The sequence below is a fragment of the Pseudomonas sp. IT-P260 genome, assembly GCF_949768395.1.
GTDB lineage: Bacteria > Pseudomonadota > Gammaproteobacteria > Pseudomonadales > Pseudomonadaceae > Aquipseudomonas > Aquipseudomonas parakoreensis.
Map to the genome: position 1 here is coordinate 111,446 of NZ_CATKPO010000002.1, position 57,540 is coordinate 168,985.

Here is a 57,540-nt window from a genome sequence, read left to right on the forward strand (position 1 = left end):
TGCGGCACGCTGCCCTTGTGCAGAAACAGGTCGTAGTTGCTGTGTTCCAGGCTGTCGGGGTCGTAGCCGAAATAGCTGGTCATTGAGCCGTGCGGGTCGAGATCGACCACAACCACGCGCTTGCCCGCCTCCGCCAGCAATCCGGCTAAAGCGATGGAAGATGTGGTTTTACCGACACCACCCTTTTGATTGGCGACTGCCCAGACTCTCATTCGGTTCGTTCCTCCCGGCCGAGATCCTCGACCGAGACATAGCTCAGCGTATTAATGCGGGCGACGGAGAATTGACGGCACTCTCGCGTCCCGGCGTCTTGACCGGGGTCGGTGCAGTTTGTGTGCCAGCACGCTTCAATGCTGCGTCCGGTTGCGCATTGGCGGTCCCGGTACCGGTCAGACTGCGGCGCACATCGAGATTGCGCGACACCACCAGCACCACACGACGGTTTTTCGCCCGACCTTCGGCGGTGGCGTTGTTGGCCACCGGCTGAAACTCACCGTAACCCACCGACGCCAGACGTCCGGGGTTGACGCCCTGCATCGCCAGCATCCGCACGATACTCGCCGAACGCGCCGAGGACAGTTCCCAGTTGGTCGGGTACTGCGCGGTGCGGATCGGCTGATCGTCGGTGAAGCCTTCGACGTGAATCGGGTTGTCGAACGGTTTGAGGATCGCCGCGACCTTGTCGATGATGTTGAAGGCGATGTCACTCGGCATCGCGTCGCCACTGCCGAACAACAGGCTGGAATTGAGTTCGATCTCGACCCACAACTCGTTGCCGCGCACGGTCATCTGGTTGGAAGCGATCAAGTCGCCGAACGCGGCACTGATGTCATCGGCAATGCTTTTCAGCGGATCGCTGGCCCCGGCGATACCGGCATCGACCTGCTCGCTGTCCTTGACCAGCGGCTTGGCCGGGGTGACGGTTTTCGGTCGTTCCTCACCGATCGGGATCGGCTTGAGCGAGCGATCGGAGTCAGTGAAAACCCCGATCAGCGCTTCGGAAATGACTTTGTACTTGCCTTCGTTGATTGACGAGATCGAGTACATCACCACAAAGAACGCGAACAGCAGCGTAATGAAATCCGCGTAGGACACGAGCCAGCGCTCGTGATTAACGTGTTCTTCCTGATGCCTGCGGCGAGCCATAGTCCATTACCCCCATCAATCCATGAAGCCCTGAAGCTTCAGCTCGATAGAGCGAGGGTTTTCACCTTCGGCGATCGACAAAATACCTTCCAACAACATTTCGCGATAACGCGACTGCCGCAACGCGATTGACTTGAGCTTGGCCGCCACCGGCAGCAACACCAGGTTGGCACTGGCCACGCCGTAGATGGTCGCGACGAATGCCACGGCAATGCCGCTGCCCAATTGCGTCGGATCAGCGAGGTTGCCCATCACATGGATAAGCCCCATCACCGCACCGATGATGCCGATGGTCGGCGCGTAGCCACCCATGCTTTCGAAGACTTTGGCCGCTTCGATGTCGCGGGCTTCCTGGGTGTAGAAGTCCACTTCGAGGATGCTGCGGATCGCCTCCGGCTCGGCGCCGTCAACCAGCAGTTGCAAGCCCTTGCGCGAGTAGTTGTCGGGTTCGGCATCGGCGACGCCTTCCAGGCCGAGCAGGCCTTCCTTGCGCGCGGTGAGGCTCCAGTTGACCACGCGGTCGATGCCGCCAGCCAGATCCACCCGTGGCGGAAACAGGATCCAGGCGAGGATCTGCATGGCGCGCTTGAAGGCGCTCATCGGCGATTGCAACAGCGCGGCACCGATGGTGCCGCCGAGAACGATCAGCGCCGCCGGGCCGTTGGCCAGCGCGCCGAGGTGGCCGCCTTCAAGGAAGTTGCCGCCGATGATGGCGACGAACGCCAGGATAATCCCGATAAGGCTTAAAACATCCATCAGATACACGCCTCGACGATGTGCTTGCCGATGTCGTCCAGGCCGTAGACCGCGTCAGCCAGATCGGCTTTGACGATGGCCATCGGCATGCCGTAGATCACGCAGCTTGCTTCGTCCTGGGCCCATACCGAGCTGCCGCCCTGCTTGAGCAGACGCGCGCCTTCACGGCCGTCGGCGCCCATGCCGGTGAGGACCACCGCCAGAACTTTGTCGCCGTAGGACTTGGCCGCCGAACCGAAGGTGATGTCCACGCACGGCTTGTAATTCAGACGCTCGTCGCCCGGCAGGATTTTCACCGCGCCACGGCCGTCGATCATCATCTGCTTGCCACCCGGGGCCAGCAGCGCCAGGCCTGGACGCAGGATGTCGCCATCCTCGGCTTCCTTGACGCTGATGCGGCACAGCTTGTCCAGACGCTCGGCAAAGGCCTTGGTGAACGCCGCCGGCATGTGCTGGATCAGCACGATCGGCGCCGGGAAGTTTGCCGGCAATTGGGTCAGCACCCGTTGCAGGGCAACCGGACCACCGGTCGAGGTACCGATGGCAACCAGTTTGTAGGCTTTGCGTTTCGGTGCCGGCGACGACGCGCTGGCGGCTGACGCGCGAGCAGGTGCTGGAGCCGGCGCCGGACGCGTCGGAGCAGCAGTGCTGTGGCTGCTGAAACTCGAAGCCGCCGGGGCTGGCGCAGGCGTCGGTGCAGCAGCCGGAGCCGGCGCACTGTAGGCACTGAAACGACGGTTACTGCGCGAGATGCTGTGGACCTTCTCGCACAGCAGTTGCTTGACCTTCTCCGGGTTACGGGAAATGTCTTCGAAATTCTTCGGCAGGAAATCCACCGCACCGGCGTCCAGCGCATCCAGGGTGACCCGGGCGCCTTCGTGGGTCAGCGAGGAGAACATCAACACCGGGGTCGGGCAGCGCTGCATGATGTGCCGCACCGCCGTGATGCCATCCATCATCGGCATCTCGTAGTCCATGGTGATCACGTCCGGCTTGAGGGCCAGGGCCTGATCGATCGCCTCTTTACCGTTGGTGGCCGTGCCGACCACCTGGATGCTCGGATCCGCTGAAAGAATTTCCGAGACGCGGCGGCGGAAAAAACCCGAATCGTCCACCACCAGGACTTTGACTGCCATAAACACTCCATTAGGTGCAGCGGGACGTTGTCGCCCCGCCGCCCCGGATTCAAATACGCTTCGTCGCGTAACGCTTGAGCATGCTTGGAACATCGAGGATCAGCGCGATGCGGCCGTCACCGGTGATGGTGGCGCCGGACATGCCCGGAGTGCCCTGCAGCATTTTGCCCAATGGCTTGATGACCACTTCTTCCTGGCCGACCAGTTGATCGACGACGAAGCCGATCCGCTGGGTGCCCACCGACAGGATCACCACATGGCCTTCACGCTGCTCTTCGTGAGCGGCGGAGCTGACCAGCCAGCGCTTGAGGTAGAACAATGGCAGCGCCTTGTCCCGCACGATCACCACTTCCTGGCCATCCACCACGTTGGTGGTCGACAGGTCGAGGTGGAAAATTTCGTTGACGTTGACCAGCGGGAACGCAAACGCCTGATTGCCGAGCATGACCATCAGGGTCGGCATGATCGCAAGCGTCAGCGGCACCTTGATGACGATCTTCGAGCCCTGGCCCTTGGTCGAGTAGATGTTGATCGAGCCGTTGAGCTGGGAAATCTTGGTCTTCACCACGTCCATGCCGACACCGCGGCCGGACACGTCGGAGATCTCGGTCTTGGTCGAGAAACCCGGGGCGAAAATCAGGTTGTAGCACTCGGTATCGCTCAGGCGATCGGCCGCGTCCTTGTCCATCACACCGCGCTTTACCGCGATCGAACGCAGGACGTTCGGATCCATGCCCTTGCCGTCGTCGGAGATCGACAACAGGATGTGGTCGCCTTCCTGCTCGGCCGCCAGTACCACGCGACCGCCACGAGCCTTGCCCGAAGCTTCGCGTTCTTCCGGCGACTCGATGCCGTGGTCGACCGCGTTGCGCACCAAGTGGACCAGCGGGTCGGCCAGGGCCTCGACAAGGTTTTTGTCGAGGTCGGTTTCTTCACCCACCAGTTCCAGGTTGATCTCTTTCTTGAGCTGACGCGCCAGGTCACGAACCAGACGCGGGAAGCGCCCGAAGACCTTCTTGATCGGCTGCATCCGGGTCTTCATCACTGCGGTCTGCAAGTCCGCCGTGACCACGTCGAGGTTCGACACGGCCTTGGACATGGCTTCGTCGCCGCTGTTGAGACCCAGGCGCACCAGGCGGTTACGCACCAGCACCAGTTCGCCGACCATGTTCATGATTTCGTCGAGACGCGCAGTGTCGACACGCACGGTGGTCTCGGCTTCGCTCGCCGGTTTTTCCGGCGGCGGTGCAGCGGGAGCACGGGCCGGCGCCGGTGCAGCAGCGGCAGCCGGTTTTGGCGTTTCGGCTTTCGGTTCAGGCTTGGGAGCTGCCTTAGGCACAGCGGCCGGAGCGGCAGCAGCCTTGGCGGCAGGCGCAGCCACGGTCGACGCGGTGCCCGCAGCAGCGGCGCCAACGTCGGTGAACTTGCCTTTGCCGTGCAATTCGTCGAGCAGCGATTCGAATTCGTGATCGCTGATCAGATCACTGCCGGCAGCCGCGGCCGCCGGTGCGGCAGGCGCAGCCGGTGCCGAAGCAATAGCCGATTCCAGTGCTTCGACGGCGAAGTTGCCCTTGCCGTGCAATTGATCGAGCAGTGCTTCGAATTCGTCGTCGGTGATGTCCGAGCTGTCACCCGCCGCCGGTGCCGCTGGAGCAGCCGCGGTCGGTGCGACGGCGTCTGGCGCGAACTGGCCTTTGCCGTGCAACTGATCGAGCAACGACTCGAATTCGGCGTCGGTGATTTCATCGCTGGCGGCCGCATCGGCAGCCGGCGCAGGCGCAGCGGCGGCCGGGGCTTCGGCTTCAGCCTTGACGGCGTTCAGCGAATCCAGCAGCTGTTCAAATTCGTTATCGGTGATGTCGCCCGAATCGCTTGAATCGCCTTCGACGACCAGCTCTTCGATCATCTCGGCCACCGGCGAAGCCGGAGCTTCGTCCGCCGATTGCGGCTCGGCCAGACGCGCCAGCGCGGCCAGCAGTTCCGGAGTGGCGGCCGTGATCGGTGCACGTTCACGGACTTCGCTGAACATGCTGTTCACCGCGTCCAGTGCTTCAAGCACCACGTCCATCAGTTCTGCATCAACGCGACGCTCACCCTTGCGCAGGATGTCGAACACGTTTTCGGCGATGTGACAGCACTCCACCAGCTCGTTGAGCTGAAGGAAGCCGGCGCCCCCTTTTACAGTGTGGAAACCGCGAAAAATTGCGTTGAGCAGATCTGCGTCATCCGGGCGGCTTTCCAGCTCGACCAGTTGCTCGGACAGTTGCTCAAGAATCTCGCCGGCCTCAACCAGGAAATCCTGAAGGATCTCTTCATCGGCGCCGAAGCTCATTAATGGGGTGCTCCTACAGGTCTAAAAACCCAAAAAACCTAAAATTCCAAAACTCTAGAATCCGAGGCTGGATAACAAATCGTCCACATCGTCCTGACCGGACACAACGTCTTCTCGTTTATCGGCATGAATCTGCGGACCTTCACCCTGCGAGAGATGTTTTTGTGGATCTTTTTCTGCAAGCATCGCGGCACGGTCGTGTTCGATGCCCGCAAAGCGGTCAACCTGACTGGCCATGAGGACGAGTTTGAGCAAATTGCTTTCGACTTCGGTGACCAGTTGGGTCACACGCTTGATCACCTGACCGGTGAGGTCCTGGTAATCCTGAGCCAGCAGGATGTCGTTCAGGTTGCTCGACACCGCACGGTTGTCCGTGCTGCTGCGTGACAGAAAACCGTCGACCCGGCGCGCCAGTTCGCGGAACTCCTCAGCCCCGACTTCACGACGCATGAAGCGGCCCCAATCGGTGCTCAGGGCCTGGGCTTCTTCAGCCAGGCCATTGACCACCGGGGTCGCGCTTTCGACCAGATCCATGGTGCGGTTGGCCGCGGCTTCGGTCAGCTTGACCACATAGCCCAGGCGTTCGGTGGCGTCGGTGATTTGCGACACTTCCTCGGCCTGCGGCATGTGCGGATCGATCTGGAAGTTGACGATCGCACTGTGCAGTTCGCGTGTGAGCTTGCCCACTTCCTGATACAGGCCACGGTCACGGGTCTGATTGAGCTCATGGATCAGTTGCACAGCGTCGCCGAACCTGCCTTTTTCAAGGCTCTCGACCAGTTCGACCGCGTGTTTTTTCAGGGTCGATTCGAAATCGCCCTGTGAAGATTCGTTATGCTCCATAGCTCCCCCGCGCGTTCATCAGCCGATGCGTTCGAAAATCTTCTCGATTTTTTCTTTCAGCGCCTGAGCCGTGAAAGGTTTGACCACGTAGCCGTTCACGCCGGCCTGGGCCGCTTCGATGATCTGCTCGCGCTTGGCTTCGGCAGTCACCATCAGCACGGGCAGGTGCTTGAGTTTTTCATCGGCACGCACGTGGCGCAGCAGGTCGATACCGGTCATGCCCGGCATGTTCCAGTCCGTTACCAGAAAGTCGATGCTTCCGCTGTTGAGCACCGGAATGGCAGTGGTGCCATCGTCGGCCTCGACGGTGTTGGTGAACCCCAGATCACGCAGCAGGTTCTTGATGATCCGCCGCATCGTTGAGAAGTCATCAACGATGAGGATTTTCATGTTCTTGTCCAATTCGACCTCCAAGCAGTCTTAAACGCGCCCAGCACCTGGACGCGCCATTTCAATCAATCCGGCAAAGCACTCGATGACTGTCTGGAGCACAACAGAGCAAGACCGGTGCCGTTCATCACCGCACCAGCCTCGTTCGCAGTGTCCCCACACTGCCTTCAGCGCGCTCGCCACTCCCCCAAACGCCCCCGCAAACGGGCCGCGCACTGGCTGTGTAACTGGCTGACCCGCGATTCACTGACGCCAAGGACTTCACCGATTTCCTTGAGGTTCAGTTCTTCGTCGTAGTACAGCGCCAACACCAGTCGCTCACGCTCCGGCAAATTGGCAATCGCGTCCGCCAGCGCAGCCTGGAAGCGTTCATCTTCCAGATCGCGTGACGGCTCAAGATGAGCACTGGCGCCATCCTCGTGCAGCCCTTCGTGTTCGCCGTCCTGCAGCAGGTCGTCGAAACTGAACAGCCGGCTGCCCAGCGTGTCATTCAAAATCCCGTAGTAATCATCGAGACTCAATTGGAGTTCGGCCGCAACCTCGTGATCTTTAGCATCACGGCCGGTTTTAGCTTCAATTGAGCGAATTGCGTCGCTGACCATACGGGTGTTGCGGTGAACCGAGCGTGGTGCCCAATCCCCTTTGCGCACTTCATCGAGCATCGCGCCGCGGATCCGGATGCCCGCGTACGTTTCGAAACTGGCGCCTTTGCTGGCGTCGTATTTGGTCGAGACTTCGAGCAGGCCGATCATCCCGGCCTGAATCAGGTCTTCGACCTGCACACTCGCCGGCAAGCGCGCCAGCAGGTGATAGGCAATGCGCTTGACCAGTGGCGCGTAACGCTCGATCAACTCGTACTGCGCGTCACGTGCCGATTTCTTGTAGTAGTTCATACCGCTGGCGGTCATAACACAGGCCCTGCCGTTTGCTGCACGAGGCGCTCGACGAAAAACTCAAGATGCCCACGCGGGTTGGCAGGCAGCGGCCAGGTATCGACCTTCTGCGCGATCGCCTTGAACGCCAGCGCGCACTTGGAACGCGGAAAGGCTTCATAGACCGCTCGCTGCTTCTGCACTGCCTTGCGCACGCTTTCGTCGTACGGCACCGCGCCGACGTATTGTAAGGCGACGTCGAGAAAGCGATCCGTGACCTTGGTCAACTTGGCGAACAGGTTGCGCCCTTCCTGCGGGCTCTGCGCCATGTTGGCGAGGACGCGGAAGCGGTTCATGCCGTAGTCGCGGTTGAGCAGTTTGATCAGCGCGTAGGCGTCGGTGATCGAGGTCGGCTCGTCGCAGACCACCAGCAACACTTCCTGCGCCGCGCGCACGAAACTGACTACCGAGTCACCAATGCCCGCAGCGGTGTCGATCACCAGTACATCGAGATTGTCGCCGATGTCGCTGAAGGCCTGAATCAGACCGGCATGTTGCGCCGGGCTCAGGTGCACCATGCTCTGGGTGCCGGAAGCGGCCGGCACGATGCGGATCCCGCCGGGGCCCTGCAACAGCACGTCGCGCAGCTCGCAGCGGCCTTCGATCACATCGGCCAGCGTGCGTTTGGGGGTCAGTCCCAGCAGAACGTCGACGTTCGCCAGCCCCAGGTCAGCGTCCAGCAGCATGACCCGACGGCCAAGCTCTGCCAGCGCCAGAGACAAGTTCACTGACACGTTAGTCTTGCCGACGCCACCTTTGCCGCCGGTCACCGCGATCACCTGTACGGGATGCATGCTGCCCATGTTATTTCTTTACCTTGTCTTGCATAGACGGAGGCCACATTACTGGCTGCGCGTTCACAACCGGAACAATGCATGGCAGACCATCGATGTAGGTACAAAAACTGTTCATTACCTCAGCCAACCTGCTTGGTCGGGCTGTGGTAGATATCAGCGAACATGTCAGCCATGGCTTCTTCGCTGGGTTCTTCCTGCATTTGCACGCTGACGGCGCGGCTGACCAGCTGATGACGGCGCGGCAGATGCAGATCATCCGGAATCCGTGGGCCATCGGTCAGGTACGCGACCGGCAGTTCATGACTGATCGCCAGGCTCAACACTTCGCCAAGGCTGGCCGTCTCATCCAGTTTAGTCAGGATGCAGCCGGCAAGCCCGCAACGCTTGTAACTGTGATAAGCGGCGGTTAGAACCTGTTTCTGGCTGGTGGTTGCCAGCACCAGATAATTTTTTGAACGAATGCCACGCCCGGCCAGACTTTCCAGCTGCATGCGCAGCGCCGGATCGCTGGCCTGCAGGCCGGCGGTATCGATCAGCACCACGCGTTTGCGCAGCAGCGGGTCCAGCGCCTGAACCAGCGATTGGCCCGGATCGACGTGGGTCACCGGCACGTTGAGAATCCGCCCCAGGGTCTTGAGTTGTTCCTGCGCACCGATGCGGAAGCTGTCCATGCTGACCAGCGCCACATTCTGCGCGCCGTACTTGAGCACGTAGCGCGCAGCCAGTTTGGCCAGGGTGGTGGTCTTGCCCATGCCGGCCGGGCCGACCATGGCAATGACCCCGCCCTCTTCCAGCGGCTCGACTTCCGGTACGGCAATCATCCGCGCCAGGTGCGCGAGCAGCATGCGCCAGGCCTGACGTGGTTCTTCGATGTCGGTGATCATCGCCAGCAGGTCGCGCGACAACGGCCCGGACAGGCCGATGCGCTGCAGGCGGCGATACAGATTGGCTTGCGCCGGACGGCTGCCTTGCAGCTGGTTCCAGGCCAGGGTGCCGAGCTGCACTTCCATCAGCTCACGCAGACTGTTCAATTCGAAACGCATAGAATCCAGCGCACGCGGATCGACACCAGCGGACGTCTGTGCCGGAGCCGGAGCCGGACGCGCCGGGGCGGCGTAGGTCGGTTCGCTCAACGGCTCGGCAGCGGTCAGTGGCAGGCCGGCCGTCAACGGCAGCCCGGCAAAGATCTGGCGATTGCTATTGCCATCGGCTTCGCCACGCAGGCTCAGTTCGGCCTGAGCGGTGACGATGCGCGACTGGGTCTTGCGCAGTTCGTCCTCAAGTTCCATGTTCGGAACCCGCGGCGCCAGCGCCGACAATTTGTAATCCAGCGCCGCCGTCAGCTCGACGCCGCCGGCAATGCGGCGGTTGCCAATGATGGCGGCATCAGCGCCCAGCTCATCACGAACCAGCTTCATGGCCTGACGCATATCGGCGGCGAAAAAACGCTTAACTTGCATAAACCACTACCTCAGCCGTTGGGCCCTACTGTCGCAACGATGGTCACTTGCTTGTTGTCCGGAATTTCCTGGTAGGCCAGCACGTGCAGCCCCGGGACGGCGAGGCGACCGAAACGCGAGAGCATCGCGCGGATCGGGCCTGCTACCAACAGGATCACCGGTTGACCTTGCATTTCCTGGCGCTGCGCCGCTTCGATGAGCGAACGCTGCAGCTTCTCGGCCATGCTTGGCTCCAGCAGAACGCCCTCTTCCGAGCCTTGTCCTGCCTTCTGCAGACTATTGAGCAATATTTGTTCCAACCTTGGTTCCAAGGTGATCACAGGCAGCTCGGAGTCAGTGCCTACAATGCTTTGGACGATGGCGCGGGATACGCCGACGCGTACGGCGGCCACCAAAGCGGCGGTATCTTGACTCTTGGCGGCATTGTTGGCGATGGCTTCGGCAATGCTGCGGATGTCGCGTACCGGCACATGTTCGGCCAGCAATGCCTGCAGCACCTTGAGCAATTGCGACAGCGACACCACGCCCGGCACCAGCTCTTCAGCCAGTTTCGGCGAGCTTTTGGCCAGCAATTGCATGAGTTGCTGCACTTCTTCGTGGCCGATCAGCTCACTGGAGTGTTTGTACAGAATCTGGTTCAAGTGCGTCGCCACCACGGTACTGGCGTCGACCACGGTGTACCCGAGCGATTGCGCCTGCGCGCGCTGGCTGACTTCGATCCACACCGCCTCCAGGCCGAAAGCCGGATCTTTGGCGGTAATGCCGTTAAGTGTGCCGTAGACCTGCCCCGGGTTGATCGCCAGTTCGCGATCCGGGTAGATCTCGGCTTCGGCCAGGATCACGCCCATCAGTGTCAGGCGGTAGGCACTCGGCGCCAGATCGAGGTTGTCGCGAATGTGCACGGTCGGCATCAGGAAGCCCAGGTCCTGCGAGAGCTTCTTGCGCACGCCCTTGATCCGCGCCAGCAACTGCCCGCCCTGATTGCGATCGACCAGCGGGATCAGGCGATAGCCGACTTCCAGGCCGATCATGTCGATCGGCGTCACGTCATCCCAGCCCAGCTCCTTGGTCTCCATGGCGCGGGCCGGCGACGGCAGCAGTTCCTGCTGACGCTGAACTTCCTGCAGCGCCTGCACCTTGGCGACGTTCTGCTTTTTCCAGAACAAGTAGGCGCCACCGGCGGCCAGCGCGGCCATGCTCAGAAACGAGAAATGCGGCATGCCCGGAACAAGGCCCATGACCGCCATCAGACCAGCCGCCACTGCCAGTGCTTTGGGCGAAGCGAACATCTGCCGGTTGATTTGCTTGCCCATGTCTTCCGAACCGGAAGCACGGGTCACCATGATCGCTGCCGCTGTCGATAACAACAGTGATGGCAATTGCGCCACCAAACCGTCACCGATGGTCAGCAAGGCGTACACCTTGCCGGCGTCGGCGAAGTTCATGTTGTGCTGGAAGATACCGACCGCCATGCCGCCGATGAGGTTGATGAACAGGATCAGCAAGCCGGCGATGGCGTCACCCCGCACGAACTTGCTGGCACCGTCCATCGAACCGTAGAACTCGGCCTCTTGCGCGACTTCCTGACGGCGCGCCTTGGCCTGGTTCTGGTCGATCAGACCGGCGTTGAGGTCGGCGTCGATCGCCATTTGTTTGCCGGGCATTGCGTCGAGGGTGAAACGCGCGCTCACCTCGGAAATCCGCCCGGCACCCTTGGTCACCACGACGAAGTTGATGATCATCAGGATCGCGAACACTACGATACCGACCACGTAGTTACCGCCGATCACCACTTCACCGAAGGCCTGGATCACCTTGCCGGCGGCGGCGTGGCCGTCCTGACCGTGGAGCATCACCACCCGCGTCGAGGCCACGTTCAACGCCAGCCGCAGCAGCGTCGCCACCAGCAGAATCGTCGGGAACACCGCGAAATCCAGCGGCCGCAACGCGTACACGCAGACCAGCAGGACGACAATCGACAAGGCGATGTTGAAGGTGAAGAACACGTCCAGCAGGAACGGCGGCACCGGCAGCATCATCATGGCCAGCATGACCAGCAGCAACAACGGCACGCCCAGATTGCCTCGACTGAGGTCGGCAACATTCGAGCGAGCAGTGTTGAATAACTGAGAGCGATCCACCGGTTTTCCCCGTTCCTTTAAAGCAAACTTTTGACGCCCGAAGCGGGCGCACGGCGGCTACTGCAAGAAGCCTTCCAACTTTTGCCGGGGATTGAAATTGAGGTTTGTTTCGGGGAATTGTCTTGCCTGAAGCCAGGCACCATGGAGCCGACCGCAAAACAGGCGCAGGACGGCTATCACCCTTAGCGCAGGTGAACAAAAATCAGAAAAACCCGCGCACTCACGGATATCCGGCAGTCAAAATTTGCTCTGGATTAATCGCACCAAGACGCAAATCGCGGCCCACCAGGTAGCGCGTACCCTTACGGATCGGACTCCCTCCCACGTCGACAAACGCCTCCTCAGAATAGCCTAATGTCACGATTTCCTCAGGCTGATGAAAAGGATCTTCGGGGTACGCCTTCAACACAATCAGTGCCCAGACAAAGTAAATGTCCGGCACATCCTGCGGCTCGATCTCCCCCTCGACCTCCCATCGAAAGTCCTGCCCACCCGTGACCTGTAACTGATCACCAACCATGTGAAATTGTGGTTTGTGATAACGCATCTGCAGGGCAGTGCCATTGCTCCCCCATGTATCGGAGTAGTTATTGGGCGAAGAGAAAACCCTGACCAACTCTTCAACGGTGCCAATGTTGCCAGCGGCACTATTGAATCGGTTGTAGAGACTATGGTGGGCTACCCCGTCCAACCTTGGCTTGATCGCATTGATATACGAATCGAGATAGCCCGGCACATACGCATTGCTCATGTGCACGAAATGCGTGAAGTCCAACATCGCCTTAAAAGTGAACGTGCAAGCGATATGATCAGACTCTTTCGCCACCGCCCCGGAAACGAACTCGAACCTCATTCCTTCAAGCTTTCTGTAGTTCTCTGGCATGATCTTCTCCTTGGCGAATGTTAAGACAGGTCAGAAGGCGACTTGCCCGGGAAACCTGCCAAGGAACATGGGATAGCTGAATGCCCTTTGTGTCCACTGTCAGAACTAACAGGTAGAGGTCTTTTTCAGACAGGCGGAAGGTCGCGGTCTTTTGATTTATCAGGAATCGCGTCGCAATGAACACAGATTGGGGGTATCACACAGTTCCCCTGTGGGAGCGAGCTTGCTCGCGAAGGCGGCCTTACAGCCGACACATGTCTCCAGGCATAAAAAAATCGCCACCTCATTTAACCCGGCTGCGGTTTGTCGCCTCTTTCCTTCAGCCCACATGACCACTTGTCGGAAACCCGCCAGCACCTGTCAGATCTGACAGGTGCCCAATTCCTCCAACGCGCGCTCAGTAACTCCGTCACCCAGCCCCCGACCGGAGTTCGCCAGATGTCCAGCCAGCAACCCCCTCAAGCCCTCAGACCTCTGTATTTTCCGGCACTGGTCAACCTCAGCCCTGCCGAACACTATGACGCAGGCATTCCCATCAGAGCCGTGGAAGGCGATCTGCAAGGCATCATTTCCGCCTGGCTGACCATGTCCGTTGGCGATCATGCCGAAGTGTTCTGGGGTAATGACAGTGCAGCGGTCTGGAGCAAATCCATCGAGAACGATGCCGAGCTCAACCAGGATGTAGCTTTCACCATTGCCAAGGACCACGTGCTTGAGGGGGATGCCACGCCAGTCTTCTACCGGATCACGCGCAAGAACCAGACCCCGGAGGACTCGACCCCCGTCATGACCTTGCTGGTCAAACTCACGCGCCCTGGCGAGTACGATGACATTCCGGGCGATGACGGCCACTCTGATCTCAAGTTCTCACTCTCCCATGACGAGGTCGATGAGACGCTGCCGCCCAGCGGGGTGACGATGCACATCGTGCCCTACCGCAACCTCACCCGATACGACCGCATTCTCGCCCGTTGGGGCAGCCAGCAACTGGTGCATGTCGTTACGCCCCAGCAGGCGCAGGACCCGATCGGCCACCCGATCGCGGTCGTTTTCAGCCGCGCCGTTATCGAGGCGGCCGGAGACGGAGCGCGCGTGGCGGTGGCTTATCAGGTCATTGATCGCTGCGGCAATTACCCGGACGAGCGGGCGCCGTGGTCGGCGACACATCACCTGTTGGTGGACCTCGGCGGCAATCGGCTGGACGAACCGCAGGTGCTGGTCAACGGCATTCCAACCGTCAGCATCGAACTCGATCAGCTCGGGGATGACGATGTGAACGCCCGCGTGTATATCACCAAAGATGATTTTGAAGTGGGCGACAAGGTGCTCCTGACCTGGATCGGTACCCCGGCGCAAGGGTCGCAGATCATCGTCGGGCCGCTGGAGAAAGGGGTGATGTACGTGCCCTTCCAGCTCGATTTCACCATCCCCAACGCGGCCGTCAAAGCCATCGCCAAAGGCGCCGCCTCGGTCGGCTATGTGCGCCGTCGCAACGGTGAAAGCGACCGCCCTTCGAAAAATCTCAGTGTCACGGTGATTGGCGACATCAGTCAGTTGGTCGCCCCTACCGTCGACGAAGCACCGGGCGGGACGTTGCCACCGGAGACCACTTGGGCAACCGTGAACATCCCTTGGTATCCCGGTCGCAACAGCAGTGACCTGATCAACCTGATCTGGTGGGCCCGGACGCCCGGCAACGACACCGTTTATTACGAAGATCCCCGCCCGGTCGGCAACGTAGCGGACAATCAGCCCGTCCTGCGCAGTGTGAGCAATGCCGAAATCCAGCGCTTCAACGGCCTGAACGTCAAGGTCTATTACATCGTCACCAACAGCGAAACGGGGCTATTGAGCGTCCGCGAGTCGCTGCCGTTCATGATGCAGGTCGGCGTGGCCTTGCCGACGTTCAACCGACCGGAAGTCGAGGGCGCAGATGCCAACGACATGCTCGACCCGGACAACGTGCCACCCACCGGTGCCACGCTGGTGGTGCCGTACCTCGGCACCCAGGACAAGGATCGCGTGAACTACCGCTGGCGCGGCTCCGCCAGCGGCGGCAGCATCAGTGATCATGTCGACCTGATCCCCGCCACCGCCGGCCGGCCGGTACGCATCACCGTGGATAAAAAATACGTGACCGCCAACCTGAACGGCACGGTGGTCGCGGATTACAGCATTCAGCGCGGCGGCGTGCCGCTAGGGCAATCCCGGGAATTGACATTGCGCATCGGCACGGCGCTGACGGAGCTGCCGCCACCGTTTCTTGTAGCACCGGCCATCGATCCGATTGATGTGCTGGCCTACCCGGACGGCATAAAGGTGCGCATTGAATTCCCCGAAGCACTGAGCGGCGACAAGGCACGCCTGGTGGAGGTCAATCCACCAGCAGGCTCGCCCCAATTTCCATTGGTGGAATTCAACAGCGACAAGCAGGTGAACACGGTGTTGAGCCCGGCGTTTCTTGCGGCGCGACATGGACAGGATATTAAGTTTCGCTGGAATTTGAATCGCAACGGTGAACTGACAGGGTCATCGGAGGCAGTGAGGTTCGGTGTGATGGAGATGGCGGACGAAGATGCTCGGTTGCCGACAACGGATGTTGCAAATAATAAGGACGGCACTCTGGACGTAAGAAAATTATCGACTGCCGATTTATTGAAATCGACTCGGTGGGTACATCAGGCGATAGAACACACGGTGTGGGGAATCTATGAAGGCGTGAATGAACAAGGCGAAAACGTCAGGTGCATCGAGCCTGATGGCGTAAAGATTGAATCACTTGGCGATTTCGCATGGCCGATCCCTGCAACCTTTCTCAAAAGTCTGCAAGACGGTAGCAAACTACACGTCAAACTCCTGATCAACGCCAAAGGAACTTCAGAAGTTTCGGAAGCAGTGAGTACACCACTACGTTTGTATACAGTTCAAAATCAACCTCTTCAACTATCGGAAAACTTCAACTCATTTCCAGAATTTTTAGACAAAAATGAAGGCGAATTCATAACCCCCCACATTAAAATCACCCTCCAAAAAAAGATTCCATATATTTTATTTGGGGAATCGAAGTAGCTACTGGCGAGGGCCTCTATCCAGGACAAGTTGATGGAAAGTTTTTTGGTTTAAATAGTGCACAGGCCGAATTCAATTTTGGAAGGTCGTGTTCTCGTGTGAGCTTTTGGTACACACATGTCGACTATGACAATCACAGAGTTGAAGCTCGTGATGAAAATGGATCTTTACTAGAAACAAAATTCTTGCGAATCAATAGAGGAATAAGGGCAGATCAACTCGTATTCATCCGCGACAACATATACAGCGTTACCATCATTTCCGCCGCTCCAGACGGCATATTTTTTGACAACTTCGAAATGACGGTTTAGCGAGCACTCTCTAAGCGCCCCGCAGAGACAGGCCTGCTTTATGTTCTGTTCACGCTCCCGGGTGGACATGCTGCCCGGGATGTTTTTGCATTCTATTTAAAGGCGTAAACCCTGAATTCGCGCTATTTCTGAAAGATCGAAGTCTCAGGTTTTGGCTCTGCTACGCAGCCCAGCGGGAGCAAGCTCCCTCACCACAATGACGGCGACAGGCGCCGAGATATCAGTGGGTCAGACATAAAAAAACCGCCGCCTCGTCAAACCGGGGCGGCGTTTTTTATCGGTAGGTTCAGGAATCGCGGCGCAGATCCGATGAAATCGGAAAGATTTTTAAAACACCAGACTACTTAGTAACTGATACTTTTCACTTCCATTGACCCCTCGCTCACAAGTTCAAACTCAACGCTCGCACCCGGTGCGATGTTAATAATGCCTCTATGCGCCTCAGGAACGATGAGCTCGTATTTCTTTTTCTCATTTTCAGTTTTAATTTCATAGACCGAACTACGTAGTTCGGCATACTCATCCTCAAACTCGAACCTGGCAACCAACCGGGAAGGAGTGAAATTTTCGGGAAGAGAGTCGACTGGACTGCCCGCCTTATTGGTTTCTTCGTCCGCCACAATGGTGATCTTACCCGTAGTTTGGTCATAGCTGTCGAATTTGCCTTTCATTGTCTTTCTCCCTGTTGTCACAGAAGTGTGCGCACCGACTGTGCAGCACCACCCAGCAAGCAAACCGCAAATGCACTTAATCCACACCTGTAAAACCTGACAGGTACGACCTGCTTCCAGACGAAAGGTGATTATTGGGATGGCGCCGTTAACCCGGCGCAGTCAACAAATTGTCCCTGAGATCCTGTCAGCGACAAACCAGACCCTCAGCCTGACAGTTGCTCGCTCAGCCGCCCTTCAAACTTCGGTGTTTAAAAGACACCTCCAGACACGCCTTGCGGGCTACACCTCCTTGCGCCATTGCCTACAGCTAAGCCAGAATCCGCCGGCTTGTGCGCCTTGGGGGGCGGGTTCTATTGTGGATCGGTCGCTGAATGTTCAGTGACCGGGTTTAGCAGCTCGCCAATTTTCAAGGCACGCAGGTTCCGCCATGACGTTATGGTGGCTTTGCGTGGGGCACTTCGGTGCGCCGGGATCCTTGAGCCTGGTCTGCTAACCCGCGTAAAGCCGCCACCTCTTCGTTTAGCAGCGATGGCTGACGGCTCCATTTCTCAAGGAGCTTCACCATGATCAAACCTACACCCAACCCGCCCGAAACCGACCCCACCTCCCCCTACGAATCCCTCGATTCGAAAAAGCTCCACGATGCCGCCGACCGCGCGCTCGACCACTACCTCTGTGCGCCCGGAGCCACCCCACCGCCGCGCAGAACCCGCAGGATGTACGCCGTGACCGCCGACTTCAAAAACGAAGAACTGCTGGCCGATGCCTGCGAAACACTCGCCTCAGCCAGAACCATCGCCCATGACTTCGCTCACCTCATACCGGCGTCGCAGCGCAGAACGCTGCTGGGCATCGCGCAATTGATCATGCTCGGCGAACTGGCGGTGAATCGGGCGCTGGATAATCTGCAATTGCCGCAGTAACACGCTTCTCTGCCCTCCCCTGTAGGAGCTGCCGAAGGCTGCGATCTTTTGATCTTGTTTTTAAGATCAAGATCAAAAGATCGCAGCCTTCGGCAGCTCCTACAGGGGGGGGGATTTGTGTTCAGGCATAAAAAAACCGCCACCCCGTTAAATCGGGGTGGCGGTTTTTTTTGGCAGGATCAGGAATCGCGGCGCAAATCCGGCGGGATCGGCAAATCGTCCTTGAGTGGATCGGGGCGTTTGCCCTTGCCGGCGCGGTATTGGCGGATCTGGTAGACGTAGGCCAGCACCTGGGCAACGGCCAGATAGAGGCCGCCGGGGATTTCCTGTTCCAGTTCGGTGGAGTAGTAGATCGAGCGCGCCAGCCCCGGCGACTCGAGGAGCATGACGTTGTTGGCGACGGCGATTTCGCGGATCTTCAGCGCGAGGAAATCGCTGCCCTTGGCCAGCAACACCGGCGCGCCGCCCTTCTCCGAATCGTACTTGAGCGCCACGGCGTAGTGGGTCGGGTTGGTGATGACCACGTCGGCGTCGGGAATCGCCGCCATCATCCGCCGCTGCGACATCTCGCGCTGGGTCTGGCGGATGCGCTGTTTGACCTCTGGCCGGCCTTCCTGATCCTTGTGTTCGTCGCGCACTTCCTGCTTGGTCATCAGCAGTTTCTTGTGGCTTTCCCAGAGCTGCACCGGCACGTCGACCGCCGCGATGATGATCAGCCCGCAGGCCAGCCACAGCGAACTCCAGCCCACCAGCGTCACGCTGTGAATGATTGCCTGCTCAAGCGGTTCATGGGCGATCCGCAGGAAGTCATCGATGTCGGCCGACAACACCATCAGTGCCACAAACAGCGTGATGATGAACTTGGCCAGCGCCTTGACCAGTTCGATCACGGCCTTCATCGAGAACATGCGTTTAAGGCCCGCACCCGGATTCATCCGGCTGAATTTCGGCGCCATGGAGCCAGCGGCGAACAGCCAGCCGCCGAGGGAGATCGGCCCGATCAATGCGGCCAGCAACAGCGTGATCATGACCGGCTGGATCGCGACCAGGGCGATCTTGCCCGAAACCAGCAGGAAGGTGCCCATGGATTTCTCGTCCATGATCACTTCCCGCGAAAGGTTGAAATTGAGGCGCATCAGGTCCATCAATTCCTGCGCCAGCATGCCGCCAAAGATCAGCAGACCACCGGCGCCGGCGAGCATCACCGCGAGGGTGTTGAGCTCTTTGGAGCGGGCAATCTCACCCTTCTCACGGGAGTCCTTTTTGCGTTTCTCCGTGGGGTCTTCTGTTTTGTCCTGACCGCTTTCGCTCTCAGCCATGCCTCAGCGCGCCTGTGCCAGTTCGCGTAGCAACTGCAGGGCCTCGGAGGCCAGCGGTTGATACTGATTGAGGATGTCCGCCAGACCGACCCAGACAATGAACAGACCGAGCACCAGGGTCAGCGGAAAACCGATGGAGAAAATGTTCAGTTGCGGCGCGGCGCGGGTCATCACGCCGAACGCAATGTTGACCACCAGCAGCGCCGTGACCGCCGGCAATACCAGCAACAACGCCGCCCCGAGCACCCAGCCGAGTTTGCCGGCCAACTCCCAGTACTGCGCCGTCATCAAGCCGCCGCCGACCGGCAGCGTGGTGAAGCTCTCGGTGAGCACTTCGAAGACCACCAGATGGCCGTTCATCGACAGGAACAACAACGTCACCAGCATGGTGAAGAACTGGCCGATGACCGCCACCGAGACGCCGTTGGCCGGGTCAACCATCGAGGCGAAGCCCATACCCATCTGGATCGCGACAATCTGCCCGGCCACGGCAAACGCCTGGAAAAACAGTTGCAGGGAAAACCCCAGCACCGCGCCGACCAGAATCTGCTCGCCAATCAGCAACCAGCCACTGAGCGCCAGCGGATTGACCGCCGGCATCGGCGGCAGCCCCGAGGCAATGCACACGGTAATGGCCACGGCGAAATACAACCGCACGCGGCGTGACACCAGGGTGGTGCCGAACACCGGCATGACCATCAGCATCGAGGCGACACGAAACAGTGGCAACATGAACGACGCCACCCAAGTACTGATCTGGGTGTCGGTCAGCTGAAGCAACGATTGCATGGCTCAGCCGATGACCATCGGGATGTTTTTGTAGAGCTGGATGATGTACTCCATGAACGTCTGCACGATCCATGGACCGCCCACAATCAGCGTCACCAGCATCACCAACAGACGCGGCAGGAAACTCAGGGTCTGTTCGTTGATCTGCGTCGCGGCCTGGAACATCGCCACCAACAAGCCGACCAACAGACTCGGCACCACCAGAATCGCGACCATCAAGGTGGTCAGCCACAGCGCTTCACGAAAGATATCGACCGCCACTTCCGGCGTCATGGCGAAACACCTCCGAAGCTACTGGCCAGAGTGCCGATGATCAGCGCCCAGCCATCCACCAGTACAAACAGCATGATCTTGAACGGCAGGGAAATGATCAGCGGCGAGAGCATCATCATACCCATCGCCATCAGCACACTGGCCACCACCAGGTCGATGATCAGGAACGGGATGAAGATCATGAAACCGATCTGGAATGCGGTCTTCAGCTCAGAGGTGACGAACGCCGGTACCAGAATGGTCAGCGGCGCCTGATCCGGGGTGGCGATGTCGGTGCGCTTGGACAGACGCATGAACAGCTCCAGATCGCTGGTGCGGGTCTGGGCGAGCATGAAGTCCTTGATCGGTACCTGGGCCTTTTCCACCGCTTGCTGCGCGGTGAGTTTTTCCGCCAAGTACGGCTGCAGCGCATCGTTGTTCACGCGGTCGAACACCGGGGCCATGATGAACATGGTGAGGAACAGGGCCATGCCGGTAAGGATCTGGTTCGACGGCGTCTGCTGCAGACCGAGGGCCTGACGCAAGATCGAGAAGACGATGATGATCCGGGTAAAACTGGTCATCAGAATCACGGCCGCCGGAATGAAGCTCAGCGCCGTCATGATCAGCAGGATCTGCAGGCTGACCGAGTATTCCTGCGCGCCGTCGGCGTTGGTGCCCAGCGTGATCGCCGGGATCGACAACGGATCGGCGGCGAATGCCAGTGGCGCGGCCAGCATCAGGGCCAGCGTCAAGACGATGCGGATCGCAGCCATTACTTCTTATCCTTTTGATCCTTGCCGAGAATCTTCAGCAGATGCTGGGCAAATTCCGGGGTCGCTTTTTCGCTGCTGCTCGGCACTGGCACCGGCTCTTTGAGCACGTGCAGCGCGGTGATGGTGCCAGGGCTGAGGCCCAACAGAATCTGCTCGTTGCCGACCTGCACCAGCATCAATCGGTCACGCGGACCGAGCGCGCGGGAGCCGATCAGTTCGATCACCTGGCCCTTGCCCGCCGGCCCGGCCTGCTGCACCCGGCGCAGCAGCCAGGCGAGGAAGAAGATCAACCCCAGCACCAGCAACAGACCGAACACCAGTTGCGTCAGTTGCCCGGCCACGCCGCTGTTAACCATCGGCGCGGTGGCAGCGGGCACGGTGGTCGCCGTCGACGGCTCGGCGGCCAGCACGCTCAATGGCAGTGCCAGCAAAGCCCAGAGAAACCGTTTCACTCAGCGCAGCTTCTTGATGCGTTCGCTTGGGCTGATCACGTCAGTCAGGCGGATGCCGAACTTCTCGTTGACCACCACCACTTCGCCGTGCGCGATCAGGGTGCCGTTGACCAGCACGTCCAGCGGCTCGCCGGCCAGACGATCGAGCTCGATCACCGACCCCTGGTTCAGTTGCAGCAGGTTGCGGATGTTGATGTCGGTGCTGCCCACCTCCATCGAGATCGACACCGGGATGTCGAGGATCACGTCGAGGTTCGGGCCATCCAGCGTCACCGGATCGTTGTTCTTCGGCACGCTGCCGAACTCTTCCATCGGCAGACGGTTGGAGCTTGCCGCGCCAGCGTCGGCCGCCAGCAGCGCATCGATGTCAGCCTGGCTGCCATCACCGGTCTCTTCCAGGGCCGCAGCCCATTCGTCGGCCAGTGCCTGATCGTCCTGGGCGTTCATTTCGTCGTTCATCATTTGTCCTCGGCGGGCAACAATTCAGTTAAATGCGTGGGGGTGAGAGCGGCGCTTCAGCGCCGCTCGATCGGCTCGATCACCTGCAACGCGAGGTTGCCTTTGTGCGAGCCCATCTTGACCTTGAAGGCCGGTACGCCGTTGGCGCGCATGATCATGTCTTCCGGCATTTCGACCGGGATCACATCCCCCGGCTGCATGTGCAGGATGTCGCGCAGCTTCAACTGACGGCGGGCCACGGTGGCGCCGATCGGCACGTCGACATCGAGCACGTCCTGACGCAGGGCGTTGACCCAACGCTCGTCCTGATCGTCGAGGTCCGACTGGAAACCGGCGTCGAGCATTTCGCGTACCGGCTCGATCATCGAGTACGGCATGGTCACGTGCAGGTCACCGCCACCGCCGTCGAGTTCGATGTGGAAAGTGGAGACCACAATCGCTTCGCTCGGGCCGACGATGTTGGCCATGGCCGGGTTCACTTCCGAGTTGATGTACTCGAAATTGACTTCCATGATCGCCTGCCAGGCCTCCTTCAGATCGACGAAGGCCTGCTCCAGCACCATGCGCACCACACGCAGTTCGGTCGGGGTGAATTCACGCCCTTCGATCTTGGCGTGACGGCCATCGCCGCCGAAGAAGTTGTCCACCAGCTTGAACACCAGTTTGGCGTCGAGGATGAACAGTGCGGTACCACGCAACGGTTTGATCTTGACCAGGTTGAGGCTGGTCGGCACGTACAGCGAGTGCACGTATTCGCCGAACTTCATCACCTGTACGCCACCGACGGCAACGTCCGCCGAGCGGCGCAGCATGTTGAACATGCTGATGCGGGTGTAACGGGCAAAACGCTCGTTGATCATTTCCAGGGTCGGCATGCGTCCACGGACGATGCGATCCTGGCTGGTCAGGTCGTAGCTTTTGACACTGCCGGGTTCGGCAGCGTTATCGGTCTGTACCAGACCATCGTCGACGCCATGCAACAGCGCGTCGATTTCATCCTGGGACAGCAGATCCTGCACGGCCATGTCGTGTTCCTACTGCAGTACGAAATTAGTGAAAAGCAACTGTTCGATCACCACTTTGCCCAGCTCTTTCTGCGCCACTTCCTGGACGCTGGCTGTGGCCTTCTGGCGCAGCATCTCCTGGCCGACCGGGGTCGCCAGTGTGGCGAAATCCTGACCGGAGAAGAGCATCACCAGGTTGTTGCGGATCACCGGCATATGCACTTTGAGCGCCTCCAGATCGGCCTGGTTACGCGCCAGCATGGTGATGCTCACCTGCATGTAGCGCTGACGGCCGTTCTGGTTGTAGTTGGCGACAAACGCCGGCGCCATCGGCTCGAAAATCGCCGGCTGCTTGCCGACCGGCACGGTCTCGGCCGCGGCGGCAGGCTTGCTCTGAGCGCTGTGCATGAAGTACCAGGTCGCGCCCACGGACACACCGATCGCCAGCAGCAGAGCCACCACGATCAGGATGATCATCTTGAGTTTGCCTTTGGTCGCGGGGTCTTTTACAGCTGCTGCTTCGCTCTTCGCCATGCCAATAATCCGTCACTAATCGGGTTTTCACAGTCGCACGGCAAGGCAAGAGCAAGTGTTATGCCAGAAGTGTCGGAGTATTGATCCAGAGGGTTCCACAAAACAAATGTGGGAGCGAGCCTGCTCGCGAAGACGGTTTAACCTTCAACGCTGACGTCGACTGTTATACCGCTTTCGCGAGCAGGCTCGCTCCCACAGTGAATCAGCGCATGGCTCAGGCGTAATAGTCGACGGCGCTGCTGCCAATGACGCTGGTGGTTTGCGCAGCGGCTTCAGCCACCGCTGCAGGCGTCAACTCTTCTTCCGCCGAATCCAGACGTCCGCCAGCAGCGCTGGTGCGGCCGCTCTGACCGTGCTGCGCCTGCTCCTGGCCCTGCTGACCCTGCCAGCCACGGCTCTGGTCAGAGACGTTGACGTCAACCTGGCCCATGCCTTGCTGGGTGAACATGTCACGCAGGCGATGCATCTGACCGTCGAGCGCTTCACGCACGCTCGGATGCGCGCTCATGAAGGTCACCTGGGTCTGCTGGTCCGGAACCATGTTCACCCGAATATCCAGACGCCCCAGCTCTGCCGGCTGCAATTGAATATCCGCCGCCTTCAGATTGGCGCTGGACAGGTACATGACGCGGTTGACGATTTCTTCGGTCCAGCCGCTCTGGTGCATGGCGATCGGTTGATTCACCGGCACCGCGTTCGCGGTTTTCGGCGTAGCCGCCTGAGTCAGCGCCGCCAGACGGTTGGCGAAATCATCGACTCGAGTGTCGCTGGTGGCAGACTTGAGATCTTTCAGGCCATCGTCGATCAGACCGCTGAAGGCTTTCTCGCCGCTTTGACTGGTGCTGTCCTTGTCGGCCTGTACGTCGAGCATGCTGGCCATGCCGGCAGCGAAGTTCTGCGCCGCAGTCAATTCACCGTCGGCCTGAGTCTGGGCCGGCGTAGCTTTGGGTTGTGCCTGACTGCTGGCAGAAATGTGTCCGCCCTGCTCCATCGCCATGCGCACCGCCGGCAGCGAATCGAGTGGATCGGCCGCCGGGTCGAAAGCGCTATCGGTCGATGCCGTCGGGTCTTTGACCACGGCTGGCGCAACGGTTGCGGCCACGACCGGCGTCTCGGCCTTGACCGGCTCCGGTGTTGCAGCGACTGGCGCGGACACCGCCGGTGCAGTCACCAGCGGCTGCACGGTTTGCAACAGCGCCGGATCCAGCGCCGGATCTACCGGGGGGGTGTCCGCCACTGGCGTCTGCGTGCTGTCAGCGGCAGCCTCGGCGACGGCCTTGTCAGCGGCCGCCTGATCATCGGACGCAGTCGAAGCAGTCTTATCGGCAGGCAAGGCATTGCCGCTATCGGCAACGGTCTGTTGCGAGGCGGCAGACTTATCCTTGCCGAGATCTTTCTTGTCGCTGTTGTCGGCAACCTTGTCACGTGCCGGTTTCAACGAACTGTCAGTGCCTGGCAGATTTTTTTTCGGGCCTTGATCGGCGAACACCTGAGCGAAGCTTGAGGCCTTGTCCCCGGTGTCTGCAGCCACGACCGATGTTTTGGCAGCAGCGGCTTGCGCCTTGGCCTGGGCGGCAGATTGAAGAAGAATGTTGGGGGTCGCAGGCATGACACGGTCTCCGCTGCACTGGGATCGTAGGTACAGTTGACGGGGACCATTGCAAATGTCGGGCCAGTTTTGTCCGGCGCTGGCGAAAAGCGCCGGACGGCAGGATTCAATGCGTGATGGCGTGCTGGCGTTCGTCTTCGTAGACAGGTCGCACATCGGCAAATTCGCTGCTGATGTCCGCCACCAGATCGACGATTTCGGTGGGGCTTTTGTTTCTGGCGTCCGCCTCGAGCGCCTGACAAAGCGTCGCCAGTCGCACGGCGCCCATGTTGCTGGCGCTGCCCTTGAAACTATGGGCGACCTCGGCCAACACCTTGGCGTCGGCGGTCTTTTGCAATTGATGCAAGCGACTTTCAGAATCGGCCAGGAAGGTATCCAGCAAATCCGGATAGCTGTCTTCCATCACTTCGCGCAACGCATCGAGTACTTCGCGATCCACATGTTGGTCAGTCACTTGTTCACTCCTTGATCAAGAATCGGCGAATTATGCCCTAACCTCCCAGAAAAACTCTACGCAAGCACTGCGACCTTCGTCCGACCAACTGGCGTTATGCCCCAATTGCCGGATCAAGCTGACGCCGCGCCCCGACAGACGGACGCCGTCCAGCGGCCGCTCCATCACGCGCGCCACGTCAAACCCCTTGCCGCTGTCCTCGACGCGGATGACCAGGCAGCCTCCGGCACCTTGCGGTTTCACTTGCAGATGCACGCGCACGTAACCGTCCTGCAACGCTTCGAGTCGTGCATTGCGCTGCTCGTAGTAGCGAGCGAATCCAGCGGCATCGCGCTTGAGGCTGGAATCGAGTCCCAGCACGCCATGCTCCAGTGCATTGGAATACAGCTCGGCAAGCACGCTGTAGATTGCGCCACCCTGAGTGCGCAATCCATGCACTTCCAGTAACAATTGCAGCAGGTACGGCAAAGGATTGAAGCGCCTGAGCGTCGCACCGCGAAACTCGAAGCTGACCGACCAGTCCAGCGGACAGGATTGGCCACTGTCGGAGTACACCGGCGCCGACGGCATCACCTGCGCCGCCTCCAACAGACTGATCTCGACCATGCTCACATCGTCGCGGGGCTCGCCACGAAAGGCGTGCAAGGCCTGCTCGATCTCGGCGAACAGGTTGTCCGGTTCACGATTGGCGGCAAACAGTTGCTGCAAACGCTCGACACCAAACAAGCGGTCATCGGCGTCAGTGGTATCGATCACGCCGTCTGACAGCAGGAACACGCGGTCCCCCACCGCCATGGCCTGCACTTCGGTGCGATCGTCAAACGCCTGCGGGCTGAGCACACCGAGCGGTAAATGCCGCGCCGGCAGCGGCAGCCGTTCACCCGTGGCGATCCGGTGCAGATAGCCATCGGGCATGCCGCCGTTCCACACCTCCACAGTACGACGCTGAAAGCTCAGGCAAAGCATGGTCGCGCAGCAGAACATGTCCACCGGCAGGATGCGCTTGAGCTTGGCGTTCATCTCGCGCAGGGTTTCGGCCAGGCCGTAACCTTTGGCCGTCATGCCGTAAAACACTTCGGCCAACGGCATCGCCCCCACCGCCGCCGGCAGACCGTGGCCGGTGAAATCACCGAGCAGCACATGCATGTCGCCGGCCGGCGTGTAGGCCGCCAGCAGCAGGTCGCCGTTGAACAATGCATAGGGCGATTGCAGGTAGCGAATATTCGGCGCGCTCAGGCAACCCGAATGGGCGACCTTGTCGAACACCGCTTTGGCCACGCGCTGTTCGTTGAGCAGGTAATCGTGATGCTTGGCAATCAGGTCGCGCTGCTGCAGCACCGTGGCCTGCAAACGACGCAAGCGATCCATCGCCTTGATTTTGGCGGCAAGGATCACCTGGTTGTACGGCTTCGCCAGAAAGTCGTCGCCGCCCGCCTCCAGACAGCGTGCCAGCGCTTCGCTTTCGGTCAACGAGGTCAGGAAGATGATCGGCACCAGGGTTTCGCCCGCCAGCGCCTTGATCTGTCGCGCCGCTTCGAAGCCGTCCATCACCGGCATCATCGCGTCCATCAGCACCAGATGCGGCGGCTGGCGCCGAAACACTTCCAGCGCTTCGGCGCCATTGGCGGCGGTCAGTACTTCATGCCCCTGACGCCGGACAATGGTCGACAACAGTAACCGGTCGGCGGCGCTGTCTTCGGCGATCAGGATCGTCAGCGGCTCTTGCGCCTGCATGGCCGTCAACTGATGTCGAACAGTTTGTCGAAGTTGGAGATGGCGAGAATCTTGCGCACGTCGGAGTTGCTGTTGACCACCCGCACGTCCGAGTCATCGCCGCCGGCGTGATCGCGCAGCAGGAGCAGCATGCCCAGCGCGGAGCTGTCGAGGTAGGTGGCGTCCTTCAGATCGACCACGATGGAGTCAGGCTTGCGGTTAAGCCGCTCATAGGCCTCGCGAAATTCCTGATGGCGCCCGAAATCGAACCGCCCCCTGACCGAAATCGTCAGTTTTTGACCATCCGGAGAGACTTCTGTAACGACTGACATTGACTGGCTTCCTTGTCATTGACGAACGTGTACAAGGTTTAGCACTTGGACAGGGTTGGGGCAAGGTGCAGAGCAGAACCTACGTGGGAGCGAGCCTGCTCGCGAAAGCGTCTTCCCGGTCAAAATCTCCGTCAACTGAACGAATGCTTTCGCGAGCAGGCTCGCTCCCACAGGAGGTTTTGCGGCGTCTGGTCAGAAAGGATCGTGCCGCGGCAAACGCTGCGACAACTCGTCCAGCAACCTCTGCTCGCGCTTGTCTTCGAGGCGTTGCGCCTCTTCGCGGTAGCGCTGCACCAGTTTGCGCAGGCCTTCGACCTTGGCGAACGCCTGCTGCCAGGCGTCTCGCGCCTTGATCAGGTTGTTCTGGTGCCAGACCAGGCTTTGCCGCTGCTGGTCGATCGCGGTGTCCAGTTGCGCCAGAAAGCCGTGATAACCCAGCAGCCATTGCCCGGAAACCCCGTCGCTGCCGCGTACGATCCACTGTTCCTGATAATCCAGACGAAAGGCATCGAGGTCGGCGAGTTTGCTTTCAGCCACCTTGACCTGGCCCTGAAAGTATCCCAGACGCTGGACGGCCGTTTTTTCGGCCTGTTCGGCCATTTCCACCACCGGTGCCAGACGTGCAGCTCGGCTCATGGCCATGACCGGTTACCCGCCCGCCGCAGGCGCGAACAGGGTTTCCAGATAGGCCTGGCTCTCGCCCATGTTGATCTTGTCGTTCAGCCCCTGCCGCTGGTAGCGGGTCAGTTGCGGCTGCAGATTGATCGCCAGATCGGTCTCGCGGTCACCACCGGCGACGTAAGCGCCGACGCTGATCAGATCGCGGCTCTGCTGATAGCGTGACCACAGCTGTTTGAAGTACTGCGCACGCTGCATGTGTTCCGCCGAAACCACCGCCGGCATCACCCGGCTGATCGACGCTTCGATGTCGATGGCCGGATAGTGCCCTTCCTCGGCCAGCCGCCGGGACAACACGATGTGGCCGTCGAGCACGCCCCGCGCCGAGTCGGCTATCGGGTCCTGCTGGTCATCGCCTTCGGACAACACGGTGTAGAACGCAGTAATCGAACCCCCGCCCTTTTCCGCATTACCGGCGCGCTCCACCAGTTTCGGCAGTTTGGCGAACACCGAGGGCGGATAACCCTTGGTCGCTGGCGGCTCGCCGATGGCCAGAGCGATTTCCCGCTGGGCCTGGGCGAAACGGGTCAGCGAATCCATCAGCAACAGAACGTTCTTGCCCTTGTCGCGGAAATACTCGGCGATGCGCGTGCAGTACATCGCCGCGCGCAGACGCATCAGCGGCGCATCGTCCGCTGGCGAGGCGACGACCACCGAACGCTTGAGGCCTTCTTCACCGAGGATGTGCTCGATGAACTCTTTCACTTCGCGACCCCGCTCACCGATCAGGCCAACGACGATAATGTCGGCTTCGGTGAAGCGGGTCATCATGCCCAGCAGCACCGATTTACCGACACCGGTACCGGCGAACAGGCCCAGACGCTGACCACGCCCGACCGTCAGCAAACCGTTGATGCAACGGATGCCGACGTCCAGCGGTTCGTGGATCGGGTCGCGGTTGAGCGGGTTGATTGTCGGGCCGTCCATCGGCACCCAGTCTTCAGCCTTCATCCCGCCCTTGCCGTCCAGCGCCCGTCCTGCGCCGTCGAGTACGCGACCGAGCATGCTCATGCCCATCGGCAGGCGACCGGTTTCGGCCAGCGGCACCACACGGGCGCCCGGGGCGATGCCGGCGACGCTGCCGACCGGCATCAGGAAGACTTTGCTGCCGGAAAACCCCATGACTTCCGCTTCCACCTGGGACGGGTGATAGCTGTCGTCATTGATCACCAGGCAGCGTGTGCCCATGGCGGCGCGCAGGCCTTCGGCTTCTAGGGTGAGGCCGACCATGCGCAGCAGGCGGCCTTCAAGAATCGGCGCGCCAGCGATGTCAGTGGCGTCGGCATAGGTGCTGAGGCGCTTGGCGAAACTGGTGCGTTCAAGGCGCATCGGGGGTGTCCGCGAGCGGCTCTTCAGGCGCAGCCGCCAGTTGGCTTTCTTCAGGAATGTCCAGACTCAGATCCGGCGCAGCCGGGTGCAGAGACTGTTCGTGCAATTGGTCAAACAGCTTGCCCATGACCTGGGTGATGCGGGTTTCAATGCTCGCGTCGATGCGGCTGTGCGCGGTTTCAACCCGGCAACCACCGGGCATCAGCGACTCGTCCTCGACGATGCGCCAGGTTTCTTCATGGCGTTCGCGCAAGGCCTTAGCCTGCTCGAAGTCCTGCGGATTGACGTACAGACGCACATTGTCCACGCCCAACGGCAGCAACTTGAGCGCGTCGCGCATGACGTGTTCGATCTGGCTGGAATCGATCGCCAGTTCGCGCTTGATCACCTGTCTGGTGATGTGTTGCACGAGGTCGACCAGCGACTTTTCGATCTGGGTGTCCTGCTCGGCAATCGGCTCGAACAGGTGGGTCATCAGTTGTTCGAGGCTGGCCAGTTTTGCCGCCAGCGCCACTTCGGCTTCCTGACGCACCTTGAGCGTGGCGCTGTGAAAACCTTCCTTCTCACCGATGCCAAAGCCCTCGTTGTAAGCCTCCTGACGGATGCTTTCGAGTTCTTCCAGGGTCAGTGGCTGGACTTCCTCCAGCGGCACTTCTTCCATTTCCGGCGGTTCGGGCTCCGGCTCCGGCTCGGGCTCCGGTTTCGGCGGATCGAAGCTGGGCAGCGCCCAGGATTCGAAACCACGGACATCGCGGGCGCGGATCAGATCCGTCACTGACTCGTCATGCTTGTCCATGGGCTTAGATCATTTCCTCGCCGCCCTTGCCACCGAGCACGATCTCGCCGGCTTCGGCCATGCGACGGGCAATGGTGAGGATTTCTTTCTGCGCGGTTTCCACATCGCTGACGCGCACCGGGCCTTTGGCTTCGAGGTCGTCGCGCAACAGTTCGGCCGCACGCTTGGACATGTTCTTGAAGATCTTCTCTTTGACGCCTTCGTCCGACCCCTTGAGGGCCAGCACCAGCACGTCGGAGGACACTTCGCGCAACAGCGCCTGGATGCCACGGTCGTCGACGTCGGCCAGGTTGTTGAACACGAACATGAGGTCTTCGATCTGACCGGACAGGTCTTCGTCGACTTCGCGGATCGAGTCCATGAGCTGGCCTTCGATCGAGCTGTCGAGGAAGTTCATGATGTCCGCCGCACGCTTGATGCCACCCAGGGTGGTGCGCGAGGCGTTCGAGTTGCCGGAGAACTGTTTCTCGAGAATCTGGTTCAGCTCTTTCAGTGCAGCCGGTTGCACGGTGTTCAGCGACGAAACGCGCAGGATGATGTCCAGGCGCACCTTGTGGTCGAAGTTGCCGAGCACTTCACCGGCCTGATCCGGGTCGAGGTACGCGACGACGATGGCCTGGATCTGCGGGTGTTCGTAACGGATCACGTCGGCAACGGCGCGCGGCTCCATCCATTTCAGGCTGTCGAGGCCGCTGGTGTTGCCACCGAGCAGGATGCGGTCGATCAGGCCGTTGGCCTTGTCTTCGCCCAAGGCCTGGGTAAGCATTTTGCGCACGTAGTCGTCGGAACCGACGCCGAGGCTGGTCTGGTCGCCGACGATGTCGACGAACTCGCTCATGACCTGCTCGACCTGCTCGCGATGGACGTTGCCCATCTGAGCCATGGCCACACCCACCCGCTGAACCTCTTTCGGGCCCATGTGGCGCAGCACTTGCGCGGCATCGGTCGAACCCAGGGACAGCAGCAGAATCGCGGCTTTGTCGACCTTGTTCAGTTTGACGGTTGCGGCTCGGTTATCACTCATCTGCGTTAATCCACTCTTTCACGACCTGAGCCACGCGACCCGGATCCTCGGCCACCAAGCTCTTGATTGCATTCAGTTGTGCGTCGTAACCCTCACTCGGGCTCGGCAACAGAATGCTCTGCGGACCACCGAGGCTCACGCGGTCGTTGGCCAGGTCGCCGTCCAGGCCGCCCATGCCACCGAGTTCCACGTCGCTGCCCAGACCGGCCAGCTCCTTGCCTTTGCCGCCACCGGTGATGTTGTTCAACACCGGACGCAGCACACCAAACACCAGCACCAGGATGAACAACACACCCAGCACTTGTTTGACGATGTCCCAGAACCATGGCTGGGAGTAGAACGGAATATCGGCAACCACTTCACCGCGCTCGGCGGAGAACGGCATGTTGATCACGCTGACGCTGTCGCCACGGCTGGCATCGAAGCCAACGGCGTCCTGCACCAGACGGGTGAAGCGCGCCAGTTCATCGGCGCTCCATGGCGCGCGGGTGGTTTCCCCGTTGGCCGCATTGACCTTGACCTGATCGTCGACCACTACCGACACCGACAGACGATTCAGGCGACCCTGCTGCTGCTTGGTGTGGCTGATGGAACGGTCAAGTTCGAAGTTCTTGGTGGATTGTTGACGCTTGTCCGCCGGGTACGGTGCGAGCATTGGCTGACCGGTGGCCGGGTCCATGATCTGCTGACCGTTGGCATCCACCAATGGCTGACCGGGTTGAACCATGCCGGTAGAACCTTGTGCGCCACCGGTGGTTTGCGGTGCCGAAGCCGGCGCCGGCGGCTGGTTGCTCAGGGCCCCCGGGACACCTTGCGGGCCATTGCTGGCGGTGCGTTGTTCATTGACCGACTGCTCGCTGCGCAACGCCGGCTGGTCCGGGTTGAACTGCTCGGCGGTGGATTCGACGGCACTGAAATCGATGTCGGCCGAGACTTCAGCCTTGTAGCGATCGTTACCCAGTACTGGCTGCAGAATGTTGTGCACGCGTTGAGTGAGCATGCTTTCCATGCGGCGGCTGTAATCGAACTGCTTGCCGGCCATGGTCATTTCGGAGTTCTCCGCCTGATCGGAGAGCAGATTGCCCTTCTGATCGACGACGGTGATCTGCGATTTGCTCAGTTCAGGCACGGAAGTCGCCACCAGGTTGATGATCGCCACCACCTGACCCGGCTCCAGCGAACGTCCGGAGTACAACTCGACCAGAACCGAAGCGCTTGGCTTGCGCTCATCACGCACGAACACCGAGCTCTTCGGAATCGCCAGGTGCACGCGGGCGCCCTTGACGTTGTTCAGGCTGGAGATGGTGCGCGCCAGTTCGCCTTCGAGGCCGCGACGGTAACGGGTCGCTTCCATGAACTGGCTGGTGCCCAGACCCTGTTCCTTGTCGAGGATTTCGAAACCGATGTTGCCGTCGCTGGGAGTGACACCAGCGGCCGCGAGTTTCATCCGCGCACGGGACAGGTCGTCGGCCTTGACCAGCAAGGCGCCGGAGTTCGGCTCGACGGTGTAAGGGATGTCGGCGGAGGCCAGAGTGTCCATGACCTGCTTGGCGTCCATGCCGGCAAGGCTGCCGTACAACGGACGGTAATCCGGCTGCTGCGACCACAGCACCACGGCAAAGCCAATCGCCACGCTCGCAGCCAGGCCGACCAACAGGCCCACCTGACGCAGCATGGTCATCTCGGAGAGGTTTTCCAGGAAGGACAGGCCGAACAGCGGCGGTTTGCCGTCTATCGGGGTGGCCTTGGCCGGAACGTTATCGGCGACTGCTTCTGCCATGACTCAATCTCGTCCTTAAACCGGCATCTGCATGATGTCTTGATAAGCCTGAACCAGTTTGTTGCGCACTTGGGTCAGAGCCTGGAACGACACGCTGGCTTTCTGCGAGGCGATCATCACGTCGGTCAAATCCACGCCGCTCTTGCCGATTTCAAATGCGTTGGCCAACTGAGTCGAGGCCTGCTGGGTATCGCTGACTTTGTTGATGGCCTGACCGAGCATGTCGGAAAAGCTGCTGCCTGCCAGTTCAGGGACGGCGGCAGTCGATTTCGGCGTGGCCATGGCGTCCATTTTCATGGCCTTCATGTCCATCATCAACCGATTAAATTCAATACCTTGGCTCATGGTCTACTCTCTTGGGCGGCCCGCAATTTTTTGACACTCACTCAGCGGGTACACAGGTATTAGCAACAAGGGTGCCAGCTCGGCTGGTCTTGTTTCATAAAAGCGGCTAGAGGCTGTGGCTCGACTACAAACACTGCAAAAAACTGTGGGAGCGAGCCTGCTCGCGAAGGCGCAGTGTCAGGCACACAAGCTTCGAATGACACACCCTCTTCGCGAGCAGGCTCGCTCCCACATTGTTCGCGGCGAGTTTCAGGTGGCGAACAGATAGCCTTCGACGTCCATCCCGGCATCGCGCATTTGCGCCAGCTTGTAGCGCAGGGTTCGCGGGCTGATACCGAGCTTTTCCGCAGCCTCCTTGCGCCGGCCACGCTCGGTGCGCAGGGTATCGATGATCATCTGAAACTCCCGGCGCCGCAGGTCATCGCCCAGCGCACCGGCGGATTCGGCCTCGACTTCGATTTCGCGCACCAGCGGTTGCACTGGCGCGACGGACGGCGCAACACCAAACGTCACCGCACCCGTCAGGCAGAAATCCTGCGGCTGGATCAAACCGCCCTGCTGCAGAATCAGCGCCCGTTGAATGGCGTTATCCAGCTCACGCACATTGCCCGGCCATGGGTAACCGATGAGGCAAGCCTGGGCTTCCGGCGACAGTTTCGCCGGTGCGTGCTTCATTTTATTGACGTGTTTGTTCAGCAACCGCTCGGCCAGCGGCAAGATATCGGCAGTGCGCTCGCGAAGTGGACGCCACGCCAGAGGGAAAACCGACAGACGGTAAAAAAGGTCTTCACGGAAGCGCCCCGCCGCCACTTCGCCGGCCAGATCACGATTGGTGGTCGCGACCACGCGAATATCCAGCGCGATCGGCTTGCGCGCCCCCACACGCTCGACTTCGCGCTCCTGCAACACCCGCAGCAACTTGGCTTGCAAGCCCAGGGGCATTTCGGAAATCTCGTCGAGCAGAAGGGTGCCGCTATCGGCTTGTTCGAATTTGCCGGGCTGCGCCGCAATGGCGCCGGTGAACGAACCCTTCTCGTGGCCGAACAGCGTGGCCTCAAGCATGTTGTCGGGAATCGCCGCGCAGTTGATCGCGATGAACGGCTGGCTGGCACGATGGGATTGCTGATGGATGTAGCGCGCCAGCACTTCCTTGCCGGTGCCAGACTCGCCGGAGATCAATACCGTGGAATCACTGCGTGCTACCCGCGCCGCCAGGTCGAGCAGTTGCGCACTGGCCGCCTCGACCGCCACCGGCCCGTCGCTATCAGCCACGCTGACACAGCCCAGCGCATGCCGCGAAACCAGGTCCAGCAGAGCCTTGGGCTCGAACGGCTTGACCAGATAATCCGCCGCTCCCTGGCGCATCGCATCGACCGCTCGCTCCACCGCGCCGTGTGCGGTCATCAGCAGCACCGGTAGTTGCGGCTGCCGGGCGCGCAACAGTCCAAGCAGTTGATGGCCGTCCATGCCGGGCATGTTGACGTCACTGACCACGAGACTGAACGCTTCGCGCTCGACCGCTTGCAACGCCTCTTCGGCGCTGCCGACGGCATGGTAGTCGTGGCCCGCCAGCAACAGCGTATCGGCCAGCGCTTCGCGCAACGAGCGGTCATCCTCGACCAGCAAAACCTTGATGCCCATGACGTTTACTCAGCTCCCTGTACAGCGGAAAACAGCGGCAGGATCACCTGCGCGCACGTGCCGCGCCCGACCCGCGAACGCAGCCGCAATTCTCCCTGATGTGCCCTCGCCACAGCCTTGACCACGGTCAGGCCGAGCCCGGTGCCGGTGACTTTGGTAGTAAAAAATGGCTCGCCGAGACGCTCGAGCACCACCGGATCTATACCGCTGCCGCTGTCGCTGACGCACAGGCGCAGGCTGCTGTCGCGGGTGTAGCAATGCACTTTCAGGCGCACGTTGCCGTCACTGGCCTGAATCGCGTTTTCGATCAGATTGAGAAGAGCCCCGACCAGTGTGTCGCGGTTGCACAGCAATTCGCCGGCGTGACTGTCGCACTGCCAGCGAATGGGCAAGTCCTGCACATGGGTCAACGCTGCCGCTTGCAGCGACTGCATCAAGGCATTGGGGGTGATGCGGTCAGTCAACGGCAACTCGCCGCGGGCGAACACCAGCATGTCACGCACCTGATGCTCCAGCTCATGCAGGCGCTCTTTGAGGCGTCCGGCAAAGCGCTGCTGGGTGGCGACCGGCAATTCCTGCTCAGTCAGATGACTGGCGTAGAGCAAAGCGGCAGACAGCGGCGTGCGGATCTGATGGGCCAGCGAGGCGACCATGCGCCCCAGCGATGACAGACGCTCATGACGCGCCAGTTGATCTTGAAGGTGGCGGGTTTCTGTCAGATCGTTGAGCAGTACCAATTGCCCCGGCTCGGCATCCAACGAGCGAGTAGCAATCGACAGGCGTCGACCGTTTTTCAGGGATATTTCATGACCGTCGTCTTCACGCGGGGCGAAGCAACGGGCGATCACGTGGCGCCACAACTCGCCTTCCAGAGGCAACCCCAACAACTCGATAGCCGCCGGATTGGCTTCGCGCACCATGCCGTGCCCGTCGATGACGATGACGCCACCGGGCAACAGATCAAGGAGGTTTTGCAGGCGGTTGGCCAAACGTTCTTTTTCGGCCAGCTCCTGCATGCGTTGGGCACTGACCACGGCCAACTCGCCCTTGAGCTCGGTGACCCGGGCTTCAAGCATGCTGTAGGAGTCGGTCAATTGACTGGACATCTGATTGAACAGCGCGAACGCCTGCTCAAGCCCCTGACGGCTCGCCTGCTCTACGGACGACGATTGTCCCTCGGCATTGGAGGCAGAAGACATCTGGGCGTGGGGCATTGTGTTTTCTCGCTTGGCTGACCGTCAGTTAAACGGAACGTTGCGAGGGACGTAGCAATACCCGTGCCTAAAAAAAACCGCTTATAAATGAAGACGTTGAAAAACAGGCGTCAATCATCCGCCTGTTCATCACCTTCGCGCCGGCTCATGCCGTACTTGCGCATTTTCTCCACCAGCGTGGTACGACGAATGCGCAGGCGTTCGGCGGCACGCGCCACAATGCCATTGGCATCGTCCAGTGCCTGCTGGATCAGGCCCTGCTCCAGACCACCGAGGTAGTCTTTGAGGTCCAGACCTTCCGGCGGCAGCAAAGCATTGGCGGTGAAGTCCGGGGTATGACCGTTGATCGCCACGCGCTCTTCGAGATCGCTGCGCAGACTGTCGACCATCTGCTCGTCTTCGTCGTCGACGTAGCGGAATTTCTTCGGCAACTCGACCACGCCGATGACCCCGTACGGATGCATGATCGCCATGCGCTCCACCAGGTTGGCCAGCTCGCGGACGTTGCCCGGCCAGCCGTGACGGCACAGCGACATGATCGCTGCCGAGTTGAAGCGGATCGAACCGCGCTTTTCGTGCTCCATGCGCGAGATCAGTTCGTTCATCAGCAGCGGGATGTCTTCGACGCGCTCACGCAACGGCGCCATCTCGATCGGGAACACATTCAGGCGATAGTAGAGATCTTCGCGGAAGGTGCCGATCTCGATCATGCTTTCGAGATTCTTGTGAGTCGCGGCAATGATGCGCACGTCGACACTCTGGGTCTTGTTGCTGCCCACACGCTCGAAGGTACGCTCCTGCAGGACGCGCAACAATTTGACCTGCATCGGCAGCGGCATGTCGCCGATTTCATCGAGGAACAGCGTACCGCCGTTGGCCAGTTCGAAACGTCCGGCGCGGCTGGTGATCGCGCCGGTGAAGGCGCCCTTCTCGTGGCCGAACAGTTCGCTTTCCAGCAGCTCTGCCGGGATCGCTCCGCAGTTGACTGGCACGAATGGCGCGTCGCGACGCTTGGAGTGGTAATGCAGGTTGCGCGCAACCACTTCCTTGCCGGTGCCGGACTCGCCGAGGATCAGCACGCTGGCGTCGGTATCGGCCACTTGCTGCATCATCTGACGGACGTGCTGGATCGCCCGGCTGGTGCCGACGAGGCTGCGGAACAGGTTGGGTTCGCGATGACGGCCGCGCTCGCGGGCCTGGTCGTACATCTCGCGATAGACCTGGGCACGGTGCAGGGAGTCGAGCAGTTTGCTGTAGCTGGGCGGCATTTCCAGGGTCGACAGCACCCGGCGGCGCTGGTCTTCCGGCAGCTCGGCGGAAGAATTATCGCCCATCAGCAAAACAGGAAGGAACTCATCCCATGTCGAGAGTGTCTTTAACAAGCCCAACAGTGCACCCGGAGCATTTACCGTCCCGATCAGTACACAGATGACTTCACGACTTGATGACAAAGAGCCGACAGCCTGCTGCCAGTCATGGCTGCCGCAGGGTAAATTTTCTTCGCCGAGAAAATTTAAAATCACCGCCAGGTCGCGGCGGCGGACGCTATCGTCATCGATCAGCAGAATTTTGGTTTCACGCCACATGCAATAGCAACTTCCCTAGTCAACTCAATGCCCGAAAAATGGGGCAAGCGAGACGCTTGCAGGACACCTTGTGCCTGTAGACGCCTGAAATCTGAAAACAGCCACTAGTTAAGTCAAAAAACCGTGCACAGTCAAATTTATGGCGCACATGTCTGGATTAACTGGGGGTTAATTAACCAAACAGATGGTAAACCTTTGCCGCCTTTTGCGCTTGGGTGATCTGCGACATCTCGTTGGCTATCGCCTGCCGCTCACCCATCGCCGCCTCCAGAAGCTCCTTGTAGACGTGGAGCAGCTCCTCAAGGTTATTGCGCAAGGCCTCCTCATCCAGCGAGGCCTCGACCATGACGTCTTCCATGCAGGATCGGCAAGCCAGATCCAGCTCGCCAATGGCTTCCCAGTTGCGTTCGGCCAGCGCACTGACCAGCGCTTCACGGGTGTCGGCGATTCGCTGCAATACAAGACTCATGGTGCTCTCCTTCAAAACTGCGGAGCAGGCTCGGGGGCGATGGCATCCCAGCCTTCTTTGACCGTGCTCAGCAAGCCGGCGACCTCATCGAGAATGCGCGGATCGCTGTTGATGTTGGCCTCGGCGAGACGCTTCATCATGTAGATGTACAGCCCGTCCAGATCGGCCAATTCATCGGCACACTTTTCCAGGTCCAGACCTTCGCGCAGCCCGCTGACAATGCCAATGGCCTTGCTGATCGAGGTGCACTTGCCAGGAATGTCCTTGCGCTCGATGGCACCCTTGGCCTGAGCGATGCGGGCCAGCCCGCCTTCCATCAACATTTGCACCAGACGGTGCGGGCTCGCCTCGGAGGTCTGGGCGTGCGCGCCGACTTTCTGATATTGCCGAAGGGCTAACATTGGGTTCATGTTCTACCTCATTGCCACAATGACTCGTATAACCAGTGTATCGCCAACGAATCACAGAACTTTAGATCAAAAGACAAAAACCCGGCGCACGCCGATAAAGCGTAGCCGGGTTTTTGTCGTTCTTGCGGGTTACTTCGCGGATTGCTGAGCGTTCAGCGAGCTGAAGAACGACGTGATGTTACTGGCCGTCGCCTTCATTTGCCCAACCAGCAGGTCCATGGCGTTGTATTTCGCAGTCAATGTCTTGGTCAGGTTGGCCACACGCAGATCCAGCGCCAATTGCTGGGAAGTAAGGTTGCGCGTGTTGTTGTTCAAAATGGTCATACGCTGATCAAGCAAACCCGTGGTGGTTTTACCATCCGGAGAAGCTTTCAGATACGGGTCCACCGCCTTGCTCATGCGCGCCAGCAGACCGTTGGTGTCATTGGTCCCGGTGAACATCTGCTGAACCTGACCGGCCTTGCCAGGCTGACTCATGGTTTTGGTGAACGCCGCAGTATCGAACGTCAGGTTACCGGTCAGACGATCAGTCATCACACCGATCTCCGACAGGTAGGACAAAGCACCATCTGCACCAGCACCAGGAGCAGTCAACTGGCCACGGATGTCGGAGATCAGCGAGCGCGGCAACGAGTCACCGGTAAAAGCGGCCTGCACCGTCAGCTTGCCATCGGCGTCCGGTGTCGCCTTGGACAGGGTGTCGATGGTGGTCTTCAGGGTGTTGTAGGCGTCAACAAACGCCTGAACCGAAGCCTGCAGCCCTTTGGTGTTGGTATCGACGCTGACAACGGTCGGCGTGGCAACGCCACCAACGACAGGGCTGACAGTGGTCAGATTCAGGGTCAGGCCGCTGATTGCACCACTGACCGTGTTGCTTTTGCTGGAAACCTGCAGGCCGTCGATGGTCACCTTGGCATCTTGTGCAAGGCCATTGACGTTGCCCGAGGCGCCTGCCGCCGGATTAGTACCCATCGACTGAGTACCGTCGATCTCCAGACCGGCGATCCCGCTGACAGAGAGATCGGTACCCGCGCCAGTCTTGTTGGAGCTGATCACCAAGCGCGAAGCACCACTGCTGTCAGTCACGATGTTGGCAGAAATGCCATTGGCGCCCTGAGCCGTGTTGATCGCGTCACGGGTGCTCTGCAAGGTCGCATTGGCCGGAATCGTGACATTGTAATCAGTGCCATTCTGACTGATTTTCAGGGTACCACTCGGAATGGCACTGGCAGCACCGCCGGCGAAAGAAGCGCTGGCAACTTTCGAGCCAGTGGCCAATTGGTTGACAACAACGTTGTAAGTCCCCGACACCGCGGTGTTATCGGAGGTGGCGCCGAGAATCGCTGTGTTGCTCGAGGTCGCCGTAAAGCCGGCAAATGCCGGGTTGGTCTTGCTGCCCAGGTTGGTCATCGCCGTCTGGTACGCGGTCAGCGCACTCTTCAACGTGCCGACACCGGAAATCTTCAGGGTATTGGTCTTGGTCGCGGAATCGATCTGCGTCTGCTTCGGCGACTTGTCGGCGTTGACCAGCGCGGTCACGATCGCGCCGATGTCCAGGCCGGAACCCAGTCCGGAACCCGGTAGAATTGGACTTGCCATGTGCATCTCCCTTCAGATTGTTGCCAGACTTTTGACCCATCCAGGCGTCATTCAAGAAAGACAAACACTATTCATGCCAGCTATCAGACTTTGGCGTCGAACAACACATGGCTTGCGTTGGCGAGGCTGTCTGCGAGCTTGAGTGCTTCGGCGGAGGGGATCTGGCGTACGACCTCACCCGTCTCGCTTGCGATCACCTTGACGATGACCTTGCCAGAGTGCTCGTCGATCGAGAACTCCAGGTTACGCTTGATCGATTGAACGAACTTCTCGATCTCTTGCACGGCCAGTTTCAACTTGGCGTCATCCGTCTGCTGACTTTTCTTGTCAGCGACCGGAGCGTCGGCCGGTGCAACTTTTGGCGTCTCGGACGGCTTATCAGCAACAAGCGTCGCTGGCTTGGGAGCCGGATAAGACACGTTAAGCTTTACGCTCATGTCCATGCTCATCACCTCCTAACGTAAAAAAGCGAGAGAGCGCGACCAGCGCACCCTCCCGCCCAAACTCATTCCGAATTACTGAAGCAGCTTCAGTACAGCGGAAGGCAGTTGGTTGGCTTGAGCCAGAACAGAGGTCGAAGCCTGTTGCAGGGTTTGCTGCTTGGTCAGGTTAGCAGTCTCTGCGGCGAAGTCGGTATCTTGTACGCGACCTTGTGCAGCAGTGGTGTTCTCGGTGATGTTCTGCAAGTTCTGGATGGTGCTGGTCAGACGGTTTTGCGAAGCACCCAGGCTGGCACGAGTTGCACCGATTGCAGCGATAGCGGCGTCGATTGCGGTGATCGCGTTGTCGATGTTCTGCGAAGCGCCAGTTACGGTAGCACCAGTCAGGGACAGAGTACCGCTACCAACCGACAGGCTGACGGCGTCGAACTTGGAGCTCAGTACCAGGTCGATGTGGTTAGCCGAACCAGTGTTTGCGCCAACTTGCAGGGTCACAGTACCAGCCGAACCGTCCAGCAGGTTTTTGCCGTTCAGGTTGGTCGATGCCGAGATACGGGTGATTTCGTCAGACATCTGAGCGAATTCAGCGTTGGTAGCGGTCTGGTCAGCAGTGCCGTTGGTGCCGTTACGTGCTTTAACAGCCAGTTCACGCATACGCTGCAGAATGTCGGTAGTCGCTTGCAGAGCGCCTTCAGCGGTCTGAGCAACGGAGATACCGTCGTTGGCGTTCTGGATGGCTTGGGTGTTACCACGGATCTGCGAAGACATACGGTTCGAGATCTGCAGGCCAGCAGCGTCGTCTTTAGCGCTGTTGATTTTCAGGCCGGAAGACAGGCGCTGCATCGAAGTCGACAGAGCGTCGGAAGCGCGGTTCAGGTTCTTTTGAACGTTCAGCGACGTGGTGTTGGTGTTTACTGTTAAAGCCATGACGAATTCCTCGTTGGTTGGGTACTGCGGCTTCCGGCCCTGGCAACCGCCTGGAATGGCCTAGAGAACCTTCGTAATAGTTATCGTCGGGTTGGCAGGTTGCTTGAGGGCTTTTTGAAAAAAATTTGCCATCACCCTGCCACCCCCGAGAAAACAAGGGCTTAGCGCCCCCCACCTGCGAAAAAATGACGCCATAAAACCGACCCGCACGCAAAGCCGCGGGCCAGTGCGGTCGGTCAGTTTGACGATCGTGCTTTTTGCAACACTTCGATCAACTCGTACTCCATCCAGTCAGCCAGGCCCAACCAGTCCTGACGCTCCTGACAGTCGAGCATCTGCGTGAGTACCAAGGCCCAGTCCTGTTGTACCGTCGCCGGTGCGGACATCAGCAACTGCTGCGCACCCTCGAACACCTCGACCATATCCAGCGCCGCCTCAACGTCACGCCCCAGACGAAACAACCCGGCGCACTGACGGCACTCGTCGACGCACTGCTCAATCGTCGTCATTGCACAAACTCCTGATTGAACTGTGTCCCGGCGATCAGTGCGCCTGCCCGACTGCTGTTGAAGAACTGCACCTGCGGATGCGCGGCGATATAACGCTCCAGTACGCACAGATAGCCGCGAAAGTTCAGCTGGGTGCTGACCCGCTGGCCATGGCCGTCCTGTACCCAGTGCCGCGCCTGATCGACCCCCGGCCCCAGATCACCGTCATTCCAGCCGGCATGGGTCTTGTTCATCGGGAAGGCGAAGTCGGCGCCGAACAGGGTAATGCGCGATGCACCCATCTTCACCGCCAGATCCACCGCCGGATGAATCACGCTGCCACCGACATGCAGTTGCCCGCGCGGATATTGCTCGCGCAACGCGGCGTACACCGGACTGGCCGAGTAACCGCCGTAGCGTTTGCCCTTCCACGCGGTCAGCACTACAGGATCGCTCATGGGCAGATACACCAGCGGGATGCCAGCGGAGTCCTCGAACGGCAGATGCCGGAAGCTGATGCGCTGATCAATGGTGACCACCAGATCCGGGACGATCCCGTGCTCACGCAATGGCCGGTAAGCGGTATCCACACACATCAAAAACGGACGTTCAGCCTGCGCGCGCACCGCCGCCAGACGCTGGAAATGGCCTTCGAGCGTCGGCCCGGTGCCAATCACATAGATTTCCCGGCCACTGGCCGTGCCGAACAACTGCGCCACATCATCATCGCCCAGCAACACCGGCAAACAGTCCTGCAGACGCTGCTGAATGAACGGCAAATGTGGATCGAATTCACGATTGTTGAAGCTCAGGTGCACTTCGCTGACCAGCCGATCGCGGATCTTCGCGTTGAAGTCATCAGCCAGCAGCATCTCGGCCGGCAAGGCGAAAAACGGTGTGCAGATGTCTGACAGATCACCGGCATAGAACAGCTGCACGCGCGGATCTTCCAGCCATTGGCGCTGATCGAGCAGTTGCAGCACCAGGGCGAACAACGCGCCATTGAGAATATGCACGTACAACCGCTCAAGCCCGGCGCGCTCCAGCAGCACCGTTGGCAGATCACCGAGACCAGTGCCATACACATGCAGCTGCGGTTTTTCCGCCAGGCTGGCCGCCTGGATGCGGGCTTCGTGGACGCGGTCGTGGCGACTGGTCAGTTGAATGCCATTGACGCTGAGCGTCGAGCCCAAGCCCTGCACCAGCTCGGCTTGAACAACTGAGGTGTCTTCAGCCTGCAAGCGCTCAAACAACGCCGGCCAGCGTTGCTGGATGACTTGGGCATTGGGTTGGAAAAACTCGCTCATGCCGCCTAGCGCTCCATTCAGGCAAAAAAATAGCGTTCAAGGGTAACCTTGAACGCTATTTTTGTATCCGCCGTTTTTGACCGACTCAAGGACGATAGATGATCGCCGAGCCCCACGACAGACCGACACCGAAACCGCTCAGGGCAATGCGCTGCCAGTCGGAATCGAGTACGTGTTTTTCCAGCAGCAGCGGAATGCTCGACGACACGGTATTGCCGGTCTCGACCATATCCTTGATGAACTTCTCCGGTTCACCTTCGAAACGCCGCGCCACCGCATCGACAATCGCCGCACTGCCCTGGTGAATGCAGAAGGCGTCGATGTCGTCAGCCTTGAGGCCGGAGTCGTCGAGCAATTCGTGCAAGTGCGCCGGGACTTTGAGCAGCGCGAAGTTGAACACCTGACGGCCGTTCATGAAGAACACGCCATCAGTGACTTTCAGGTGTGGCGCGCCGGAACCGTCGGTACCGAACTTGGCCTTGCCCAACGCCCAGGCCGGGTCTTCGCCCATCCAGGTCGCCGTGGCGGCATCGCCGAAGAGCATGGTGGTGTTACGGTCTTCCGGGTCGACGATTTTCGAATACGGGTCAGCGGTGATCAGCAGGCCATTCTTCAGGCCGGCGGCTTCCATGAAGCCCTTGATCGCGTAAATGCCGTATACGTAACCGGAGCAGCCCAGGGAAATGTCGAACGCCGCAACATTTGTCGGCAGACCGAGCTTGTCCTGAACGATCGCAGCGGTGTGCGGCAGACCTTCTTCGTCACCGTTCTGGGTGACGACGATCAACGCGTCGATCGATTCACGTTTCAATTCAGGGTTGCTGGCAAACAGCGCATTGGCCGCTTCCACGCACAGATCGGAGGTTTCCTGTTCAGCGCCTTTGCGCGGCAGGAAGGCCGAACCGATTTTACCGAGGATGAATTCTTCATCCTTCTCGAATTTTGCACCTTGTGCGTAATTGTCCACGCCGGCTACAGGAACGTAGCTCGCAATGCTTTTTATGCCAATCATTACGGCTTCCCAATAAAAAACAGCCCAAAACCACCGCTCGCAAGGATTCGAGGGGCGCCGACAAACAGAAAACGGCCGCCACAAAGGGCAGCCACGGGGAGCGCAAAGGGCTATCACTGGAACCGATTACACGGCCAGGCGCCATCTCCCCGGTCAATACAATACAGTGAAGATGCGCGTTATGACTCGCAGGTCACGCTATTTTGCCGAATCGGTGGCAGATCGGGTTATTCGACCAACGACCAGTCCAGCGGCGTGCCACGTTTGATCGCCTGACGAGCGCGGCGACCGAGGACGGCATCGGTGTGCTTGGGCGGCAGACCGAGACCCGGGCGAATGGCGCGCAGATTGTCCCCGGAAAAGGGCTCACCGGCCGCCATGTCGGCAGTGACGTACAGCGAGCGGCGATAGACCAGCGACTTGCGCTCGGCCTCGGTGACGCCGTAATGCACCTGGCCCATGGCTTGCCAGGCGCGTTCGGTTTCCACCACCAGACTGGCCAGTTCTGCCGGCTCCAGCGAGAAACTGGCGTCGACGCCACCTGCCGAACGGTCGAGGGTAAAGTGCTTTTCCACCACCGTTGCCCCGAGTGCCACGGCGGCCACCGACACACCCACGCCCATGGAGTGATCGGACAGCCCGACTTCACAACCGAACAGTTCACGCAGATGCGGGATCGTGCGCACGTTGCTGTTGAGCGGGGTCGCCGGGTAAGTGCTGGTGCACTTGAGCAGCACCAGATCCTTGCACCCCGCCTCGCGGGCGGCGCGCACGGTTTCGTCGAGCTCGGCGATGCTGGCCATGCCGGTGGAGATGATCAGCGGTTTGCCGGTCGCCGCCACACGGCGGATCAACGGCAGGTCGGTGTTTTCGAAACTGGCGATCTTGTACGCCGGCACGTCGAGGCTTTCGAGAAAGTCCACCGCCGTGTCATCGAACGGCGTCGAGAACGCGAGCATGCCCAGTTCTTTGGCCCGAGCGAAAATCGGCGCGTGCCACTCCCATGGGGTGTGGGCCTTCTCATACAGGTCGTACAGCGAAGTACCCGCCCACAGGCTATTCGGGTCCTTGATGAAAAACTCGCCCTCGGCCAGATCCAGGGTCATGGTCTGCGCGGTGTAAGTCTGCAGCTTCAAGGCATGCGCCCCAGCCTTGGCGGCAGCCTCGACAATCTGCAGAGCGACCTCCAGCGACTGATTATGGTTGCCGCTCATCTCGGCAATGATGAACGGCGGCGCATCAGCACCGATCAGACGCTCGCCAATCTTGAAACTACTCATCGCGATGATCCTTCAAAACCTTGGTGAACGCGCAGGCACTCTGGGTGAATCCGGCGTCACGAAACACATTCAAAGACGGACGATTGCCCGGCAGCACCTGAGCGGTAATGGCGGTCATCTGCGGCCAGTGCCCGCGAACGAACGCCTCACCTCGCGCCAGCAGCGCCCTGCCCCAACCCAGACCAAAACGCCCGCGCAGCAGATACAGCGACACTTCAGCCTCAAATCCACGCAAGTCATAACGCAAGACGCCGACCGGGCCGTCATCGGCCTCGGCAATCAACAGCAGACGCTGCGGGTTGCGCAGGCTCGCCTTCAGCCAGTTCAGGTGCTGCGGCCATTCGATTGCAGCCGTGTCCAGTGACCAGCGCCGCACAGCCTCGGCATTGCGCCCGTCGAACAGCAATTGCGCATCATCCAGAGTCGCCAGGCGCAGCGTGAGCACGGCACCGGCCAGTGCCGCCGCCACGCGCAACGCACCGCGCCCATCGACCAGTTGCCGTGAACGCTCGGCCAGACTCTGGCGCAGATAGACATTGTCGACGACAAAACCGATGGCATCGCGCAGTTGTTCGACGCTGACCTGCTCGCGCGCCCCCATGAACACATGCGCCCCCGCCGCCGCCATGACTTCGCCGTTGGCCTGCTGATTGTTCGATACCGCGATGCAGATCGTCGGCAGGCCCAGCGCCGCGCGCTCCCAACTGGTGCCGCCACCGGCGCCGATAAACAGATCGGCCGCGGTCATGCGTTGCTGGAAATCGCTGACGAAACTGTGCAGGCGCCAATGCGGCCGTGTGGCGGCCAGTGCCTGCATTTGTGCCCACGCCGGGTTGTCTGCACCGGCGACGAAATCCACTTCCAGTTCGGTGAAGTCCTTCAGCGCCAACATCGCGTGATGGGTCTGCATCGCCGCATCGAAACCACCGAAATTCACCAGCACCCGGCGCGCCTTGGGTTTGATCGCAATGGCCGGACAAACGAACTCTTCGCGCAACATGGCGTAGCGCGGGCCGAGCAAGGTGCGGCAGCCTTCGGGCAGCAGCGGCGCATAGTTTGCGCTGAGACCGGACAGGTTCTGATTAAGCAGCAGATCAACGCTGTAACGGCGAGTGGCGAGGTCGTCTACTGCCGCGATCCGAGGTGCCCAACGGCGCGCTGCGGTTTGCCAGTGATGATCGAGGCCGTAGTGGTCGGCGATGATCCAGTCGAATGCGGCGTGACCTGCCAGCAAGGCGTTCAGCGCCTCGATGTCTGCCTGCCACGGCAGCATCGATTCGATGGCCTGTTGCGGGTCTTCGTCGGGGTAGAAGTCCGGCAAGGCGAAGGTCTCGAAACCTTCGGCAGCCAAGGCATCCAGCCGATGCCCGAGCAACCGCCGACAGGCAAACGCGACATGACTGCCTTGCTTGCGCAGCACCCGCGCCAGCGTCAGGCAGCGGGCGATGTGGCCACTGCCGATGGTCGGCGAAGCGTCAGCGCGGATCAGCACTCTCATTGCAGTTCTCCGCTGGCCTTGAGCGCGGCGTAGAGGTATTCGGCGCGTTTCCAGTCTTGCAGCGTGTCGATGTCCTGCACCAGATGTCGCGGCAGAATCACCGGCAGACTCGCGGACGAATACAACACGTCACCGCGCAACCACGCTTCGCTGCGGCCCCAGTAGAACTGGCCGGCGTCCTGAAAGGCCTCGGGCAGATCCTGCGAGCGGGTTTGGCGGAATTCCGGATACAACGCGGTCAATGCGCCCTGCCCGTCCAGCGTCAGCGCCCGCTGTACGGGGAAACCAAAGCTGCACACCGAAAAAGCAAACGACTTCTGCGGATGCTGCTGCAACAACTCGAATCCCTCGCGCAGAAATCGCGCCTGCAACAACGGCGCCGTGGCGTATACGCAGCAGGCGTAATCGAAGGCTGGCAGTTGCTGCAAGGCATGCACGATCACCGCAGCGGTGCCGGTGAAATCATCCGCCAGTTCAGCCGGGCGCAGGAACGGCACTTGCGCACCGTGGGCCAGCGCCAACTCAGCAATTTCCGCGTCATCGGTACTGACCACGACCTGTTCGAACAGACCACTGTCGAGCGCCGTTCGTATCGAGCGGACAATCATCGGCACGCCGTCGAACGCCAGCAGATTCTTGCGCGGGATGCGCTTGCTGCCACCACGGGCCGGGATGATTGCGACGCTGTTCAAGGACGTTTTTCCAGCAGGAACCAGGTGATGTCGTCCACCGGGAATTGCGGGTCACGGTGATAACCAAAGCCGTAATCGAGCAAGTGCAGATCGGCATAACGATCGAGCATTTCCCCGGCGAAATCGCGCTTGAACAGCTTGCCGCTGTTGCCGCGATAGGACACTTCCACCGGCACCGGGTTGTAGTACTCGGCGATCAGGATGTAGCGCTGGCTCAACGCATACAACTGCGCATAGGCAGTCGGCAGCAGCTCCGGCGCCAGATGGATCAGCACGCCTTTGCTCAGGGTCAGGTCGTAACTGCGCTCGCGCGGAAAGTCGAACAGCGAGCCGTGCCAGATCTGCGCGATGCCCAGTGCCCGCGCCTGCGCACAGGCGCTTTCATTGATCTCGACGCCGAACAATTCACTGTGCGGCAGCAGTTGACGCAGCGCCTGCAGGTTGTTGCCGGCATTGGTGCCCAGCTCAACCACGCTGTCGATGCGCCCGGCGCGGCTCAGGGCCTTGGCGAACAACGCCAGGTTGGCCGCGACCAGCGGCTGACCGACGTTGCGATCCACGTACTGGTTGCCGAAATCGCCCTGCCAGAATTTTTCCTGCTCACTCAGATCACGCATTGCACAGTCTCATTCGCCGCCGCAGCGGGGTTTATTCGGTCAGCCGGCGCAATTGCTCGACCACATGATCCTGCTGCTCGTCAGTGAGCAACGGATACAGCGGCAGGCTGATCGCCTCGGCGTAATAACGCTCGGCTTCGGGGAAGTCGCCTTCGGCAAAACCCAGGTCGCGATAGTACGGCTGCAAATGCACAGGAATATAGTGCAGGTTCACGCCGATGCCGGCGGCACGCAAGCCTTCGAACACCTGACGATGGGTCAGGCCGATGCGTTCGGTCTGCAAGCGCACCACGTACAGGTGCCACGCCGATTCCGCCTCCGGCTGCGCGCTGGGCAAGGTCAGTGGCAGGTAGGCCAGCAACCGGTCGTAACGCGCCGCCAGTTCGCGGCGACGGACGATGAAGCCGTCCAGCTTGGCCAGTTGCGACAGACCCAGCGCCGCCTGCAAATCGGTGATCCGGTAATTGAAGCCCAGCTCGATCTGCTGGTAATACCACGGGCCGTGGCTGGGTTCGCTCATCTGCTGCGGATCGCGGGTCATGCCGTGGCTGCGCAGGCGTTGCAGACGCTCGGCCAGTTGCGGGCGATTGGTCAGGACCATGCCACCTTCGGCGCTGGTGATGATCTTCACCGGGTGGAAACTGAACACGGTCATCGCCGCAAATTCCCCGCACCCCACCGGGCGCCCGGCGTAGCTGGCGCCCACCGCGTGCGAGGCGTCTTCGATCACGGTGAAATTGTAGCGCTCGGCCAGTTCGGCAATCTTGCGCAGGTCGCAGCTCTGCCCGGAGAACGCCACCGCCACCAACACTTTCGGCAGCGTGCCGTCCTGCTCGGCCTGATCGAGCTTCGCGGCGAGGGCGAAGGCATCGAGGTTCCAGGTCAGCGGATCGATGTCGACGAAATCCACCTCGGCGCCGCAGTAGCGTCCGCAGTTGGCCGAAGCCAGAAAAGTGTTCGGCGTGGTCCATAAACGGTCGCCCGGGCCCAGACCGGCAGCGAGGCAGGCGATGTGCAGCGCCGCCGTGGCGTTGCATACCGCCACCGCGAAGTCCGCCTGGCAACGTTCGGCCATTGCCTGCTCGAAGCGCTCGATAGTCGGGCCTTGAGTCAGCCAGTCCGATTGCAAAACCTCGACCACGGCATTGATGTCCGCCTGATCAACGCTCTGCCGACCGTAGGGAATCATGCCGACAACTTCGCGTGCAGCTCGGCGATCTGCCCGACCGAGAGGTAGTGCGGATTGGTGTCGGAGCGGTATTCGAAATCTTCACTCACCGGCCGGCCATGTTCGCCAAGCTTGTCGATGGAGAAATCGACATCGACACTCGTAAAGCGGATGGAAGGCTGGATGGTGTAGTGATCCTCGAATTCCAGGGTCATCCGCGCATCGTCCAGCGGCACCATCAGTTCATGCAGTTTTTCCCCGGGACGAATGCCGACGTTCTTGTGCGGCAGATGCTCGGCCATGCCCCGCGCCAGATCGACGATGCGGATCGACGGGATCTTCGGCACGAACACTTCGCCGCCGTGCATCCGCGCAAAGCTGTCGAGGACAAACTGCACGCCGTGATCGAGGGTGATCCAGAAGCGGGTCATGCGCTCATCGGTGATCGGCAATTCCTGCGCACCGTCGGCAATCAGCTTGCTGAAGAACGGCACCACCGAACCCCGCGAGCCCGCCACGTTGCCGTAGCGCACCACGGCAAAACGCGTTTGTTGTTCACCGGCAATGTTGTTGGCGGCGACGAACAGCTTGTCCGACAGCAGCTTGGTTGCGCCGTACAGGTTGATCGGGCTGGCCGCCTTGTCGGTGGACAGCGCCACAACCTTTTTCACGCCGTTGTCGATGGCGGCGGCGATGATGTTCTCCGCGCCATTGACGTTGGTGCGGATGCACTCGGTCGGGTTGTACTCCGCCGCTGGCACCTGCTTGAGCGCCGCCGCGTGCACCACGTAGTCGATGCCGCGCATGGCCTGCCGCAGCCGGTCGGCATCGCGCACGTCACCGAGAAAGTAGCGCATGCACGGCGCGTTGAACGTCTGCTGCATTTCGTATTGTTTGAGTTCATCGCGGGAGAACACCACCACGCGCTTGGGCTGGTATTGCTCAAGCAGACGGGCGATGAATTTGCGTCCGAACGAGCCGGTGCCGCCAGAGATGAAGATCGATTTACCGTTGAACATGTGCTGATTCCTGTTGCTTGTCCGACGGACTCAAGCGAGTAACTGCGACCAGTTGACCGGCGTGCTTTCACCCAAGGTAAAACCTTTGCCGATGAGGGACAGGTTGGCGTTATAGGCACTGTCTTGCGCAAAGGCGCCGCCCCACTTCTCACGCAATGCAGCCAGGGCTGATGGCGCTTGCGGCAAGAGGCCCGGATGCACAACCTGCACCAGCGGCGTCCACACAATGAGGTAACCCGCCTCACCGGCCTTGAGGCACAGATCGACATCGCTGAAGCCATCGGCGAACGTCACTTCGTCCAGACCACCCAGTGCGTTGAACAGTTCTTTGCGCACCATCAGGCACACCTTCGACACCGCCGAATAGTTTTGCTCGACCGCCAGGCGCTGCATGTAACCTTCAGCGGCGTGTTTTTCACCGATAAAAGGCGAACCCACGCCATCGTTCAGACCAACAATCAAACCGGCATGGGCGATCTTGCCGTCACGATCGACGAGTTTGGCACCGACGATAGCCACTTCCGGACGCTGCGCGTGATTGAGCAACGAGTCGATCCAGTTCGGATTGACGATTTCGCTGTCAGCGGCCAACAGCACCAGATACTCACCCTGCGCCTGCTCGCTGGCGGCGTTGTACAACGCCGTCTCGCCAAGCGGCTGATCGGCACGCAGCACATTGACTTTAGGGTTACGCAGCGTGCCCAGCCAGTCATTGACCTCGGCCGACTGATTCGGATTCGCCGCAATCAGCACTTCATAACGGCTGTAGCGGGTTCTGAGCAACACACCTTCCAGGCAGCGACGCAGTGCCGGCAGGTCGTCGATGGCTGGTACAATAATCGAGACCAGCGGCTGGTCGGGATGACGGTAGTCAATCTGATACGTACCGGGTGTCGCCGAAGTGACCCTGGCCTTGTAACCGCGATTGCCCAGGTGACGCAGCAGCGCCTGACGTTCGTGGGCATTTTCTTCCAGTACCGAGGCCTGGGTGATCAGCAGTGGCTCGTCGAGGTGCGCCAGGCCGCCAATGCCGCCCTGTTCGATGATGCGCAGCAGCAGATCCAGCTCCAGTGCCTTGCTGAAGTCCGCTTGATAACCACCGGCTTCGAGCAACACTTCGCGGCGAATCAACCAATGACGCGCCATCAGCGCTGGAATGCTTTGCAGCAGGTCCAGATTGAAGCCCGGGCGGAAGACGTCGACCAGCGCACCGTTTTCCTTGCGCTGGATTTCATCGGTGGCGACGGCGCGCACACCCGCGGCAGACATCAGTTCCAGACTCGCCCGCAACAGGCCGCCAGCGGTGAACTCGTCGCCCGCCTGCGCCAGCAACAACCAGTCGCACGCTGACTGCTGAGCACTCTGATTCAACTTGTCGACGTAGTTACTCTGGGTAACGCGCACGAAGTGCAGGGTATTTTGCGCGGTGGTCGCCACCGGCGGCTCGCCCGTGGTGAACACCACAATCCTGAACGCTTTGCAGTGCCCCTCGAGCAGACTGTCGAGCGAGACCTGCACCTTGTCGATCTGGTCATCCAGATCCAGCAGGAAGATGCCGAACTGCGGACCACCGTCATGGGCTGACAGATGTCGAGTGATCGACTCGACCTGTTGCGCCGACGGCTCCCGCGCGGCCAGCCACTGCAGCAGGCGACCGGATTTCATGTTGTCGAAGACTGCCTGATGGTCTTCAATCACCAGGGTTTCAAGCCGAGCGATCCACTCGTTCACCGACCCGGCGGCTTCGTCTTCACCCATGTCATTCAGATGCGCGGCAAGGCGTTTGACGACTGTCTGGTTGAAAGCATTGAGGTCGTGCGCCTGCCACAAACGGTCGACCACACTTTCCGGCGTATCGTTGTTGCGTGCCTGCAGCAGGTGCGCCTGACGCGTCCATATCCCCTCAAGCCCTTCCAGTTGCATACGGCCGGCGGGCATGGCGTGCAGCATGAATTCGAACTGTTCCAGACGATCGAAGAACGGCTGGTTGTAAAACGGCATCTCGACGTACTGCAACGGACCAAAACGACGATCCGGATGCCTGAGGTTCTGATTCCAGGTGGATTCGAAAATCAGTTCCGCTGTCAGCGCTCGTCCAGTCGTCAAGCTGTCAGCCATCGCCTCGAAACTCTGCAGGGCAAACGCCTTGCGCTGCTCGGCATCGAGCCCTTGAATGGCGGTAGGCAGGGAGGCAAGAAACTCGGCAAAGGCTTCTCGCTCGGCAACCGATTTGCCGTCGGCGTACGTCAGCGAGTGATACACATCGGTATTGTGCTCGGAGACACCGTAGTTGATCTCGCGTACCACATAAGGCATCGGCAGGATGCGTGCCTTGGCACTGGCCAGCAGGTAATAGACGTGACCGATTTCCTGCCACTGGAAATTGGTACCCGGTGGCAACGCCGAATGCCAGTTTTTCATCAGGTCAGTACGGGTCACCGCGTAGAACGGCGGGATGTACTGACTCATGTAATCGATAACCCGATCCTGAGCCCGCTCGGACGAATAGTCTTCCCGGACTTTCTTGTCACGCCGGTAGTAGTTCACGCCATGGGCCAGAGACAGGTACATCAGGCAATAGCCGTGGCACATGCCGTAATCCTGGTTCGCCTGCAGGAAGTTCACGGACTCGGTCAGCGAATCGTGCAGGATGAAGTCATCGTCGGCCGCCAGCACCATATACGGCGTGGTCAGCTGCTCCACACCATAAGCCAGTTTGGCCTGCATGCCCCAGTAGGCGAACTGCGGCACATGGTGATAATCGACGGCGGAAAAATCCCCTTCAGGCCGCTCGACCGTCGAGTCGAGCACCATGATCCGGCAGGGCAAGCTGCTGTAATACTTCACCGCCCGACGCAGGAACGCCGGCCGATTGTGAGTAATCAGCACCACGGTCAACAGCTCGTTGAGCGGTAGCGCCAGTTCAGAACTGTACTTGCCTTGCATAACTTCTCTCCACAACCGGCGACTCGCCGAGATAACGCTTTGGTGATGTTGCGAATTAACGAACGCGACGCAGATAGCCGTCCGGCGCCACGGTGATCAGCAGCTTGTTCTGCAACTGCTGGTCGATCTCGAAGTCCTGATTCTCTTCCAGGTACTTCCACACCGCGGTTTTCGGGTTGTCGCCCGGGCCCCATGGGCGATCCGGGAAGAAATCGGCCGGCATGTCTTCAACCACGGTGTCCATCACCACGCAGTAGCTGTCGACCGAGACCAGCGGCGCATAAAGGCGCAGCTCTTCGAGCACGTGGTCGTGGGTGTGGTTGGAGTCGAGGACCAGAATGACCTTCTTGCCCTTGGCCGCAGCCTGCACCTGAGCGGCGATGGCCGGGTCGATGCTCGAACCTTCGATCATCTTGATGCGCTTGGCCATCGGGTGGCTTTCGATCGCTTCACGGTTGTGCGGGCGGATGTCGAGGTCGATGCCCAGCACTTCGCCGTGACCTTGCAGCTCCAGCAGGGAGGCGTAATAGATGATCGAACCGCCGTGGGCGATGCCGCACTCGATGACCAGATCCGGCTTGACCTGCCAGATGATCTCCTGCATTGCCATCATGTCCTGCGGCAGCTGGATGATCGGGCGGCCCATCCACGAGAAGTGATAGCTGTACTTGTGTTTGGCCGATTCGTTGAAGAAATCACGGGCCAGGCCAGTCAGTTTCTGGTCGTCACCCTGCTGGGCGATCTGTTCCCGGCACTCGGCTTCGAAGGCTTTGTTGATGCTGTTGTCGGTCATGTTCAAAATCTCAAGGGTCACTGGAACGAAGCGCTGTCAACGGCGTGATAGACGTAACGTCCACCGGTCATCCGCTTGATTTCTTCGAGGTAATTGGAGTTCATCACAAACAGGTTGGCGCCTTCGGGCAAGGCATCCATGGCCTCTTGCGGCGAGGACACCCGCGCGCCGCTCAGTGGCAGATAACGTCCCTGCTTGGCGGGGTTGATATCCACCACGCGATCCACCGCGACACCCGCGCGCTGCAGGAACAGCGAATAGATCACGCCTTTGGACGACGCGCCCCAGATCGCCGAACCCTGTTCAGGTGCGGACTGGATGATCTGCACTGCACGCTCAAGGCTCGCCGTAAAACCGTCCGGCAGTGCCAGGCGTGGCACCGGTTGATCCGGGGTCAGGCGCAACGTCGAAAGGTCGGCGACGATGTACAGGTACTGGCCGCCAAACAGGTGGCCGGCCTCGTGCACGGTGCCGAACATCCGGCGCAGGTCATCGAGGCGGAAATAATTGACGTGCTCGTAGAACAGATCGAACCAGGCCTTGTGCTCGAGGATCCAGTCGAAGCACGGCACTTCGATGTAGATCTGCCCGCCCTGGTTGGCTTCGGCGATCACCGCCAGAAAGCTCACCGGGTCTTCGATGTGTTCCAGCACATGACGCAGCACGATGGCGTCCGCCGCCAGGCCGAGACCTCGGGTGAACGGCGCCTTGATCACGTCGGCGTTTTCGCCTTCGTAGGCCGGATCAATCCCGGTGATCGAATAACCGAGGCCCTTGAGCAGCTCAAGAAAGTAGCCCTTGCCGCAGCCGACTTCGATCAGCTCCTGGCCCTTGAAGTGTTTGGCGATGATGCCTTCGACGTCGCTCAGGTGCTTCTGGAACTGGCCCGAATGGGCCTGTTCGTTCTGATAGTCGGCGTCATAGCTGAGCTTGTCGGCATCGAACGCGGCGTTGAAGATCAGGCCGCTGCGCTCATCCTGCACCAGCAGCATGTCGGCGCTGGCCGAAGCCTTTGCCGATTCAGGGTCGGCAAAGGTGCGGTTCTGCAACACCGGCAGGTCGGTGACCCGATACAACTCGTGCCTCATTGCGGCTCTCCCAGTAGCTGTTGCAAACGCTCGGTCACGGCCCAGAACGCCATCGGTTCGTGGCTCGGATACGGGTAATGGCCGAGGTTCAGATTCAGTGCCGCACCGCGCTCGCGCAGCCGTTGTTCAACCAGTGCGCGCACCGATACCGGTTGGCCACTGGCGCAATTGATCACGCCATTGAAATCGCGCTGATGGACGATCGCGGCGAGGTGATCGGCGGCGCTGGCAATCGGCAAAAAGTCCCGCAGTTGCTCACCGCCGGACATGTTGAACGACGTCTCCCCGGCATCGATCGCCCGGTCCAGCGCCGCCAGCAGACTGTTGGGGTTCTGCCCTTCGCCATGCAGGTAGAACAGACGCGCCCACTGCAAGGTGAACGGTTTTTCCTGCTGCAGATTGCGCAAAAACAGGTGCAACGTGTGCTTGGCCAGACCGTAAGGGTTGCTCGGCTGCGGCTCGACACTTTCGCTGAGCGGGCCGCTTTGCATGCCGTACTCGAAGCAGGTGCCGGTTACCAGGACTTGCGGTACGCCCGCCTCGACCGCGCCTTTGATAAAGCGGTAGTCGGCCATCAGGTTGTGCTCGAAATGGAACAGCGCCCGATAGTTCGGCAACCCCGGCCAGGCCAGGTGCGCCAGCACGTCGATACCGTCGGTGAGCGCCGCAATGTCGAGATCCGACGCGTGAATATCCGCCGCGACGAATTCGACGTCATTGATCCATGGCATGCTCGCAGCCGTATCTGTATTGCGCGCCACCGCGCGCACGGCGCAGCCACGCGCCAGCAACGCCGCGACCAGATGCCGACCGACGAAGCCCGTGGCCCCGCTGACCAGGACTTTCACAGGACTTTCATCTCAGGCACGGCGATCACGAAGCGCCCGTCCCACTGACGCACCTGCGCCAGTTGCTGACTGACTTCGTGCAGCAGGTTCCACGGCAACACCAGCACGTAGTCCGGTTTTTCGATGTCGATCTGCGCCGGCGCGACAATCGGAATACGACTGCCCGGCAGAAACTTGCCCTGCTTGTGCGGGTTGGCATCGGCCACCCACGCCAGCAGATCCGGTTTGACCCCGGCGTAGTTGAGCAAGGTGTTGCCCTTGGCCGCCGCGCCGTAACCGACCACACGCTTGCCGTCGGCCTTGGCCTGCAACAGGAAGCGCAGCAGTTCATGTTTGATGCGTTCGGCAGCCGGCGCGAGGGTCGCGTAGTACTCAGGGGTTTTCACCCCGGCATCCAGTTCGGCCTGCAGCTGTTGCTGCACCGCCGGCTGCACCGCACGACGCTCACCGTCCTGGCGCTGCACGAACACCCGCAGCGAACCGCCGTGGGTGCTCAACTGACTGACGTCGAACACTTCCAGACCATTGCGCTCGCACAGTGTCTGCACCGCGGTCAGCGACAGGTAGGAATAGTGCTCGTGATACAGGGTGTCGAACTGCGCGCCGGCCATCAGCGTCAGCAGTTGCGGAAATTCGAAGGTAGCGACGCCGGTCGGCTTGAGCAGCGTGGCAAAACCACCGAGGAAATCATTGATGTCCGGCACATGCGCGAGCACGTTGTTGGCGGCCATCAGGTCGGCGCCCCAGCCTTCGCTGTGCAGCTGCGCAGCGCTGTCGCGACCGAAGAACACTTCACGAATCTGCAGACCCTTTTCCCGCGCCGCTTGCGCGGTGCTGCGGGTCGGCTCGACACCCAGACACGGAATGCCGCGAGCAGCGACGTACTGCAGCAGGTAACCGTCGTTGGCGGCGACTTCCACCACACGGCTGTCGGCGTTCAGGTCAAAGCGCTCGACCATCTCGGCGACATAGCATTCGGCATGGGCCAGCCAGGTGCTGGAGAACGAACTGAAGTAGGCGTACTCGGCATCGAACAGGCTGTCGGCGCGGGTGTAATCCT

55 protein-coding genes (2 of these 55 only partly in view) are annotated in these 57,540 nt (G+C 60.3%); 2 read left to right on the forward strand and 53 right to left on the reverse strand.

The window, feature by feature from the left end; genetic code table 11:
* From ACM6HV_RS01590 to ACM6HV_RS01645, 12 genes are all read right to left on the reverse strand, one after another.
* On the reverse strand, positions 1-212 hold the 5' portion of the coding sequence (locus tag ACM6HV_RS01590; protein WP_003222933.1) for a ParA family protein. The gene continues 577 nt to the left of window position 1, outside the view; only the first 212 of its 789 coding nucleotides appear in the window; it begins with the start codon at positions 210-212; the stop codon falls past the left edge of the window.
* 43 nt (positions 213-255) lie between these two features.
* A complete protein-coding gene (gene motD, locus ACM6HV_RS01595; RefSeq protein ID WP_003222931.1) occupies positions 256-1,146 on the reverse strand; it encodes a flagellar motor protein MotD in 891 nt (296 codons plus the stop codon).
* Positions 1,147-1,161: 15 nt separating this feature from the next.
* Positions 1,162-1,902, reverse strand: coding sequence for a flagellar motor protein (locus tag ACM6HV_RS01600; RefSeq protein ID WP_007967839.1), 741 nt, complete (start codon positions 1,900-1,902; stop codon positions 1,162-1,164).
* Positions 1,902-3,038: a protein-glutamate methylesterase/protein-glutamine glutaminase gene (locus tag ACM6HV_RS01605; RefSeq protein ID WP_414903151.1), complete on the reverse strand. Its 1,137-nt coding sequence runs from the start codon at positions 3,036-3,038 to the stop codon at positions 1,902-1,904. Before ACM6HV_RS01605 ends, ACM6HV_RS01600 begins: the two co-directional genes overlap by 1 nt.
* Before the next feature lie 49 nt (positions 3,039-3,087).
* Positions 3,088-5,370 (reverse strand): chemotaxis protein CheA, encoded by a 2,283-nt coding sequence (locus ACM6HV_RS01610; protein WP_414903153.1) that lies wholly within the window; start codon positions 5,368-5,370, stop codon positions 3,088-3,090.
* A 54-nt stretch (positions 5,371-5,424) separates the two neighbouring features.
* Positions 5,425-6,213, reverse strand: coding sequence for a protein phosphatase CheZ (locus ACM6HV_RS01615; protein WP_027613919.1), 789 nt, complete (start codon positions 6,211-6,213; stop codon positions 5,425-5,427).
* Between the two features lie 18 nt (positions 6,214-6,231).
* Positions 6,232-6,603: a chemotaxis response regulator CheY gene (locus tag ACM6HV_RS01620; protein ID WP_003183998.1), complete on the reverse strand. Its 372-nt coding sequence runs from the start codon at positions 6,601-6,603 to the stop codon at positions 6,232-6,234.
* 167 nt (positions 6,604-6,770) lie between these two features.
* A complete protein-coding gene (fliA, locus tag ACM6HV_RS01625; protein WP_007920004.1) occupies positions 6,771-7,511 on the reverse strand; it encodes an RNA polymerase sigma factor FliA in 741 nt (246 codons plus the stop codon).
* On the reverse strand, positions 7,508-8,338 hold the full coding sequence (gene fleN, locus ACM6HV_RS01630) for a flagellar synthesis regulator FleN (protein WP_003222917.1): 831 nt from the start codon (positions 8,336-8,338) through the stop codon (positions 7,508-7,510). Before fleN ends, fliA begins: the two co-directional genes overlap by 4 nt.
* A gap of 113 nt (positions 8,339-8,451) precedes the next feature.
* Entirely contained in the window at positions 8,452-9,792 is a 1,341-nt protein-coding gene (flhF, locus tag ACM6HV_RS01635; RefSeq protein WP_145593033.1) for a flagellar biosynthesis protein FlhF, read from the reverse strand.
* A gap of 11 nt (positions 9,793-9,803) precedes the next feature.
* Positions 9,804-11,933, reverse strand: a complete 2,130-nt coding sequence (flhA, locus tag ACM6HV_RS01640) for a flagellar biosynthesis protein FlhA (protein WP_041072957.1) — start codon at positions 11,931-11,933, stop codon at positions 9,804-9,806.
* A 220-nt stretch (positions 11,934-12,153) separates the two neighbouring features.
* Positions 12,154-12,816: a hypothetical protein gene (locus tag ACM6HV_RS01645; protein WP_145593035.1), complete on the reverse strand. Its 663-nt coding sequence runs from the start codon at positions 12,814-12,816 to the stop codon at positions 12,154-12,156.
* Positions 12,817-13,254: 438 nt separating this feature from the next.
* Between ACM6HV_RS01645 and ACM6HV_RS01650 the strand changes: the two genes are divergently transcribed.
* Positions 13,255-15,885 (forward strand): hypothetical protein, encoded by a 2,631-nt coding sequence (locus ACM6HV_RS01650; protein WP_414903157.1) that lies wholly within the window; start codon positions 13,255-13,257, stop codon positions 15,883-15,885.
* A gap of 655 nt (positions 15,886-16,540) precedes the next feature.
* On the opposite strand, the gene ACM6HV_RS01655 is transcribed toward ACM6HV_RS01650, so the two are convergent.
* A complete protein-coding gene (locus tag ACM6HV_RS01655) occupies positions 16,541-16,867 on the reverse strand; it encodes a hypothetical protein (RefSeq protein WP_414903159.1) in 327 nt (108 codons plus the stop codon).
* A 566-nt stretch (positions 16,868-17,433) separates the two neighbouring features.
* Here ACM6HV_RS01655 and ACM6HV_RS01660 point away from each other — a divergent pair.
* Positions 17,434-17,793 carry a DUF6124 family protein gene (locus tag ACM6HV_RS01660; protein ID WP_414903161.1) on the forward strand — a complete coding sequence of 120 codons (360 nt, stop codon included), beginning with the start codon at positions 17,434-17,436 and terminating at the stop codon, positions 17,791-17,793.
* Between the two features lie 179 nt (positions 17,794-17,972).
* On the opposite strand, the gene flhB is transcribed toward ACM6HV_RS01660, so the two are convergent.
* The 40 genes from flhB to ACM6HV_RS01860 all read right to left on the reverse strand — a co-directional run.
* Positions 17,973-19,112, reverse strand: a complete 1,140-nt coding sequence (flhB, locus tag ACM6HV_RS01665; protein WP_222015790.1) for a flagellar biosynthesis protein FlhB — start codon at positions 19,110-19,112, stop codon at positions 17,973-17,975.
* A 3-nt stretch (positions 19,113-19,115) separates the two neighbouring features.
* A complete protein-coding gene (gene fliR, locus ACM6HV_RS01670) occupies positions 19,116-19,901 on the reverse strand; it encodes a flagellar biosynthetic protein FliR (RefSeq protein ID WP_414903163.1) in 786 nt (261 codons plus the stop codon).
* Positions 19,902-19,904: 3 nt separating this feature from the next.
* Positions 19,905-20,174 carry a flagellar biosynthesis protein FliQ gene (fliQ, locus tag ACM6HV_RS01675; RefSeq protein WP_041072975.1) on the reverse strand — a complete coding sequence of 90 codons (270 nt, stop codon included), beginning with the start codon at positions 20,172-20,174 and terminating at the stop codon, positions 19,905-19,907.
* Complete coding sequence (gene fliP / locus ACM6HV_RS01680) at positions 20,171-20,929, reverse strand: flagellar type III secretion system pore protein FliP (RefSeq protein ID WP_414903166.1); 759 nt, start codon at positions 20,927-20,929, stop codon at positions 20,171-20,173. The genes fliQ and fliP overlap by 4 nt, the downstream gene beginning before the upstream one ends.
* Positions 20,929-21,381, reverse strand: coding sequence for a flagellar biosynthetic protein FliO (gene fliO, locus ACM6HV_RS01685; RefSeq protein ID WP_414903167.1), 453 nt, complete (start codon positions 21,379-21,381; stop codon positions 20,929-20,931). The genes fliP and fliO overlap by 1 nt, the downstream gene beginning before the upstream one ends.
* Positions 21,382-21,840, reverse strand: a complete 459-nt coding sequence (gene fliN, locus ACM6HV_RS01690; protein WP_003222891.1) for a flagellar motor switch protein FliN — start codon at positions 21,838-21,840, stop codon at positions 21,382-21,384.
* 56 nt (positions 21,841-21,896) lie between these two features.
* Entirely contained in the window at positions 21,897-22,865 is a 969-nt protein-coding gene (gene fliM, locus ACM6HV_RS01695; protein WP_003222890.1) for a flagellar motor switch protein FliM, read from the reverse strand.
* A 9-nt stretch (positions 22,866-22,874) separates the two neighbouring features.
* Positions 22,875-23,378: a flagellar basal body-associated protein FliL gene (gene fliL, locus ACM6HV_RS01700; RefSeq protein WP_145593044.1), complete on the reverse strand. Its 504-nt coding sequence runs from the start codon at positions 23,376-23,378 to the stop codon at positions 22,875-22,877.
* 214 nt (positions 23,379-23,592) lie between these two features.
* On the reverse strand, positions 23,593-24,987 hold the full coding sequence (locus ACM6HV_RS01705; RefSeq protein WP_414903170.1) for a flagellar hook-length control protein FliK: 1,395 nt from the start codon (positions 24,985-24,987) through the stop codon (positions 23,593-23,595).
* 106 nt (positions 24,988-25,093) lie between these two features.
* Positions 25,094-25,441 carry an Hpt domain-containing protein gene (locus ACM6HV_RS01710; protein WP_414903172.1) on the reverse strand — a complete coding sequence of 116 codons (348 nt, stop codon included), beginning with the start codon at positions 25,439-25,441 and terminating at the stop codon, positions 25,094-25,096.
* A 30-nt stretch (positions 25,442-25,471) separates the two neighbouring features.
* Positions 25,472-27,175, reverse strand: coding sequence for an ATP-binding SpoIIE family protein phosphatase (locus tag ACM6HV_RS01715; protein WP_414903174.1), 1,704 nt, complete (start codon positions 27,173-27,175; stop codon positions 25,472-25,474).
* Between the two features lie 5 nt (positions 27,176-27,180).
* Positions 27,181-27,486 (reverse strand): STAS domain-containing protein, encoded by a 306-nt coding sequence (locus ACM6HV_RS01720; RefSeq protein WP_108182045.1) that lies wholly within the window; start codon positions 27,484-27,486, stop codon positions 27,181-27,183.
* 192 nt (positions 27,487-27,678) lie between these two features.
* Positions 27,679-28,128 carry a flagellar export protein FliJ gene (gene fliJ / locus ACM6HV_RS01725; RefSeq protein WP_414903177.1) on the reverse strand — a complete coding sequence of 150 codons (450 nt, stop codon included), beginning with the start codon at positions 28,126-28,128 and terminating at the stop codon, positions 27,679-27,681.
* A 6-nt stretch (positions 28,129-28,134) separates the two neighbouring features.
* The gene (gene fliI / locus ACM6HV_RS01730; RefSeq protein ID WP_047292537.1) at positions 28,135-29,493 is read right to left on the reverse strand and encodes a flagellar protein export ATPase FliI; all 1,359 of its coding nucleotides are present in this window, start codon (positions 29,491-29,493) and stop codon (positions 28,135-28,137) included.
* Positions 29,483-30,289, reverse strand: coding sequence for a flagellar assembly protein FliH (gene fliH, locus ACM6HV_RS01735; protein WP_145593055.1), 807 nt, complete (start codon positions 30,287-30,289; stop codon positions 29,483-29,485). The genes fliI and fliH overlap by 11 nt, the downstream gene beginning before the upstream one ends.
* Positions 30,290-30,293: 4 nt before the next feature.
* Positions 30,294-31,313: a flagellar motor switch protein FliG gene (gene fliG, locus ACM6HV_RS01740; RefSeq protein ID WP_007920042.1), complete on the reverse strand. Its 1,020-nt coding sequence runs from the start codon at positions 31,311-31,313 to the stop codon at positions 30,294-30,296.
* Positions 31,306-33,093, reverse strand: coding sequence for a flagellar basal-body MS-ring/collar protein FliF (gene fliF, locus ACM6HV_RS01745; protein ID WP_047292533.1), 1,788 nt, complete (start codon positions 33,091-33,093; stop codon positions 31,306-31,308). Before fliF ends, fliG begins: the two co-directional genes overlap by 8 nt.
* A gap of 15 nt (positions 33,094-33,108) precedes the next feature.
* Positions 33,109-33,438, reverse strand: a complete 330-nt coding sequence (gene fliE, locus ACM6HV_RS01750) for a flagellar hook-basal body complex protein FliE (RefSeq protein ID WP_003222869.1) — start codon at positions 33,436-33,438, stop codon at positions 33,109-33,111.
* A 249-nt stretch (positions 33,439-33,687) separates the two neighbouring features.
* Complete coding sequence (locus tag ACM6HV_RS01755) at positions 33,688-35,079, reverse strand: sigma-54-dependent transcriptional regulator (protein ID WP_414903181.1); 1,392 nt, start codon at positions 35,077-35,079, stop codon at positions 33,688-33,690.
* A 5-nt stretch (positions 35,080-35,084) separates the two neighbouring features.
* Positions 35,085-36,278, reverse strand: a complete 1,194-nt coding sequence (locus ACM6HV_RS01760) for a sensor histidine kinase (protein WP_222019433.1) — start codon at positions 36,276-36,278, stop codon at positions 35,085-35,087.
* 125 nt (positions 36,279-36,403) lie between these two features.
* Positions 36,404-37,879: a sigma-54 dependent transcriptional regulator gene (locus tag ACM6HV_RS01765; RefSeq protein WP_108182040.1), complete on the reverse strand. Its 1,476-nt coding sequence runs from the start codon at positions 37,877-37,879 to the stop codon at positions 36,404-36,406.
* A gap of 172 nt (positions 37,880-38,051) precedes the next feature.
* Positions 38,052-38,348: a hypothetical protein gene (locus tag ACM6HV_RS01770; protein WP_041073003.1), complete on the reverse strand. Its 297-nt coding sequence runs from the start codon at positions 38,346-38,348 to the stop codon at positions 38,052-38,054.
* Positions 38,349-38,359: 11 nt separating this feature from the next.
* Complete coding sequence (gene fliS / locus ACM6HV_RS01775; protein ID WP_027614233.1) at positions 38,360-38,758, reverse strand: flagellar export chaperone FliS; 399 nt, start codon at positions 38,756-38,758, stop codon at positions 38,360-38,362.
* Between the two features lie 129 nt (positions 38,759-38,887).
* Positions 38,888-40,357: a flagellar filament capping protein FliD gene (fliD, locus tag ACM6HV_RS01780; RefSeq protein ID WP_414903184.1), complete on the reverse strand. Its 1,470-nt coding sequence runs from the start codon at positions 40,355-40,357 to the stop codon at positions 38,888-38,890.
* Positions 40,358-40,440: 83 nt separating this feature from the next.
* Complete coding sequence (locus tag ACM6HV_RS01785) at positions 40,441-40,800, reverse strand: flagellar protein FlaG (RefSeq protein WP_414903186.1); 360 nt, start codon at positions 40,798-40,800, stop codon at positions 40,441-40,443.
* Positions 40,801-40,872: 72 nt separating this feature from the next.
* Positions 40,873-41,724, reverse strand: a complete 852-nt coding sequence (locus ACM6HV_RS01790) for a flagellin domain-containing protein (RefSeq protein ID WP_007920059.1) — start codon at positions 41,722-41,724, stop codon at positions 40,873-40,875.
* Between the two features lie 236 nt (positions 41,725-41,960).
* Positions 41,961-42,233: a hypothetical protein gene (locus ACM6HV_RS01795; RefSeq protein ID WP_145593070.1), complete on the reverse strand. Its 273-nt coding sequence runs from the start codon at positions 42,231-42,233 to the stop codon at positions 41,961-41,963.
* Positions 42,230-43,519 carry a motility associated factor glycosyltransferase family protein gene (locus ACM6HV_RS01800; protein ID WP_414903189.1) on the reverse strand — a complete coding sequence of 430 codons (1,290 nt, stop codon included), beginning with the start codon at positions 43,517-43,519 and terminating at the stop codon, positions 42,230-42,232. Before ACM6HV_RS01800 ends, ACM6HV_RS01795 begins: the two co-directional genes overlap by 4 nt.
* 85 nt (positions 43,520-43,604) lie before the next feature.
* Complete coding sequence (locus tag ACM6HV_RS01805; RefSeq protein ID WP_145593072.1) at positions 43,605-44,531, reverse strand: ketoacyl-ACP synthase III; 927 nt, start codon at positions 44,529-44,531, stop codon at positions 43,605-43,607.
* Between the two features lie 227 nt (positions 44,532-44,758).
* A complete protein-coding gene (pseI, locus tag ACM6HV_RS01810) occupies positions 44,759-45,811 on the reverse strand; it encodes a pseudaminic acid synthase (RefSeq protein ID WP_367083829.1) in 1,053 nt (350 codons plus the stop codon).
* Positions 45,804-47,309, reverse strand: coding sequence for a UDP-2,4-diacetamido-2,4,6-trideoxy-beta-L-altropyranose hydrolase (gene pseG / locus ACM6HV_RS01815; RefSeq protein ID WP_414903192.1), 1,506 nt, complete (start codon positions 47,307-47,309; stop codon positions 45,804-45,806). The genes pseI and pseG overlap by 8 nt, the downstream gene beginning before the upstream one ends.
* On the reverse strand, positions 47,306-48,001 hold the full coding sequence (gene pseF / locus ACM6HV_RS01820) for a pseudaminic acid cytidylyltransferase (protein WP_414903194.1): 696 nt from the start codon (positions 47,999-48,001) through the stop codon (positions 47,306-47,308). The genes pseG and pseF overlap by 4 nt, the downstream gene beginning before the upstream one ends.
* On the reverse strand, positions 47,998-48,618 hold the full coding sequence (locus ACM6HV_RS01825) for a pseudaminic acid biosynthesis-associated methylase (RefSeq protein WP_414903196.1): 621 nt from the start codon (positions 48,616-48,618) through the stop codon (positions 47,998-48,000). The genes pseF and ACM6HV_RS01825 overlap by 4 nt, the downstream gene beginning before the upstream one ends.
* A gap of 31 nt (positions 48,619-48,649) precedes the next feature.
* Positions 48,650-49,807, reverse strand: a complete 1,158-nt coding sequence (gene pseC / locus ACM6HV_RS01830; RefSeq protein ID WP_414903198.1) for a UDP-4-amino-4,6-dideoxy-N-acetyl-beta-L-altrosamine transaminase — start codon at positions 49,805-49,807, stop codon at positions 48,650-48,652.
* Complete coding sequence (pseB, locus tag ACM6HV_RS01835; protein ID WP_027614222.1) at positions 49,804-50,805, reverse strand: UDP-N-acetylglucosamine 4,6-dehydratase (inverting); 1,002 nt, start codon at positions 50,803-50,805, stop codon at positions 49,804-49,806. The genes pseC and pseB overlap by 4 nt, the downstream gene beginning before the upstream one ends.
* Positions 50,806-50,835: 30 nt before the next feature.
* On the reverse strand, positions 50,836-53,751 hold the full coding sequence (locus ACM6HV_RS01840; protein WP_414903201.1) for a glycosyltransferase family 2 protein: 2,916 nt from the start codon (positions 53,749-53,751) through the stop codon (positions 50,836-50,838).
* Between the two features lie 55 nt (positions 53,752-53,806).
* On the reverse strand, positions 53,807-54,544 hold the full coding sequence (locus ACM6HV_RS01845; RefSeq protein WP_047292500.1) for a cephalosporin hydroxylase family protein: 738 nt from the start codon (positions 54,542-54,544) through the stop codon (positions 53,807-53,809).
* Positions 54,545-54,561: 17 nt separating this feature from the next.
* On the reverse strand, positions 54,562-55,632 hold the full coding sequence (locus tag ACM6HV_RS01850; protein WP_414903203.1) for a class I SAM-dependent methyltransferase: 1,071 nt from the start codon (positions 55,630-55,632) through the stop codon (positions 54,562-54,564).
* Positions 55,629-56,480 carry an NAD-dependent epimerase/dehydratase family protein gene (locus tag ACM6HV_RS01855; protein ID WP_414903205.1) on the reverse strand — a complete coding sequence of 284 codons (852 nt, stop codon included), beginning with the start codon at positions 56,478-56,480 and terminating at the stop codon, positions 55,629-55,631. The genes ACM6HV_RS01850 and ACM6HV_RS01855 overlap by 4 nt, the downstream gene beginning before the upstream one ends.
* On the reverse strand, positions 56,477-57,540 hold the 3' portion of the coding sequence (locus tag ACM6HV_RS01860) for a methyltransferase domain-containing protein (RefSeq protein ID WP_414903207.1). 163 nt of this gene lie beyond the right edge of the window; 1,064 of the gene's 1,227 nt are visible here — the last part of the coding sequence; the start codon falls outside the window, past its right edge — the gene reads right to left on this strand; the stop codon is at positions 56,477-56,479. The genes ACM6HV_RS01855 and ACM6HV_RS01860 overlap by 4 nt, the downstream gene beginning before the upstream one ends.

Bases quoted from the DNA above. Each gene is read 5' to 3' on its own strand.
- motD (WP_003222931.1), bottom strand. From the start codon at position 1,146: ATGGCTCGCCGCAGGCATCAGGAAGAACACGTTAATCACGAGCGCTGG.
- ACM6HV_RS01600 (WP_007967839.1), bottom strand. From the start codon at position 1,902: ATGGATGTTTTAAGCCTTATCGGGATTATCCTGGCGTTCGTCGCCATC.
- ACM6HV_RS01605 (WP_414903151.1), bottom strand. From the start codon at position 3,038: ATGGCAGTCAAAGTCCTGGTGGTGGACGATTCGGGTTTTTTCCGCCGC.
- ACM6HV_RS01610 (WP_414903153.1), bottom strand. From the start codon at position 5,370: ATGAGCTTCGGCGCCGATGAAGAGATCCTTCAGGATTTCCTGGTTGAG.
- ACM6HV_RS01615 (WP_027613919.1), bottom strand. From the start codon at position 6,213: ATGGAGCATAACGAATCTTCACAGGGCGATTTCGAATCGACCCTGAAA.
- ACM6HV_RS01620 (WP_003183998.1), bottom strand. From the start codon at position 6,603: ATGAAAATCCTCATCGTTGATGACTTCTCAACGATGCGGCGGATCATC.
- fliA (WP_007920004.1), bottom strand. From the start codon at position 7,511: ATGACCGCCAGCGGTATGAACTACTACAAGAAATCGGCACGTGACGCG.
- fleN (WP_003222917.1), bottom strand. From the start codon at position 8,338: ATGGGCAGCATGCATCCCGTACAGGTGATCGCGGTGACCGGCGGCAAA.
- flhF (WP_145593033.1), bottom strand. From the start codon at position 9,792: ATGCAAGTTAAGCGTTTTTTCGCCGCCGATATGCGTCAGGCCATGAAG.
- ACM6HV_RS01645 (WP_145593035.1), bottom strand. From the start codon at position 12,816: ATGCCAGAGAACTACAGAAAGCTTGAAGGAATGAGGTTCGAGTTCGTT.
- ACM6HV_RS01650 (WP_414903157.1), top strand. From the start codon at position 13,255: ATGTCCAGCCAGCAACCCCCTCAAGCCCTCAGACCTCTGTATTTTCCG.
- ACM6HV_RS01655 (WP_414903159.1), bottom strand. From the start codon at position 16,867: ATGAAAGGCAAATTCGACAGCTATGACCAAACTACGGGTAAGATCACC.
- ACM6HV_RS01660 (WP_414903161.1), top strand. From the start codon at position 17,434: ATGATCAAACCTACACCCAACCCGCCCGAAACCGACCCCACCTCCCCC.
- flhB (WP_222015790.1), bottom strand. From the start codon at position 19,112: ATGGCTGAGAGCGAAAGCGGTCAGGACAAAACAGAAGACCCCACGGAG.
- fliR (WP_414903163.1), bottom strand. From the start codon at position 19,901: ATGCAATCGTTGCTTCAGCTGACCGACACCCAGATCAGTACTTGGGTG.
- fliQ (WP_041072975.1), bottom strand. From the start codon at position 20,174: ATGACGCCGGAAGTGGCGGTCGATATCTTTCGTGAAGCGCTGTGGCTG.
- fliP (WP_414903166.1), bottom strand. From the start codon at position 20,929: ATGGCTGCGATCCGCATCGTCTTGACGCTGGCCCTGATGCTGGCCGCG.
- fliN (WP_003222891.1), bottom strand. From the start codon at position 21,840: ATGAACGACGAAATGAACGCCCAGGACGATCAGGCACTGGCCGACGAA.
- fliM (WP_003222890.1), bottom strand. From the start codon at position 22,865: ATGGCCGTGCAGGATCTGCTGTCCCAGGATGAAATCGACGCGCTGTTG.
- fliL (WP_145593044.1), bottom strand. From the start codon at position 23,378: ATGGCGAAGAGCGAAGCAGCAGCTGTAAAAGACCCCGCGACCAAAGGC.
- ACM6HV_RS01705 (WP_414903170.1), bottom strand. From the start codon at position 24,987: ATGCCTGCGACCCCCAACATTCTTCTTCAATCTGCCGCCCAGGCCAAG.
- ACM6HV_RS01715 (WP_414903174.1), bottom strand. From the start codon at position 27,175: ATGCAGGCGCAAGAGCCGCTGACGATCCTGATCGCCGAAGACAGCGCC.
- ACM6HV_RS01720 (WP_108182045.1), bottom strand. From the start codon at position 27,486: ATGTCAGTCGTTACAGAAGTCTCTCCGGATGGTCAAAAACTGACGATT.
- fliJ (WP_414903177.1), bottom strand. From the start codon at position 28,128: ATGGCCATGAGCCGAGCTGCACGTCTGGCACCGGTGGTGGAAATGGCC.
- fliI (WP_047292537.1), bottom strand. From the start codon at position 29,493: ATGCGCCTTGAACGCACCAGTTTCGCCAAGCGCCTCAGCACCTATGCC.
- fliH (WP_145593055.1), bottom strand. From the start codon at position 30,289: ATGGACAAGCATGACGAGTCAGTGACGGATCTGATCCGCGCCCGCGAT.
- fliG (WP_007920042.1), bottom strand. From the start codon at position 31,313: ATGAGTGATAACCGAGCCGCAACCGTCAAACTGAACAAGGTCGACAAA.
- fliF (WP_047292533.1), bottom strand. From the start codon at position 33,093: ATGGCAGAAGCAGTCGCCGATAACGTTCCGGCCAAGGCCACCCCGATA.
- fliE (WP_003222869.1), bottom strand. From the start codon at position 33,438: ATGAGCCAAGGTATTGAATTTAATCGGTTGATGATGGACATGAAGGCC.
- ACM6HV_RS01755 (WP_414903181.1), bottom strand. From the start codon at position 35,079: ATGGGCATCAAGGTTTTGCTGGTCGAGGATGACCGCTCGTTGCGCGAA.
- ACM6HV_RS01760 (WP_222019433.1), bottom strand. From the start codon at position 36,278: ATGTCTTCTGCCTCCAATGCCGAGGGACAATCGTCGTCCGTAGAGCAG.
- ACM6HV_RS01765 (WP_108182040.1), bottom strand. From the start codon at position 37,879: ATGTGGCGTGAAACCAAAATTCTGCTGATCGATGACGATAGCGTCCGC.
- ACM6HV_RS01770 (WP_041073003.1), bottom strand. From the start codon at position 38,348: ATGAGTCTTGTATTGCAGCGAATCGCCGACACCCGTGAAGCGCTGGTC.
- fliS (WP_027614233.1), bottom strand. From the start codon at position 38,758: ATGAACCCAATGTTAGCCCTTCGGCAATATCAGAAAGTCGGCGCGCAC.
- fliD (WP_414903184.1), bottom strand. From the start codon at position 40,357: ATGGCAAGTCCAATTCTACCGGGTTCCGGACTGGGTTCCGGCCTGGAC.
- ACM6HV_RS01785 (WP_414903186.1), bottom strand. From the start codon at position 40,800: ATGGACATGAGCGTAAAGCTTAACGTGTCTTATCCGGCTCCCAAGCCA.
- ACM6HV_RS01790 (WP_007920059.1), bottom strand. From the start codon at position 41,724: ATGGCTTTAACAGTAAACACCAACACCACGTCGCTGAACGTTCAAAAG.
- ACM6HV_RS01795 (WP_145593070.1), bottom strand. From the start codon at position 42,233: ATGACGACGATTGAGCAGTGCGTCGACGAGTGCCGTCAGTGCGCCGGG.
- ACM6HV_RS01800 (WP_414903189.1), bottom strand. From the start codon at position 43,519: ATGAGCGAGTTTTTCCAACCCAATGCCCAAGTCATCCAGCAACGCTGG.
- ACM6HV_RS01805 (WP_145593072.1), bottom strand. From the start codon at position 44,531: ATGATTGGCATAAAAAGCATTGCGAGCTACGTTCCTGTAGCCGGCGTG.
- pseI (WP_367083829.1), bottom strand. From the start codon at position 45,811: ATGAGTAGTTTCAAGATTGGCGAGCGTCTGATCGGTGCTGATGCGCCG.
- pseG (WP_414903192.1), bottom strand. From the start codon at position 47,309: ATGAGAGTGCTGATCCGCGCTGACGCTTCGCCGACCATCGGCAGTGGC.
- ACM6HV_RS01825 (WP_414903196.1), bottom strand. From the start codon at position 48,618: ATGCGTGATCTGAGTGAGCAGGAAAAATTCTGGCAGGGCGATTTCGGC.
- pseC (WP_414903198.1), bottom strand. From the start codon at position 49,807: ATGATTCCCTACGGTCGGCAGAGCGTTGATCAGGCGGACATCAATGCC.
- pseB (WP_027614222.1), bottom strand. From the start codon at position 50,805: ATGTTCAACGGTAAATCGATCTTCATCTCTGGCGGCACCGGCTCGTTC.
- ACM6HV_RS01840 (WP_414903201.1), bottom strand. From the start codon at position 53,751: ATGCAAGGCAAGTACAGTTCTGAACTGGCGCTACCGCTCAACGAGCTG.
- ACM6HV_RS01845 (WP_047292500.1), bottom strand. From the start codon at position 54,544: ATGACCGACAACAGCATCAACAAAGCCTTCGAAGCCGAGTGCCGGGAA.
- ACM6HV_RS01850 (WP_414903203.1), bottom strand. From the start codon at position 55,632: ATGAGGCACGAGTTGTATCGGGTCACCGACCTGCCGGTGTTGCAGAAC.